The sequence below is a fragment of the Amycolatopsis sp. NPDC051758 genome (assembly GCF_044453095.1).
GTDB lineage: Bacteria > Actinomycetota > Actinomycetes > Mycobacteriales > Pseudonocardiaceae > Amycolatopsis.
In genome coordinates this window covers 1-55,988 of the sequence record NZ_JBITCJ010000020.1, presented here as the reverse complement: position 1 = coordinate 55,988, position 55,988 = coordinate 1, and the positions used below count along the sequence as shown (strand labels likewise).

Genomic DNA, 55,988 nt, shown 5'->3' with positions numbered 1-55,988 from the left:
GCACCAGCGGATCGGCCCCGGGCTGCGGACGGCGTGCGGCATCACCGAAACCGACCAGCCCGCCGACGCGCGGCACAAGCTCGTGCTGCGGCTCACCGAGCTGTGCGGCCGGCTGCCGGCCGACCTGCGGCTGGCCGCGTTCGCGGCGTTCGGCCTGCACGAAGAGGCCGCGGGGGAGTTCCTCGACCGCCGGATCTCGTGGCTGGCCAGCGTCCTCGACCGCGACCCGCGCACCGCGCGGCGCCGCATCGACCTCGCGTTCCGCCGGCTCGACGAGCTGCTCGGCGCGCCCCCGCGCGGCCGTGACCTGCACCCGCTGGCCGGCTGGTACGTCGAGTCGATGAAGGCGATGGTCCAGCTCGACCGCGACCCGCCGGACCTGCAGGAGGAGCGCCGGATCGTCGCGGAGGTCGACGAGCTCGACGAGCTGGTGCTGTCGTTCAGCGTGCCGGCCGAGCCGGGCAGCGACCCGGTGCCGGACATCACCGCCGAGGTCCTCTTCGGCGGCGAGATCGTCGAAGCGCGCCAGGTTTCGGCCAGCCACGCGCAGTTCATCATGCGGCTACCGAGCCCGTTGCGCCTGGGCCAGCGCCACGAATACGGCATCCGCTTCGCGCCGCGGCGCACGTCGCTGCGGCCGTACTACGTCCTGACCCCGCTGCGCCGCTGCGAGGAGTTCTCGGTGCGGGTCCGGTTCGACCGCGCCGACCCGCCGGCCCGGGTGTGGCGGCTCAACGGCGTGCCGGGACGGGTGATCGACGACGGTGTCGACTCGGGTGACGCGCTCACGGTCAACCGCGTCGGCGAGGTCGGGCTCGAGTTCCACGAGCTGCACCAGGGGCTGAGCTACGGTCTGCAGTGGTCGTTCGCCCCGCGGGAGGACTGAGCCCGCCATGCGCACCGTCCCGGTGGCCGCGACCGTCGTCCGGATCGGGATCGTCGCGCCGAGCCGCGGCCGCACCGCCCGCGCGGTGCACCTCGGCGTCACCCTCGACGGGGTGCTGGACGAGGTGTTCGAGCAGGTCCCGGTGCCCTACCGGACGCCGACGTGGTTCCGCCGGCCGGAGGGGGACCACACCACGCTGGTCATCCCGCCGTCGGTGCCGCCGTGGTGGGTCGTGACGGAGCTCGTCGGCCTGCTGGCCGAGGCGCTGCGGCGCCGGAACCGCCACCTCAACGAGTTCGGCAGGCTGCGGTTGCGGCTGGCGGCCGACCACGGCGACGTCGTGCTGCGACCGCCGCACTTCGGGGGTGCGGCGGTCGCGCTGTCGACGTGGCTGTGCGAGGCCGAAGAGTTGAAGGCGGCGATGACGGCGGTGCCGGAGGCCGACCAGCTGCTGATCGTCTCCGACCGGTTCCACGCCACCGTCGCCGACGCCGCGGAGTTCCGGCGCGTGGTCGTCCCGGCCGGCGGTGAGCGCGAAATCGCCTGGCTGCGCGCCGGTCCGGATACTGGGACGCGGAATACCGGCGCGGACGGCGGGTTGGCACCGGGGTAGCCGACGGGAAGGGCCCCGCGATGAGCACGTTCACCGAGGACTGGCAGGACTGGAAGACCCGGCGCGAGACGGACCTCGCGGCGCCGCACGGCTGGCTGGCGCTGGTGTCGCTGGACTGGCTGACCGACGAGCCGCGCGAGTACCCGGGCATCCCCGGCCGCTGGTGGCAGGACGCCGACGCGGCGTACGTCGACCCGGCGGGCGGTTCGCTCGAACACGAAGGCGCCGCGCTGACCGACGTCCGGCGGTTCGAGCTGGTCAACAGCGGCGCGGGCACCCGGGTGCTGGCCGGCGACGTCGAGATCGAGGTGGCCCGCCGGTCGGGGTACCTGATCCGCGTCCACGACCCGAAGGCCGAGGTGCTGCGCGGATTCCACGGGATCCCGGCGTTCGAGCCGTCGCCGTCGTGGGTGGTTTCGGGCCGCTTCGAGCCGTTCGACGCGCCGCGGCCGACGACGGTCGGCGCCGTGGTGGAGGGCCTGAGCCACGTCTACACGGCGCCGGGCCTGGTCCACTTCTCCCACGACGGCGCGTCGCACACGCTGACCGCGTTCAACGGGAAGGACGGCGGGCTCAGCATCCTGTTCACCGACGAGACGAGCGGCACGACGACGTACGCGGCGAACCGGTCGTTGCCGGTGGGTGCGCCTTCGCCGGACGGGTCGGTCACCCTGGACTTCAACCGGGCGGTGAACCTGCCGTGCGCGTTCACGGACTTCGCGACGTGCCCGCTGCCGCCGGCGGGCAACCACCTGCCGTTCGCGGTCGAGGCGGGGGAGAAGATCCCGTACGAGCGCGGGTGACTCCCCCGCCCGCCGTCAGTGGGCGACGTCGACGACAACGCGGTTGGGCGCGGTGAGCGTGAAGACGTTCACCGCGGTCCTCGACCGCACGCCGAGCCCGATCGTCAGGTGGGCCTCCCAGTCCCCGATGACGGCGACGGCCATGACGTTGGCGAGGTTCCGCGTCCGGAACTTCTGCGGCCCGGGGTAGGTCGGGTTCCCGTTGTCATCGTGCGCCGCGGCGTACGGCACGGTGACGTTGATGAAGTACTCCCCGGTGAGCCACACGATTTCGCCGCTCGGGTCGGCGGTGAGCTCGTCGACGAGCTGGTAGCTCGGGACAGGCGTGGCCCCGGGGCCGAGGTCGAGCACGATGCGGTCGAACCCGGGGTTGTTACCGGTCCGGATGCCGGTCAGAGTGGGAACGCCGGGCACAGCGGCATTCGAGGGAACGGCGGCGGCAAGCGTCCCGGCGAGCACGATCGTGACGGCGAGGAGCGCGCGTCTGACGGGTCTGGACATGGTGGACCTCCTGGAGTGAACCGGCGGAAGTCCCAGCGCTGGGGTCTTCGGGGGACGTCCGGTTCGTCCGGGGAGTTGCTTGGTGGGCGGCTTTTGACTGCTCAAGCGTTACCCTGCTGCTCCGAACGAGATGGAACCGGATCGGAGGCCCACGATCACCGTCGGCGAGAAGGACCTTGCCTACCTGCTCGACTACGCGCGAGAAGACTGGGTGGGGATGTCACCGATCAGCGCGGTGGCCGGCACCATCGCGGGACAGGGCGCGACATCCGACGAGCTGACGGCGGCGCTGCTGGCCGTCATCGGTGACCTGATCGACCGCGGCGCGGTACCCGGTGACCTCGTCGCGGAGGATCCGGGCTTCACGCCGTGGCCCGGCACCAAGGAGGAGCGCCTCCGCCGGATCGCGGCCGAGACCGCGGAACTCGGGCGGCTGCCCGAAACCGGCGAAGTCGCTTGGCTCCACGACCCGTCGATCTAGCCGAGCTCACCAGCCGCGCTCGCGCCACTCCTTCAGCTTCGACCGCTCCGCACCCAGCGTCGAATCATCCCCGTGCCCCGGATAGAACCACGTCTCATCCGGCAGCTCGTCAAACACCCGCGACGACACATCGTCCAACAGAGACGAGAAGTCCTCCGGCGACGTAGTCCGCCCCACCCCACCCGGGAACAGCGAATCTCCCGTGAACAGGTGCGGGTGCCCCGAAGGATCGCGGTACAGCAGCGCGATCGACCCCGGCGTGTGCCCTCGCAGGTGGATCACCGAAAGGGTGACCTGCCCCACGGCGAGGGTGTCCCCGTGCTCCACGAGGAAGTCCGGCGGCACCGGCAACGGCGAAGCGTCCAGCGGATGCGCCGCCGTGTTCGCGCCGTTCGCCCCCGCCACCGCGCCCAGGGCCTGCCAGTGGTCCTGGTGCTGGTGGGTCGTCACCACCGTCTTCAGCGCGGGCCGGTCCGGGCCGTGGCCGATCAGGTCCGAGATGCGCTCCGGGTCGGCCGCCGCGTCGATCAGCAGGGCTTCCTGCGAGGCGCGGCACACCAGGAGGTACGTGTTGTTGTCCATCGGGCCGACGGACAGCTTGGTGATGGTCAGCGCGTCCAGGGTGCGCCGGGTGGCGTCGCCGCCCGGGTCGACGTGCCCGGTGTAGGTCTCCACGATGTTCACCCTGCACACGGTAGTCGTTTCGCTCCAAGCGGTTCCACCCGCACAAGCGTGCGCTCACCTCGCCACGTAGGCTCGGGAAGCCCAGCCCGCCGACCCCAGGAAGACCGTGCCCACCACCCCGACGGCGCCGCGCCGGATCAGCTGGGACCTCCTCCGCGTAGTCGCCGTTCTCGCGGTGATCCTCGGGCACGTCACGCACCAGGGAGCGCTCCTGCACCCCGAACTCACGGGGTACCCCGTGCGGGTGACAGCGCAGTTCGGGGCGGCGATCCTGCTGGTGATCTCGGCCTTCTTCGTTTGCGCGAGCCTCCGCAAGGGCAATCCGCGCCGGTGGCTGTGGAACCGCGTCGCGCGCCTCGTGCCGGCCTACCTCGTCGCCGTCCTGGTGACCTACGTCGTGACGCGGTGGGCCGCCATCTCCTTCAGCGGCCTGCCCTACCCGCCCGGTGTCACCGGGTTCCTCTTCGGCGTGCCGCAGGGGCCGCCGGCGAACCCGTCGCCGTGGTACATCCCGACCGGGCTGGACCTGGTCGCCAACCTCGGCATGGTGCAGGAGTGGGGTGTGCGCTCGGCCACGTTCTACTACCTCGACGGCTCCTACTGGACGCTACCGGTGCAGCTGCTGGCCTTCACCGGCGCCGCCCTGCTCTGGCCGCGGTCGTGGCGCACGCATCGGCTGACCGTCGCCCTGCTGTGGGCGCTGATCCTCGTCCCGCTCGCGCTCCGCTTCCTCGTCTTCGCGCCGGGGACGGCGAGCCCGGTCGTCGAGACCTTCTACTACGGCCTGGGCCTGCACCGGCTGCACGTCTTCGCCATCGGCGTCGCGCTGTGGCTGTGGTCGCAGCGCCGGCTCAAGACATGGCATGCCGGGCTGTTCGTGGCCGCCGCGGTCGCCGCGCAGGACCTGCAGGTCTTCCCGTTCCACGTCGCGCTGCCGCAGGACGCCGAGCGCTGGCCGTCCACGATCGGGTTCGCCGTGCTCCTGCTGCTGGTGTGCCTGGCCGCCCGCGGCCCGGACTGGCGGTTCCCCGGGCTGGCGAGGATCGCCCCGGCCGTCACCTGGCTCGCGGGCATCTCGTATGGTCTTTATCTGGTGCACCAGGAACTGGGCTACGTCCTGGCCCGCGCTCTGCTCGACGCCGGCCTGCCCGGCTGGCTGCGGCTCCCGTTGGTCGTCGGCGCCGCCGTGCTGGCCGGCTGGGCGGTCACGGCGGGGGTCGAACGGCCGGTCCACCGGTGGCTCACCACCCGCCGGAAGCCGGAAGAACCGCAGGTCAAGGACGCGGAGCCAGTTTCTGTCGGTGGTGGCTCGTAGCATGGAGAGGCCGCCCGTGCAGCCTCCATCCGGGCCGGCAACCGCAGCTGAGAATGACACTGAAGGGACCCTGGCGTGGCTGATCGCCTCGTTGTTCGCGGTGCCCGCGAGCACAACCTCCGCGGAGTGGATCTCGACCTGCCCCGCGACAGCCTGATCGTGTTCACCGGTCTGTCCGGGTCCGGGAAGTCGAGCCTCGCCTTCGACACCATCTTCGCCGAAGGGCAGCGCCGCTACGTCGAGTCGCTCTCGGCGTACGCCCGGCAGTTCCTCGGGCAGATGGACAAGCCGGACGTCGACTTCATCGAGGGCCTCTCGCCCGCGGTGTCGATCGACCAGAAGTCCACCTCGCGCAACCCGCGCTCGACCGTGGGCACCATCACCGAGGTCTACGACTACCTGCGCCTGCTCTACGCCCGCGCCGGCAAGGCGCACTGCCCCAAGTGCGGCGAGCCGATCAGCAAGCAGACCCCGCAGCAGATCGTCGACCAGGTGCTGGAGATGGACGAAGGCGTCCGCTTCCAGGTGCTCGCGCCGGTGGTGCGCGGGCGCAAGGGCGAGTACGTCGACCTGTTCGAGAACCTGCAGCAGCAGGGTTACGCGCGGGTGGTCGTCGACGGCACGGTCCACGCGCTCACCGACCCGCCGAAGCTGAAGAAGCAGGAAAAGCACCAGATCGGCGTGGTCATCGACCGGCTGAGCGTGAAGTCGAGCTCACGCCAGCGGCTCACCGACTCGGTCGAGACGGCGCTGCGGCTGGCCGACGGCCTGATCGAGCTCGAGTTCGTCGACCTGCCGGAGAACGACCCGCACCGGATCCGCGGCTTCTCCGAGAACCTGGCCTGCCCCAACGGCCACCCGCTGGCCATCGAGGACCTCGAGCCCCGCTCGTTCTCCTTCAACTCGCCCTACGGCGCCTGCCCCGAGTGCACCGGCATCGGCATCCGCAAGGAGGTCGACCCCGAGCTGGTGGTCCCGGACGACGAGCTGTCGCTGGCCGAGGGCGCGATCGCGCCGTGGTCGGGCGGGCAGAGCGCGGACTACTTCGTCCGGCTGCTCGAGTCGCTGTCGGAGACCATCGGCTTCCGGATGGACACGCCGTGGCGCAAGCTGCCCGCGCGCGCCCAGAAGGCGGTGCTGCACGGCGTCGACGAGCAGGTGCACGTCCGCTACAAGAACCGTTACGGCCGCCAGCGTTCGTACTATGCGAACTTCGAGGGTGTCATCCCGTTCCTCGAGCGGCGCCAGGAGCAGACCGAGTCCGAGTACATGCGCGAGCGGTACGAGGGCTACATGCGCGAGGTGCCGTGCCCGGCCTGCCAGGGCACCCGGCTCAAGCCGGAGATCCTCGCCGTCACGCTGCAGCACAAGAGCCGCGGCGACATGTCGATCGCCGAGGTCTGCGGGCTGTCCATCGCGGAGGCGTCGCAGTTCCTCGACGAGCTGGAGCTGGGGCAGCGCGAGTCGATGATCGCCGGCGCGGTGCTCAAGGAGATCCAGGCGCGGCTGCGCTTCCTGCTGGACGTCGGCCTGACCTACCTCTCGCTCGACCGCGCGTCGGCGACGCTGTCCGGCGGCGAGGCGCAGCGCATCCGGCTCGCCACCCAGATCGGCTCCGGCCTGGTCGGCGTGCTGTACGTGCTGGACGAGCCGTCGATCGGCCTGCACCAGCGCGACAACCACCGGCTGATCGAGACGCTGACCCGGTTGCGGAACCTGGGCAACACGCTGATCGTCGTCGAGCACGACGAAGACACCATCCGCTCCAGCGACTGGGTGGTCGACATCGGCCCGGGCGCCGGCGAGCACGGCGGCCACATCGTCCACAGTGGACCGTACAAGAAGCTGCTGAAGAGCAAGGAGTCGATCACCGGGCAGTACCTGTCCGGCCGCCGCAAGATCGACGTCCCGGCGATCCGGCGGCCGATCGACAAGAAGCGGCAGCTGACCGTCGTGGGCGCGCGTGAGCACAACCTGCGCGGCCTGGACGTCTCGTTCCCGCTCGGCGCCCTGGTCTCGGTCACCGGTGTCTCCGGCTCGGGCAAGTCGACACTGGTCAACGACATCCTCGCGACGGTGCTGGCCAACAAGCTCAACGGCGCCCGCCAGGTGCCCGGCCGGCACACCCGCGTGAACGGCCTCGGCCACGTCGACAAGCTGGTGCGCGTCGACCAGTCGCCGATCGGGCGGACCCCGCGGTCCAACCCGGCCACCTACACCGGCGTCTGGGACCACGTCCGCAAGCTGTTCGCGGCCACCACCGAGGCGAAGGTCCGCGGTTACCAGCAGGGCCGGTTCTCGTTCAACGTCAAGGGCGGCCGCTGCGAAGCATGCGCCGGCGACGGCACGATCAAGATCGAGATGAACTTCCTGCCGGACGTCTACGTCCCCTGCGAGGTCTGCAAGGGCGCCCGGTACAACCGGGAGACGCTGGAAGTCCACTACAAGGGCAAGACCGTCTCGGACGTGCTCGACATGCCGATCGAGGAAGCGGCCGAGTTCTTCGAGCCGATCAAGGCGATCCACCGGCACCTGGCCACCCTGGTCGACGTCGGCCTCGGTTACGTCCGGCTCGGGCAGCCCGCGCCGACGCTGTCCGGCGGTGAGGCGCAGCGCGTGAAGCTGGCCAGCGAGCTGCAGAAGCGCTCCACCGGCAAGACGGTCTACATCCTCGACGAGCCGACCACCGGCCTGCACTTCGAGGACATCAGCAAGCTGATCGGCGTGATCAACGGGCTGGTCGACAAGGGCAACACGGTGATCGTGATCGAGCACAACCTCGACGTGATCAAGACGTCCGACTGGATCATCGACATGGGTCCCGAGGGCGGCAACGGCGGTGGCACGGTGATCGCCGAGGGCACCCCCGAGCACGTGGCCGGTGTCGAGGCCAGCTACACGGGTGAGTTCCTGCGCACCGTCCTCACCCCCGAATAAGGGTCACTGCTCCTTGCCGGTGGTCTGCTGGACCACCGGCGAGAGCGGCCCGTAGCGCAGCGCCCGCAGGCGATACGCAGCGCCCTGTTCACCCGGGAGGGTGGACAGGGCGCACGTCGTCGTGTCCGGGTCGGTCACCTCGATCGGGGAGAACCCCGGCTCGCCCGGGCGGCGGATCTCCAGCAGGAAGCCGGCTTCGCCGGTCGAGCGGTCGGCCCAGGTGAACGTCACCGTGTCGCCCGACAGCACCGCGTGCAGGGCCGCCGGAGCCGTGTCCGGTGTTGGTGCTGAAGCCGGTGCGCCCGCGGTCGTCTCGGCCGACACGGGCCCCGAGAACGGCTGCTCCCGGTAGTAGAACGGCGTCTCGGGGATCAGGTCGGGGTGGTGGTAGCTCGTGGTGTGCGGCGGCAGGAACCGCAGTGTCGTCCACGGCCCGGCGGGGTCGTTCGTGTAGTCGACGCGGTGCCCGGCGTCGTCGTCGGGCCAGTGGAGCACCACGTCCGTCGGGGACGTCATGGTCGCGGTGAACGCGGGCGCCGGCGGGGGCGCGGGGGAACAGCCCGCGGCCAGCAGCGCCACCACTACGAGGGGTTTCACGGACACGGCGGCTCCCGGGACGGACGGGGGCGGCGGTGCGGACGTGATCAGCTTAGGAACCCGCCCGCACGGCGACAAGATCGTGCCGGTCACCGGGACGCACCAATCCGGCCGCGCTTCGGCGCCGAAGCGCGCGAATCCCGCTGAACCGTTCCCGGCCACCGTCCGTGTCTGAGGTGTCGAGGTCCGCCGGATGGCGGTGCCGCCCTCACCGAGGAGAGAACCACCATGAACCGTATCCGGCCGGTGCTCGCCGGCGCAGCCGCGCTAGCCGCCGTCGCCTCGCTCTCGGCCTGCAGTGACATCGCCTCCGAGGCCGCCGCGGGACCGGAACACGGACAGCCGGGGCACGTGATGTTGTCCGCGGCCACGGCCGCGGGACTGGGCGCCGTGGTCACCGACGTCGACGGCAAGACGCTGTACCGGTTCGACAAGGACCTCTCGCAGCCGCCGACGTCCAACTGTGACGGCGAATGCGCGGCGGCCTGGCCCCCGGTGCTCGCCGGGACGGGCTCACCGATGCTCAAGGGCATCCAGGACACCCAGGTCACCACGCTGACCCGGAAGGACGGCAGCAAGCAGCTCGCCCTCAACGGCTGGCCGCTGTACGAGTTCGCCGGCGACAAGCAAGCGGGCCAGGCGAACGGCCAGGGTGTCAACGGCACCTGGTTCGCGGTGGCCCCGGACGGCAGCAAGATCACCGCGGGCGGCCAGGCGCAACCCGCGGCCGGTGGCTCCGGGTACTGAGCACCGACGGTTTTCCGGGCAGAACGAGGAAGGACGGGCAGCCGATGAACACCATGGTCGCGCTGCGCTCGACGCACGCACCGCCGGTGGAGCTGAGGGTTGCACTACTGTCCTCGACGACTCAGAACACCGTCGGGAGGACGAGGGTGGCCATAGGAGGCAGGCGGCCTAAGAAGGCCAAGGGCGAAGACCTGATTCGGCAGTTGTACGCCGAACACGGGCGAAGCCTGCTGGCCTACGCGACGAGGCTGACCGGTGATCGGGCGGCAGCCGAGGACGTGGTCCAGGAGACGCTGGTAAGAGCGTGGAAACACGCGGACGACCTGCAGAACGACGGGAAGGGCTCGGTGCGCGGCTGGTTGCTGACCGTCGCGCGCAACTTGGTCACCGACCGGGCACGTGCCCGGGCGGCCCGGCCACAGGAGGTGGCCGAACCGGCCGAAGGCGTGCCGACCCCGGCCGTCGAGCGCGATCACGCCCAGGGCGTGGTCGACTCGATGACGGTGCTCGGCGCGATGGACGGTCTTTCGAACGAACATCGAGAGGTCCTGGTGGAGATCTACTACCGGGGACGGACGGTGGCCGAAGCGGCGAGAACACTGGGCGTCGCACCGGGTACCGTGAAATCAAGGTCGTACTACGCACTCAGGGCTCTCAGAGCCTCGATGATCTCGGGAAGCGGAACGGAGGTGGCGCGGTGAACGCGGTGGACGAGAGTCACACGCAGCTCGGCGCGTACGCCCTCGGGGCGCTCGACCCGGCGGAGGCGGCCGACTTCGAACGAAGGCACCTGCAAACCTGCGCTCAGTGCAGGTTCGACCTGAACGAGCTCGTGGCGTTGCGCGAGTCGCTCGACGAGGTGCCGCCCGAGGCGTTCCTCGACGGTCCGCCCGAAGGCGGCGATCTGCTGCTGCAGAAGACGTTGCGCCGGGTGCGCGACGACGAGCAGGCGGCGCCGGTGCGCTCGACGTCACGCCGGGGCCTGGCCCTGGTCGCGGCGGCGGTGCTGGTGGTGGCCGCGCTCGGTGGCGGTGTCCTCGTGGGGCGGCAGACCTCTCCGTCGAGTGACGTCGCGGTGCCGATCCCGGCACCCCAGACGGACGTGCCGGGCACCAAGAGCGTCGAAGGGCGCGATCCGACGACCGGTGTGCAGCTGGCCGCGTCGGTGAGCCCGTTCGCGGGCTGGGTCCGGGTGAACGTCGCGGTGCGAGGCGTGCACGCCGGGGAGAAGTGCCTGCTGCAGGTCACCACGAAGGACGGCCAAGCGGTGACGGCCGGCAGCTGGCAGGTGTCGGAGAAGTGGGAGAGCCAGGGCTTCTCGCTCGACGGGTCCGCGCTGGTCGCGCCCGACGACGTGAAGTCGGTCGACATCGTCACGGTGGACGGCCGGAAGCTGGTCTCGGCCCAGGTGTGACGCGGTGACGGGCGCGCGCTACCGGTTCCGCAGCACGTGGCTGCTGCCCGGTACCGCGCCTGAGCGGGTGTTCGGCGCGGTCACCGACCTCGCCGGCTACCCGCGGTGGTGGTCGGACGTCCGCACGGTGCGCCGGGTGGACGACGACACCGCCGAGCTGGTCTGCCGCTCGCGGCTGCCGTTCCGGCTGGTCGTCCGGATGCACCGGGACCACCAGGACGAGCGGGCGGGCCTGATGCGGGTCAGGCTCACCGGAGACCTCGACGGGTTCCTGGCCGGCGCGGTCCGCGCGGCGGGCGCGGGCACGCTGCTGGAGATCACCCAGGAGGTCCAGGCCCGCAAGGAGCTGCTGCGACGGCTCGACGTGGTGGCCCGGCCGCTGTTCCGCGCGAACCACGCGCTGATGATGCGGCGGGGTCACCGCGGCTTGAACGCCTACCTGGCGTGAGTGCAGCGCCGGCTCGGGTGGGTTGAAGGGTCGACACGGTCGGGGAAGCCGTGTCGACCCTTCAACCACGTGTGCCGGCTTTCTGGTCACGCCTGACCGGCGACGCAGACCTCGGGTTCCGCGGCAGCCGGGGACCGGCGCGCGAGCACCAGTCCGCCCAGGGCGACCGCTGCGATCAGGAAGCCCGCGCTCACGCCGTACGCGAGCCGGAAGCCGGCCGCCAGCGCCTCGCGGTGGTCCACCGAGCCGAGGCTCGCCGTGCGGGACGCGGCCACCGAAGCCAGCACCGCCGTGCCGATCGCCGCGCCGACCTGCTGGGTCGTGTTGATCAGGCCGGATGCGACGCCGGCGTCCTCCGGGGCGACGTCGGACATCGCCAGCCCCATCAGGGCCGGGATGGCCGCGCCGGCGCCGAGCCCCATCACCAGCAGCGGCGGCAGGACGTCGGTGAAGTAGGCACCCTCGACCGAGACCCGGGTGAGCAGCAGCAGGCCGGCGATCACCAGGCCGAGGCCGGACAGCAGCACCGTCCGCGGCCCGAACCGCGCCGCGAGCTTGTCCGCGAATCCCAGTGACGCCACCGCGATCACCAGCGGCACCGGCAGGAACGCGACGCCGGTGCGCAGCGCGTCGAGGCCCAGCACCTGCTGCAGGTACAACGCCGTGACGAACTGGAAGCCGAGCATGCCGGCGACCATCAGCACCATCACCAGGTTCGCGCCGGTGACCGCGCGGATCCGGAACAGCCGCAGCGGCAGCAGCGGGGTGCGGGCCTTGGCCTGCCGCACCACGAACGCGGCGAGCAGCACGACGGCGACGGCCAGCGCACTCCATTGGGAGTCTGAAATCGCATACACCCCCAGCATGACGGCCGCGGTGACCAGGACCGCGCCGAGCACGTCCAGGCCGGCCCGCAGCCCGGTGCCGCGGTCCGGCTCGACCACCCGCACGGCGAGCAGGTACGCCGCCACACCGATCGGCAGGTTGACGTAGAACGTCCAGTGCCAGCTCAGCGCCTGCGTCAGCGCGCCGCCCGCGATGAGCCCGATGGACGCGCCCGCGGCCTGCGTGAAGCTGTAGACGCCGATCGCCTTCGCCCGGGCCCGCGGCTCGGGGTACATCGTGACGATCATGCCCAGCACCACGGCCGAGGCGAGCGCGCCGCCGACACCCTGGGCGAACCGGGACACGACCAGCACGCCGGCGTTGTCCGCGAGGCCGGCGACCAGCGAGGACGCGGTGAACAGGCCGAGCCCGCCGAGGAAGACGCGGCGGCGGCCGAGCAGGTCGCCGAGCCGCCCGGAGATCAGGAGCAGGCCGCCGAAGGCGACCAGGTAGGCGGTGACGACCCAGGCCAGCCCGGCGGGCGTGAAGCCGAGGTCGGCCTGGATGGCGGGCAGCGCCACCGCGACGATGCTGCTGTCGAGCACGACCATCAGCGACGCGGCGCACAGCACCGCCAACGCCAGGCCGCGGGATCGGGTGGGGTGGTTCTCGGCCACGTTGTTGTCGAGCACAGTGGGGCCCTCCAGTCGAGCGTTCCCCCTGGTCGTTGCCAGGGCACTTCTTGTAACAGTGCCCATCATGTGTGACCATGGGTGCGCCGGGAAGGAGGCACTTTCATGTCCCAGGGGAACATCGATGTACCTGTCCAGGTCACCGAGATCGACCCGGAGAAACTCGATGTCTGCACGGTGCTGGAGGTCATCAACCGGATCAGCGGCAAGTGGGCGATCGGCATCCTCCTGGAGGCCATCCGCGGCCCGGTGCGGTTCACGGAGCTGGAGCGCGCGGTCGAGGGCATCAGCCGCCGGATGCTGACGCTGACGCTGCGCAACCTCGAGCGCGACGGCCTGCTGGAGCGCACGATCTACCCGACGGTCCCGCCGCGCGTGGAGTACGAAGCCACGTCGATGGCGAAGGAGCTGTACCAGTCGCTGAGCGGCCTGCTCGGCTGGGCGGAGCGGCACCGCGAGGACATCGCCGCGGCGCGCGTCGTCTACGACGGGCACGCCGCCTGCTGAAGCGGACATGGAAACGGGCCGCGGTGCGAAGTCGGGGAACTCGCACCGCGGCCCGCGTGGCTCGTGCTCAGCGGGGGCGTGAGCACGAACGTTCTGGGGTCAGGCCGGGGCCTTTTCGGGTTCCGGCTCGGATTTCACGTCGTCTTCGTCGAGCAGTGTCGATTCGTCGAACGGCGCGTGCCCGGCGAACACCCGTTGCGCCTGCTCGCGGTCGAACTCCTTGGTCCAGTTCCCGATCAGGACGGTGGCGACGGCGTTGCCGGCGAAGTTCGTCAGCGCGCGGGCCTCCGACATGAACCGGTCGATGCCGAGGATGAAGCCGACGCCGTTGACCAGTTCCGGCCGGTGCGACTGCAGGCCGCTCGCCAGGGTCGCGATGCCCGAGCCGCTGACACCCGCGGCGCCCTTCGACGCGATGATCATGAACACCAGCAGGCCGATCTGCGCGCCGATCGACAGCGGCTCGTCCTGCGCCGCGGCGATGAACAGCGTCGCCATGGTCAGGTAGATCGCGGTGCCGTCGAGGTTGAACGAGTAGCCCGTCGGCACGGTGATGCCGACGACCGACTTGCTGACACCGAGGTGCTCCATCTTCGCGATCAGCCGCGGCAGCGCCGACTCGGACGACGACGTCGACAGGATCAGCAGGAACTCACGGCCGAGGTAACGCAGCAGCTTGAAGATGTTGACCCGCGAACCGATCCACAGGACGGCGCCGAGGATGACGAACACGAACACCAGGCAGGTGGCGTAGAACCCGATCATGATCACGGCCAGGCTCTTCAACGCCGCGCCGCCGGTGGCGCCGACGACGGCCGCGATCGCGCCGAACGCGCCGATCGGGGCGGCCCACATGATCATGGCCAGGACGCGGAACACCAGGCGCTGGATGTGCTCGATGCCGCGCAGGATCGGGGCGCCCTTGGGGCCGAGCTTCTGGAGCGCGAACCCGACGAGCAGCGCGACCAGCAGCGTCTGCAGCACCTCACCTTCGGTGAAGGCCGAGACGAGTGTTTTCGGGATGATGCCCAGCGCGAATTCGACGGGCCCTTCGGCGCCGGTGGCCGACTTCTGGACGCTCTTCACGTCCGCCGGGTTCAGGTGCAGGCCGGTGCCCGGGTGCAGGATGTTGCCGACGACCAGGCCGATGGCGAGGGCGAAGGTCGACATGATGATGAAGTAGAACAGCGCCATCAGGCCGACCTTGCCGACCTGCGCGGCCTTCGCGACCGAGCCGACGCCGAGCACGATGGTGCAGAAGATGATCGGGGAGATCATCATCTTGATCAGGTTGACAAAACCGTCACCGAGGGGCTTGAGGCCCTTGGCGAAGTCGGGGAACAGGAAGCCCACCGCGATGCCCAGCGCGACCGCGACGATCACGGCCAGGTACAGGTAGTGGGTCTTGTCCCGCTTGCGCGGGGTCTCGTCGGTTGTCGGTGGGGTCGGCACCGTTGCCTCCAGCTCAGGGGTGTTCCAGGTTGCGGCACACTGTAGGCGCACTCGGGTGACCCGGCTCACTTGTGTTCATTGAGTTCGCGCGACGAACGCACCGTCCCGTTCGGACACCGGAGTGCCCGTGTGCTGGTATGAGGTGGTGATCCCGACGTCGCGGTTCCGCTGGAGCCTGGCCCGCCAGCTGCTCGTGCTGCAGCTGGTGGTGCTGTGCGTGCTGGCCGGCGCGGGGATCACCTTCGCCTACCTCGACGCGCGGCAGGCGGTCGGCGAGAACGCGCGTGACCAGGTCCGCGTGATCGCCCTGGCGGTGGCGGACGCGCCGACCGTCGCCGCCGCGGCGGCGACGCCGAACCCGAGCGCCACGCTGCAGCCGTTCGCGCTGCGAGTGCAGGCCCACACCGACGTCGACTTCATCACGATCATGAGCCCGGCCGGGATCCGCTACACGCACCCGAACCCGGCGCTGATCGGCCAGCACTACATCGGCACGATCGCCCAGGCACAGCAGGGGCAGGAGCACACCGAGACCTACACCGGCTCGCTCGGCCCGTCGGTGCGCACGGTCGTGCCGGTGTTCGGGCCGGGGCAGCGGGTGGTCGCGCTGGTCGCGGTCGGGATCACCGTCGCGGCGATCTCGGCCGAGCTGCGCGAACGGCTGTGGCCGCTGTTCGGCGTCGCCGGTGCGGTGCTGCTGGTCGGGGCACTGGGCGGCTGGCTGATCAGCGCCCGGCTGCGGCGCCAGACCCGCGGGATCGCGCCGGACGAGCTGAGCAACCTCTTCGAATACCACGAAGCCGTGCTGCACTCGGTGCGTGAAGGGGTGCTGCTCGTCGGCCGCGACGGGCGGATCGGGCTCTGCAACGACGGCGCGCGCACGCTCCTCGGCCTCGACGCCGACCCGGTCGGCCGCGAGCTGGCGTCCTTGGGCCTGCCGGACGAGCTGGCGCGGGCGTTCACCTCCGCCGAAAACCGGGCCGAGGAACTGCACCTGACCGACGCCCGCGTGCTGCTGGTCGGCACCTCCGCCGTCCGCTCGGGCGGGCGGGCGCAGGGCACCGTCGTCGTCCTGCGTGACCACACGGAACTGCAGACGCTGACCGGGGAGCTGACCACCGCCCGGGGTCTCGCGGAGGCGCTGCGGTCGCAGGCGCACGAGGCGGCGAACCGGCTGCACACCGTCGTTTCCCTGGTCGAGATCGGCAAACCGGCACAGGCGGTCGAGTTCGCGACCGCCGAGCTCGCGCTCGCCCAGGAGCTGACCGACCGGGTTGTCGGCGCCGTCGCCGAACCCGTGCTTGCCGCACTGCTGCTGGGAAAGGCGGCCGAGGCGAGTGAACGCGGCGTCGAGCTGACGGTCACGCCGGACACCGTGATCGACGACGCCGATCTCGGCATCGCCGCCCGCGACCTGGTGACCATCCTCGGCAACCTGATCGACAACGGCATCGACGCGGCCGTGCGCGGCGGCGGCCGGCCGGCGGTCGTCGTCACCGCCCGCACCGAGGAAGGCGGGCTGCTGCTGCGTGTCGCCGACACCGGCCCAGGCGTCCCCGACGACGCCGACGTCTTCCGCCGCGGCTGGTCCACGAAGGCGGAAGACGGCCACGGGCTCGGCCTCGCGCTCGTCGGGCAGGCGGTGCGCCGCTACGGCGGTACGGTCGACATCGGACGGGACGGCGGCGCGGTGTTCACCGTGCGGCTGCCGCGGCGGGAGGCGGACCGGTGATCCGGGTGCTGGTGGTGGAGGACGAGCCGGTGGCCGCCGAGGCGCACCGCGTCTACGTCGAACGGCTGCCGGGCTTCTCGGTGGCCGGCGTGGTCCACTCCGGCGGTGACGCGCTGCGGTTCTGCGAGCGCGAGCCGGTCGACCTGGTGCTGCTGGACTTCTACCTGCCCGACACGCACGGCCTGGCGGTCTGCCGGTCGCTGCGCGCGGCCGGGGTGCCGATCGACGTCATCGCCGTGACGTCGGCGCGCGACCTCGGGCTGGTGAAGGCCGCGGTGTCGGTCGGCGTGGTGCAGTACCTGCTCAAGCCGTTCACCTTCGCCACCCTGCGCGAAAAACTGGAGCGCTACGCCGAGTTCCGCGACGCTTCCGGCGAGGTCACCGGCCAGGCCGAGATCGACCGCGCCCTCGGCGCGCTGCGCACGACCGAGCAGCCGCCGCTGCCGAAGGGGATGAGCGTCCAGACCCTGGAGGCGATCACCGACGCGCTGGCCGGCGCCACGGAAGGACTCTCCGCGGGCGCGGCGGCGAGCGCGATCGGCGCGTCCCGCGTCACGGCCCGGCGGTACCTGGAGTACTTGGCGGACAACGGCATGGCCCACCGCGAGCCGCACTACGGCCAGGTGGGGCGGCCCGAGGTCTGGTACCGCCTCACCCGCGTATGACGACTTACAGCCGGTCGGTCAGGAGCTGCGCGAGCTTGGTGTAGACCTCGGCGCTGAAGGGGCGGAGGTAGAGCTCGGCCACCCGGGTCTGGCCGTGGGACTTCTTCACCACCAGCACCATGACGTCGCCGAAGTTGGTGCCGTCCAAGGAGCACGTGCGGGTCGTGCCGGCCACTCCGGCGATCGGTTTTGCCGGGCCCTTGCAGTCCCTCGTCCAGTCGGTGACCAGGGACGAGACCTGCCCGGTACCCGGGACGACGGTGACGAACAGGTCGAGCAGCTGCCGGCCGCCGGTCCGGCTGGCGTAGTTGCAGTGGTAGGTCGTGGCGTCCTGCTGCGTGGTCGTCGCCTCCTCGACCGCGTAGGCGTCCAGGACGACGCCCATCGTGGCGCTCGATTCGGTCACCCCCAAGAACGGGCAGGCCGACGTCACCTTGGCCGGCGAGTTCGGCGGCGGTGGCTGCGGTGTGGTCTTCGGCTGCGAGCCCGGCCCCGGGCCCAGCGCGGGCGCGTCGGACGTCGGAACCGGCTTTGTCGTCGACGGCACCACCGAAGCAGTGGTCTGCGCGACCGGCGCGGGCGCCGGCGTCGAGCACGCGGTCAGCAGCGCCAGCGCAGCCGCAACCGCCAGGATTCCCCCTCGATTCCCCATCCCGTGAGGATAGTCCGACTTCCGGCGGTTCCGGTGGTGATCTCCGTCCGGTAGACCGGGAGCATGCGGAAGTGGGCCGGACTCGTCGCAGCCATCGTCCTGGGTTTCGGGCTCGCCAACCCCGCGCAAGCGGCGGAACCGGCAGCCACCGTCACCGACGTCCAAGTGACCGGGCCGGTCGCGCAGCGGTTCAACCTCGTGGTGCTCGGCGACGGCTACACCGCCGCCGAGCAGCCGAAGTTCTTCGCCGACGTCGAGCGGCACATCGACACGCTGTGGTCGCTGGAGCCGTTCAAGTCCTACCGCAGCTACTTCAACGTCTACGCCGTGTCCATCGCCTCACCGGAGTCCGGTGTGGACTGTGACCCCTCGCTCGACGCACCGGTCCGGGACACCCCGCTGAACATGGGGTTCTGGGGCGGCTGCACCGCTTCGAGCGTCCAGCGCCTGCTGACCGTCGACGACGCGGCCGCGCAGCGGTACGCCGACCTCGTGCCCGGCACCACGCGCGCGAACCGTCAGATCCTCGCCCTCGCCAACAGCGGCACCTACGGCGGCGCCGGTGGCACCTACGCGACGGCGTCGGGCGGGAACGCGCTTTCCGCGCTGATCTCGCCGCACGAGCTGGGGCATTCGCTCGGCGGTCTCGACGACGAATACGACTACTACGCCCGCGCCGTCCCGGGTGGCGCGTACGAAGGCGGCGAGCCCGATTCGATCCACCACACCCTGCTGACCGAGCGGCAGCTGCGTGACCAGCACAAGAAGTGGTGGCGCTGGCTGGGTGAGCCGAGCGAGTCCGGCGGCCGGATCGGCCGGTTCGAAGGCGGCCTGTACACCCAGACCGGCGTCTGGCGGCCGAGCAAGCACTCGATGATGAAGACCCTCGGGTACGCGTTCGACCAGGTCGGCCGCGAACGGATGACGCAGCGGATCGCCACGAAGGTCCCGCTCGTCGGCGGCGGCACGCCGGCCGGGACGATCGGCGCCGACCGGGTGGTGTGGGTCCGGCCGATGCACCCGGTCAGCCACCGCCTCGACGTCACCTGGACCCTCGACGGCGTGGTGCTGCCCGGCCGGGAGGCGGTCGACCTCCGGAAGGCGCACGTGAAGCCGGGGAAGCACACGTTGACGGCGAAGGTGACCGATCCGACGCCGTTCGTCCGCGACCCGGCCGCGCGGCCGACCTCGACCCGCAGCTGGACCGTCGACACCTCGGTGGTCACGCCGCCGTCCGGGGGACCGGCGGTGGTGGCCTCGACGCCGACCGCCGCGCCGGTGGGCGGGCACGACGTCGTCCACGTCGAAACCGGGGAGCCGACCGGCTCGATCCCGCCGGTTCGCTGGGCCCTCGACGGGAGGCCGGTCGGGAGCGGGCCCGACTTCGCCCTCGACGAGTCACGCGGGGCGCACACGCTCACCGCGACGACGGGCGGCACCACGCTGACCTGGACGGTGGACGCGGCGGGTCCGTCGACCACGGCCGAGCTGCCGCCCGCGAAGGACCACGTGTTCCACGGGTCGTTCACGATGCGGCTGACCGCGTCCGACGGCATGCCGGAGTTCCGCGTCGACGGCGACGGCTGGCACAAGTACTACGGCTGGCCGACCGACGCGAACGCGCCGTACCTGTTCACCGCGCGCGGCACGGAGATCGACGGCCTGGCGTACGGCAACCTCGGCCCGGACGGCCTCACCGTGTCACCGTTCACCGAACGCACCCCGGGCTACGGCCGCCACCGGATCGAATACCGGTCCATCGACGAGGCGGGCAACGTGGGCCCGACGAAGTCGGTCACGGTGACGCTGCTGCCGTGATCAGCGCGGCCGGCCCGGCACCCCGGGCCGGGTCTGCCACGGGTGCGGGCCGTCAAGCGGCCGGTACTCGACGCCGAGCGCGTCCAGCCGCGGCAAGTGGTGGTCCCGCAGCCGCGGCAGGAACTCGGCGTAGTCCCGGCTCCCGGTGCTCCAGGCGACCTCCGCGAACGCCGACAGCCGCGGGAAGGCCATGTAGTCGACCCGCCGGACGCTGTCCAGGTGCTCGCTCCACACCTGCGCCTGGACACCGCGCAGCCGCGGGCCGGTCAACGCGGGCTCGTACGCGTAGACGTCCTCCAGCGTGTGGACCATGCCGACCGGGATCGGCTCGTCCGGGTGCGCGGACTGGCGGTGGTCCAGGTAGACGTGCTGCTCGGGGCACATGACCACGTCGTGCCCGGCTGCCGCGGCCTGCTGGCCCGCCGTCTCGTTCTGCCAGGAGCCGATCACCATCGGGGGGAGACCGCCGATGTCGAGGACCTCGTCCCAGCCCATCGGCGTCCGGCCGCGCGCCACCAGGTGCTCGGCCAGCAGCCGGACGAACTTGCGGTGCTCGTCGGTCGCCCCCGGTGTCTCGTCACCGCCCAGGGCGATCACCGGCGACGGGAAGATCTCCAGCAGGTGGTCGAAGACGCGGCGGAAGAAGTCCAATGTGGACTCGGACGGGTCCAGCAGGGAAGTGCTGATGCCCCAGGCGGTCCAGATCTCGTAGGACTCTTCGGTGCCCAGTTCGGGGTAGGCCGCCAGCGCCGCTCGCGCGTGGCCGGGGATGTCGATCTCCGGCACCACGGTGACGGCCCGCTCGGCCGCGTAGGCGACGATCTCCCGCAGGTCGTCGCCGGTGTAGAAGCCGCCGTGCGGACGGCCGTCCTGGGTGCCCCCGCTGCCGGCCATCGACGACGGCCGCCAGCCGCCCACCGACGTCAACCGCGGAAACGACGGGACCTCGAACCGCCAGCCCTGGTCGTCGGTGAGGTGCAGGTTGAGCACGTTCAGCTTGTGCGCGGCCAGCAGGTCGACGAACCGCAGCACCTCGGCCTTGGTCCGGAAGTGCCGGGCGACGTCGAGCAGGCAGCCGCGCCAGCCGAACCGCGGATGGTCCTCGACCACACCGCACGGCATCGTCAGTCCACTGTGGATCGACGCGGCGCGGAACGCGTCCGGGCCCACGAGCTGCCGCAGGGTCTGCCGCCCGTAGACCTCCCCGGCCGCGTCACCGCAGAACAACACGACCCCGTCCGGGGAGATCTCCAGCCGGTAGCCCTCCGCGGGCAAGGAAGCGGACCGGACTTCCACCGCGGACGGCCACGGGCACGAACCCGATGCGGGTGTTACGGAAACCGGGCGGGGGAGCAGGGTTTCGAACGACATGTCAGCCCTTCACGGCGCCGGCCATGCCGGACACCAGCCGTCGTTGCACGAGGACGAAGAACACGAGCACCGGGATCGTCATCAGGGTCGACGACGCCATCACCGCGCCCCAGTCGGTGTCCTCCGGCTTGAAGAACACCAGGATCGCCTGCGGCAGCGTCTGGTTCTCGGTCTTGGAGATGATGAACGTCTTGGCGAACAGGAAGTCGTTCCAGGCGTGGATGAACGCGAGCACGCTGACCGCGACCAGTCCCGGCGCGACCAGCGGGAACAGGATCTGCCAGGTGAACCGCATCCGGGACGCGCCGTCGAGCTTCGCCGCCTCTTCGAGCTCCACCGGCACCGCCGCGACGAACCCGCGCAGCATCCAGATCGCGAACGGCAGGCTGAACGCCAGGTGCACCAGCACCAGCGAGCCCAGCTCGTTCAGCCCGAAGGCGGGCGCGACCCCGCCGATCTGGCGCATCAGGAAGAACAGCGGGATGGTCAGCGCCTCCACCGGCACCATCTGGGCGACCAGGACCATCACCAGCAGCACGGTCCGGCCCTTGAACGAGAACCGCGTCAGCGCGACCGCGGCGAGGAACGACAACAGCAGCGAAAGCGCCACGACGACCAGCGCCACCACCAGGCTGTTCAGGAAGAACCGCCCGAAGCCGGACACGGTGAGGACCCGCGAAAAGCTCTCGAACGACGGGCTGAACGTCCACGGTTTCGGGTTCGCCGACTGGATCTCGCCCGGCGGTTTCACCGCCGACAGCAGCATCCAGTACAGCGGGAAGGCGACCACGCCGGCGATCACCACCGTGACGACCTCGGCGATCAGCCGGCCGGGACGGCGCACGGTCAGAGCCATGCCGCGCTCCGGCGCTGCGACCGGACGTACAGCCCGGTGACGGACAGCAGCAACAGCGTCATCACGACTCCGATCGCCGAGCCGAGGCCGTACTCCTGCCCGGCGAAGGCCTGTTGGTAGGCGTAGACGTTGAGCACGAGGTTGCGCCCGGCCACCCCGCCGCCGTTGGTCATCACGTAGATCTGGGTGAACACCTTGAAGTCCCAGATGATCGACTGCACGGTCGCGATCATCAGCAGCGGCCGCACCATCGGCAGCACGACGGCCCAGGTCGTGCGCCACACCGACGCGCCGTCGAGCGACGCCGCCTCGAGCACCTCGTCGGGCACCCCCTTGATCCCGGCGTACATCGTCACCAGCACGAACGGGAACGAGCACCAGATCACCTCGGCGGCCACCAGCCCGAACGCGCCGAGCGTGCCGAAGGTCCACGAGTGGTGCTCGAACGGCAGCCCGATCCCCGAGAGCACCTCGTTGACCAGGCCGAAGTCGGTGTCGAAGAGGAACAGCCAGACGTAGGAGCCGGCGATCGCCGGGGTGGACCACGCGCCCAGCGCGGCCAGGAACAGCAGCGTCCGGGGGAGCGAGCGCACGCGGCTGGCCAGCACGGCGAGCCCGGTGCCGACGATCAGGCTGCCGACCACGCAGGCCGCGGCGAAGCCGACCGTCTTGCCGAGCACCGTCCAGAACTGCGCCTGGGACAGCAGGTCGGCGTAGTTCGCGAAGCCGAGGAACACCAGCGGCGCGTTGCCCGCGGCCTGCGGCTGGCCGTAGTCGTAGAACGAGATCAGGACGAGCTGGTAGATCGGGTAGGCCAGCATCGCCGCGAGCAGGACGCCCGCCGGGGCGAGGTAGAGCGCGGCGGCCCGCCCGTCCCGCCGCCGTCGCGGCGCTTTTGCCGCCGCCGCGACGGGACGGACCTGGTGTGCGACCACTACCCGAAGGCCTTGTCCATCGCCGCGGCGGCCTCGGTGAGCGCCGCCGACGGGTCCTTGCCGCCGGTCGCGATCTGCTGCACGGCCGTCGGCAGCACGTTCTGGCTGTCGATCTTCGACCACGCCGGGGTCGCCGGGACGAACTTCGTGCCCGCCTTCAGGGTGTCGACGAACGCCTTGAGGGACGGGTCGTTCGTGGCGAGCTTCTGCTGCACGCTGCCGAGCGTGGGCAGGTTCCCCATCGCGGTGTACATCTTCTCCTGGTACTTCGCGCCACCGAGCAGCTCGATGAACTCCAGGGCCAGGCCGCGGTGCTTGCTCGCGCCGAACACGCCGAGCAGGTTGCCGCCGGCGAACGCCGGGGCGACACTGCCCGACGTCATGCCCGGCAGCGGCACGATCGTGTACTTGCCCTTGACCGCGCCCTGCTCGACGGCCTTGCGGTTGAAGTCGCCGCCGATGGTCATCCCGGCCTTGCCGCCGGCGAACGCCGTGACGCTCTGCGTGCCGGTCAGGTTCGCGCACTGCGCGGGCGGGCAGATGTCGTCCTTGAGCAGGTTGGCGTACTGGGTCACGCCGGCCTTGGCCTGCTCGCCGGTCACCGCCGACTTCCACTTGCCGTCGCTCTGCTGCGCCAGCTCACCGCCGTTGGCCCAGAGGAACGGCAGCATCGCATAGGTGTACTTGCCGCCGACGGCGATGCCGTAGAGGTCCGGCTTGGCCGCGCGGATCCTGCGGGCGGCGTCGGTCAGCTCGGCGAGCGTCGTGGGCGGCTTCAGGCCGAGCTCGGTGAAGACGTCGGTGCGGTAGTACAACGCGCGGATGCCGGTGTACCAGGGCAGGCCGTAGGTCTTGCCGCCGGACTTCGCCGTCTCCAGCACGGTCGGGAGGAGGTCCTTGCCCTCACCCCACGACGCGAGGTCGCCGGTCAGGTCGGCGAGTGCGCCGGTGGCGGCGTAGCTGGAGACGTCGGTGTTGCCGAACTCGGCGACGTCCGGGGCGCTGGCGGGGTCGGTGAAGGCGCCGGAGAACTTGTCGGCGCGCCCCTCGACCGGCACCCACTGGACGTCGACCTCGACACCCTGGTGCGCCGCCTTGAACTCGGTGATCGCTTCCTTGACCGCGGCCTCCTTCGGCGCGCGGTTGGCCTCGTCGAACAGCCAGACGCGGACGGTGCCGGTCTTCTCGTCCCCGCCGGTGCCCGCGGGCGCGGACTGGGTGGGCGCGCAGCCGGCCAGCAGGGCCAGCCCGGCGACGACGGGCAGGGTGCGGCGCAGTCTCATGGGGATCCTCCAGTGCGGCCTGGGGTCAGGCGAAGTAGACGGAGTTGACACTGCCGACGGCAAGGCTGCCGGCAACCGCGCCGGGCAGGCCGGTGGCCGGGTCGCGGGGCAGCCAGGTGACGGTGCCGGAACGCTGGTTCGAGACGTAGAACCAGTTCTCCGCCGGGTCGAGCGCCACGTGCCGCGGCCAGTTGCCGCCGGTGGACACAGTGGACACCAGCTCGAGCGTCGCACCGGCGACGGAGAACGTCGCCAGGGTGTTGGGCCCGCGGACGGTGGCGTAGGCGAACTTCCCGTCCCGGGACAGGATGATCTCACCCGGGAACAGGTCGCCGGTGCTGCCCGGCGGCACGGCCGGGACGACCGAAAGCGCCTTCAGCGTGCCGGTGGCGGCGTCCCAGCTCGTCACCGTCACCTCCGGCCGCAGCTCCTGCAGCACGTAGGCGAACTTCCCGGTCTTGTCGAACGCGAGGTGCCGCGGCCCGGCGCCGGCCGGCAGCTTCAGCTGCTGGTGCAACGCCAGCTTCCCGGTCGCGACGTCGAGCGAGTAGACGTACACCGAGTCGGCGCCGAGGTCGACCGACAGCACCCAGCGCCCGGTCGGGTCGTTGACCACCTGGTGGGCGTGGGCCTGCCCGGAATCGGCCCGGTGCGTCACCAGATCCGTCGCCGCGCCGAGCTTGCCGCCGGCCAGGATCGGCAGCACGACGACGCTGCCCGAGCTGTAGTTCGCGGCCAGCACGTACTTCCCGCTCGAGTGCACGCTCAGGTGCGTCGGCGCGCCACCCTTCGACGAAACCTTGTTGAGCAGCTTCGGATTCGGGGCGTCGGTGATGTTCAGCGCCGAAACGAAGCCGCTCGGATCGCCTTCATTGGTGACGTACAGCGTCTTTCCGTCGGCGCTGTGGTCGAACCACGACGTGTCGGTGATGCGGGGCACCGTGCGGACGGGGTTCAGGGTCGCGCCGGTCCGGCTCGAGACGTCGAGGCCGTGCCCGTCCGCACCGCTGGTGTAACTGCCGATGTACACGGTGGCTCCGGCGATGCAGCCCTTGGCCGTGGTCGCCGCCGAAGCGAACTGCGCGCCGAGAACGGTGGCAGCACTCGCACCGGCAGCGGCGCCGAGGAACGTGCGACGGGAAAGTCCGGTCATCGTCTTTGTCTCCCAACGGTTCGGGCGGCGGCTTCCCTCCAGTATGGTCTAGACCACGGCCATGAGCAATGCCGAAACCGCGAATCCGGAAACGGAAAGCACGGTTTCCAGCGCGGTCCAGGACTTGATCGTCTGCGTCACCGAAAGGTTGAAGTAGCGCGAGACGATCCAGAACCCGCCGTCGTTGACGTGCGAAGCGATGATCGAGCCGGCCGAGATCGCCATCACCAGCAGGGCCAGCTGGATCTGCGAATACCCGAGCTGGGCGACGGCCGGGCCGAGGATGGTCGACGTGGTCACGATCGCGACGGTCGCCGAGCCCTGCGCGATGCGCATGCCGCAGCTGATCACGTACGCCGCGATGATCACCGGCAGCCCGGCGTCGTGCAGCGAGTCGGCCACGGCCTTGCCGATCCCGGTCGCCGAAAGCACCCCGCCGAAGAACGCGCCCGCGCCGACCACCAGCAGGATCATCGCGACCGGCCGCAGCGACTTGGCCGCGAGCTCGTTGAGGTCCTTGCCGGTGAGCCCGCGGCGCAGGCCCAGCAGCCAGGACGCGAGCAGGACGGCGACGGTCAGGGCCACGGCCGGGGTGCCGATGAACGCGGCGACGCCGGCGAGCGCGGAGCCCTTCGGCAGCCAGATGCTGCCGAACGTGCCGGCCAGGATGAGCACCAGCGGCACCGCGATGATCCCGGCGACCAGGCCCAGCGACGGCGGGTTCTCGTCGTGCTCACCCTCGTCCTCGGCGATGACCATTTCCTCGGGCACCCCGACGTTGATGCGCTTGCCGATCCAGGTCGCGTACAGCACACCGCCGATGAGGAACGCCGGGATGCCGCAGGCCAGGCCCATCAGGATGATCCAGCCGAGCTCGACGTGCAGCAGGCCCGCCGCGGCCACCGGACCGGGGTGCGGCGGCAGGAACGCGTGCGTGATCGACAGGCCCGCGATGAGCGGCATCGCGTAGAGCACCAGCGAGCGGCCGCCCTGCTTAGCCGCGACGTAGACGAGCGGGGCCAGCACGAAGATGCCGATGTCGAAGAACACCGGGATGCCGAAGATGAACCCGGCGAGGCCCATCGCCAGCGGCGCGCGCTTTTCACCGAACGAGCGCAGCAGCGCGCCGGTGAGCACCCTGGCGCCACCGGAGCGTTCCAGGATCGAGCCGAGGATCGTGCCCAGCCCGATGATCGCCGTGATGTGGCCGAGGATGCTGCCGAACCCCTTCTCCAGCAAGGAGTCCGCCGACTTCTGGGCCGAGCCGACGATCGTGCCGACCGGCAGGCCCGCGGCCAGCGCGGTGAGCAGGCCGACGACGATCAGCGCGATGAACGGCTCCAGCTTGAGCTTGATGATCAGCACCAGCAGGACGGCGATCGAGACGGCGGCGAGCGTGAGCAGGCCACCCGTGGTGTGTTGCAGCCAGTGGATCATCGGGTTCTCCCGGGATTGCGCAGGGACGCACCGGCAAGGGCGCCGGTGGGACGGCCGTCGTCGAGGGCGGCGACGCCGTTGACGAACACGTGGGTGATCCCCGCGGCGGCCTGCCGCGGGTGGTCGAAGGTGGCGGTGTCGGCGACCGCCTCGGGGTCGAACAGCACCAGGTCCGCGGCGTACCCGGCGCGGACGAGCCCGCGGTCGGTCAGCCGCAGCCGCCGGGCGGCCCGCCCGGTGAGGTGGGCGACGCACTCGGCGAGGTCCAGCACGCCCAGTTCGCGGACGTACCGGGCCAGGTAGCGGGGGAACGTGCCCCAGGCGCGCGGGTGCGGCCGCGCGCCGACGAGCAGGCCGTCGCTGCCGCCGGTGTGGGTGCGGTGCCGCATGATCGCCTGGACGTTCTCCTCGTGCCCGACGTGCATGAGGCACGACGTGCCGAGCCGTTCGTCCAGGAGCGTGTCGAAGTACAGTGCCGCCGGTTCGACGCCGGCGGCGCGCGCCGAACCGGCGACACTGTGGCCCACCAGGTGGTTGTTGCGATCGTTGCGGACGCCGTTGATCTCGATGGCGTCCCAGTCGATCGGGACGCCGTGCGCACCGTCCGAACCGGACTCTTCGATCTCGGCCCGGATCCGCTCGCGCGTGTCCACATCGGACAGCCGGGCCAGGGTGGCGTCGAGCCCGCCTTCGGTGGCCCAGCTGGGCAGCAGCGCGGAGAGGTAGGTCGCGCCCGGCAGGTACGGGTAGGTGTCGAGGCTGATGTCGCAGCCGTCGTCGAGCGCGTCGTCCAGGAGCTTCAGCAGGTCGGGCGCTTTGCCTTTGTTGACCGAGAAGTTCATCGTCGCGTGCGCCAGGTGCAGCGGGCAGCCCGAGCGGCGGGAGACGTCGATCATCTCGGCGAACGCTTCGAGCGCACCCTTGCCGTAGCTGCGGTGGTGCGGGCTGTAGAACCCGCCGCCCTCGCCGACGACCTTGCACAGCTCGACCAGCTCACCGGTGCCGGCGTACATCCCGGGGGTGTAGGTGAGCCCGGACGACATGCCCATCGCGCCCTCGGCCAGGCCGGTCGCGACGAGGTCCTTCATCCGGGCCAGCTCGGCGTCCGTGGCCGGGCGGTCGTCGAAGCCGACGGCGAGCATCCGGACGGTGCCCTGCGGCACGAGGTAGGCCGCGTTGACGGCGATGCCCTGGTCGAGGCGGTCGAGGTACTCGCCGACCGAGCGCCAGTTCCAGTCGAAGCCCGCCGGGTCGTCGTTCCAGCCCGCGAGCTGCTGCCGCAGCGCTTCGAGGACGGCGTCGTCGACCGGCGCGTACGACAGCCCGTCCTGGCCGAGGACCTCGGTCGTGACGCCCTGGGTGATCTTCGCCGGGTGGTCCGGGTTGGCCAGCAGCTGCAGGTCGGAGTGCGAATGCATGTCGATGAACCCGGGCGCGAGCACCAGGCCGTCGGCGTCGATGTTCCGCCGCCCGGCCAGCGAGCCCGCCTCGGCGACGCTGGCGATCCGCCCGCCGGTGATGCCGACGTCGTGGCGGGTGAGCGCGTCACCGGTGCCGTCGGCGACCAGGGCGCCGCGGAAGACGACGTCCATCAGAACCACGTCCGGACGAGGTCGACGACGGTTTCGCCGTCGGCCGCGGTCACCGGCAGCAGCGGCCACTTGTCGAACACCGTGCACGGGTGCGAGAGGCCGAGCCCGATCCAGTCGCCGACCTCGACCGGCGACCCCGGGGGCAGGGTCAGGAACGCGTGCTGGTCGTTCATCTTCGCGACGACGTGGCCTTCGAGGGCCTCGGCGGGGCCGTTCGGCGTGCGGCGCAGCTGCGGCTCGGGCATGCCTTCGTCGAACGACGCGTCACGTTTGCCGATGGTCAGCAGCGCGAGTTCGTCCGACGGCTTCGACGTCACCTGCGCCCACGCCCGGAGCGCAGGCCGGAACGAGTCGACGCCGGTGATGCGCGGGTGGTCGCCGAGTGGGGAGATCTCGCGGTAGAAGCCGTCGTCGTGGGTGACGTACGCGCCGCTGCGCAGCACCGGCAGCACGTCGAGGCCGTCCGGCCACGGCTTCGTGAGTTCGTTGGCGACCTGGTCGAAGTACGCGCTGCCGCCGGCGGTGACGATGATCTGCCCGTCGAGCATGCCCTTGTCGGCGAACGTGATCGCGAGGTTTCGCAGACCGTCCACATAGGAGCTGATCTTGGCGAGCGCGGCTTCGTCGGTGTCGTGCGAGAGCGCGCCCTCGTAGCCGCCGGTGCCACGCAGCCGCAACACCGGGCTCGCGTGCACCGCCTCGGCGACGGCCAGCGCGGTCGCGGTGTCGCGGACTCCGGTGCGGCCGCCGTCGGCACCCAGTTCGAGGAGGACGTCGACCGGCCGCTCGCTGCCTTCGAGGGCCTCGGTCATCAGCTCGACGCCGCGGACCGAGTCCACCCAGCAGACGAACTCGAACGCGGGGTCCGCGGCCAGCTCGGCCGCCAGCCAGCGCAGGCCGCTCGGGTCGAGAAGCTGGTTGGCCAGCAGGATCCGGGACACCCCGAACGCGCGGTAGATCCGGAGGTGACCGGCGTTCGCGCAGGTGACGCCCCAGGCGCCGTGCTCGATCTGGCGGGCGAACAGCTGCGGCGCCATGGTCGTCTTGCCGTGCGGGGCGAGCACCACGCCGCGGGCGGCGCACCACGCGGCCATCGTGCGCAGGTTGTGTTCGAGCGCTTCTTCGTCGAGGACGACGAAGGGGGCGAAGAAACCGTCGGTGAACAGGTTGAGCCGGCGGCCCGCGGCTTCGGCGAGGGTGAGCCCGGTCAGGGCGGGGGCAGCCGAGCGGAACCGCCAGTCGATCCGCTCCTGGCGGAGGGCGTCGAGCGCGGTGGCATCCATCTGGCAAACATTCATCGGCGGCGACCTCGGTTGCGTATGTTGCAACGACTGTTGCGCATTTTGAGTGCCATAGGTGTAGCATCCGGGTCGGCACAGGTCAACGGGAAGATGGACAGGGGAGACGGAAAGTGACGAGCGGGCCCGAGGTGCTCTGTGTCGGCGAGACGATGGCGCTGTTCGTGCCCGCCGAACCCGGCCCGCCGGACCAGGTCAAGCAGTGGCTGCGCACGATCGGCGGCGCCGAGTCGAACGTGGCCTGCCACCTGCCGGCGCTGGGGGTGCCGAGCGGCTGGGTGAGCGCGGTCGGCGACGATCCGTTCGGCCGCGCGATGCTGCGGGAGATCAGCGCCGCGGGCGTCGACGTCGGCGCGTGTTACGTCGATCCGGCGCGCCCGACCGGGCTCTACATCAAGGAAAGCGGCGCGGGCGGCAGCCCGGTCCGCTACTACCGGGCCGGCTCCGCGGCGTCCGGGATGGGTCCTTCGCTGCTGGACCGGCTCGACCTCGACGGTGTCCGCGTGCTGCACCTGTCCGGCATCACGCCCGCGCTGTCCGAAAGCTGCCTCGCGCTGGTCCGGGCGCTCCTGGACCTGCCCCGCGGCGACCGCTTGATCTCCTTCGACGTCAACCTGCGGCCCGCGCTCTGGACCGGCCGGGACCCCCGCCTGCTCGCGGACCTGGCCGGGCAGGCGGACATCGTGCTGACCGGCGACGACGAGGCGCAGCGGGTGTGGGGGACCGGCGACCCGGCCGAACTGCGCGCGCTGCTGCCCGGCCCGCGCACGCTCGTCGTCAAGCACGGGGAACGCGGGGCGACCCTGGTCGAAGGGGAACCGCTGTTCGCCCCGGCGCTGCAGGTCGACGTCGTCGAACCGGTCGGCGCCGGCGACGCGTTCGCCGCCGGTTTCCTGGCCGCGACGTTGCGCGGCGCCGAGCCCCTGGCCCGGCTGCGGCAGGGGCACCTGCAGGCCGCCGCCACCCTGCTCACCCACGACGACGTCGGTGTGCCGCTGCCGCGCACGGTCGTCGATAGCCTGCTGCACGCGGACCCGGACGAGTGGCGTTCGGCGCGGCTGACCGGAGAGGGTGTGCTCGCTTGAGTCAAAGTCTGGACCGCGCGCTGACGTTGCTGAATTCGATCGCGAAGGACGCGCGCACCCTCGACGACCTCGCCGAAGAGATCGGCGTGCACAAGTCGACGGTGCTGCGGCTGCTGCGCACCCTCGAACAGCACCACTTCGTCCGCCGCGAAGGCACCCGCTACTACCGGCTGGGCAGCGCGATGTTCGACCTCGCCAACCAGGCCCTCGATTCGATCGACGTCCGCCGCAGCGCCCAGCCGGCGCTGGCCGCGCTCAACGCCCGCACCGGGCACACCGTGCACCTCGCGAGCTACGACGACGGCGAAGTCGTCTACATCGACAAGTACGAAGGCCGCCACTCGGTGCGGATGTACTCCCGCGTCGGCAAGCGCGCGCCGCTGCACTGCACTGCGGTGGGGAAGGTGCTGGTCGCCGCGATGCCCGCGGCGAAGCGTGCGGAGATCGCGCGGTCCATCGAATACCCGGTGCTGACCCCGAACACGATCACCTCGGCCGAGGCCTACCTCGCCGAGCTGGACCGCGTCGACCGGCTCGGGTACGCCGTCGACAACGCCGAGCACGAGGACTTCATCCACTGCATCGCGGCGCCGGTGCGCGGCGCGGACGGCGAGGTGCTGGCCGCCGCGTCGATGTCGGTGCCGAAGGTGCTGCTCGACCACGAAGGCCTGCTCGCGCTGGTGCCCGAGCTGCGGGCCGCCACCACGGAAGCTTCCGTCCACAGTGGATGGACGGAGAACGGAAAGGGGCACTGATGAGCAAGACGGCAGTTTCCACCGAGAACGCGCCGAAGCCGCCGGCGAAGTTCTCGCAGGCCGTCCGCAAGGGGAACCTGCTGCAGGTCGCCGGCCAGGTCGCCTTCGACCCGGCCACCAACCAGATCGTCGGCGACGACGTCGCGGGCCAGACGCGGCAGACGTTCAAGAACATCGAAGCCGTGCTCGCGGAAGCGGGTTCGAGCCTGGCCGACGCGATCATGGTGCGCGTCTACCTCACCGACACCGCGCACTTCGCGCCGTTCAACGAGGTCTACAACGAGCTGATCGGCGACGCGCCGCACGCCGCCCGCACGACGGTGTACGTCGGCCTCCCGGGCGAGCTGCTCGTCGAGATCGACGTGCTCTGCGTGCTGGACTGAGCCCTCGGGTGGGCCGGGCCGGGCCCGGCCCACCCGCTCAGCCGAGAACGCTCGTGTACCCGTTGAGCGCGGGCTGCCCGCCGAGGTGGGCGTAGAGCACGTTCGAGTCGCGGGGGATCTCTCCGGTGCCGACCAGGTCGATGAGCGCGGCCATCGACTTCCCCTCGTAGATCGGGTCGGTGATCATCGCCTCCAGCCGCGCGCAGGTCTCGATGGCTTCGATGGTGTGCTTGTCGGGGATGCCGTAGATCCCGGCGTGGTAGCGGTCGTCGAGTTCCACCTCCGGAATGTCGCTCGCGCCGATCAGCTTCGCGGTGTTCTGCGCGATCCGCGTCACCTGCGCGCGGGTGGCCTCCGGCTTGGCCGAGGCGTCGATGCCGAGGATGCGCCGCGGGCGGCCGAGCGCCGAGCCGGCCACCATGCCGGCCTGCGTGCTGCCGGTGACCGAGCAGACGACGACGGTGTCGAAGAAGACGCCGAGCTCCTTCTCCTGCGCTTCGAGCTCGAGGATCCAGTTCGCGAAGCCGAGCCCGCCGAGCGGGTGGTCGGAGGCGCCGGCCGGGATGGCGTACGGCTTTCCCTCACCCGCTTCGAGCTCGGCGACGGTCTCTTCCCAGGCCTTCTTGAAGCCGATGCTGAACCCCGCGTTGACCAGCCGGACCTCCGCGCCCAGTATCCGCGACAGCTGGATGTTGCCCGCCTTCAGGTAGAGCGGGTCGTGCCAGTCCACCCAGCTTTCCTGCACCAGCACCGCCTTCAGCCCGGCGCGCGCCGCGGCCGCCGCGACCTGCCGGGTGTGGTTGGACTGCACCCCGCCGACCGAGACGAGCGTGTCCGCGCCGCTCGCCAGCGCGTCGGCCACCAGGTACTCGAGCTTGCGGGTCTTGTTGCCCCCGAACGCGAGCCCGGAGTTCATGTCCTCGCGCTTGGCCCAGATCTTGGCGCCCCCGAGGTGTTCGGTGAGCCGTTCCAGCGGGTGCACCGGCGACGGGCCGATCAGCAGCGGGTAGCGCGGGAAATCGGCGATGGTCATCGGTCCTCCAGGAGGTCGGTCCAGATGGTCGAGATCACGGAGACCGCCGTGTCGGGGTCGTGCGCTTCCAGTGCGTCGATGAGCTTCGTGTGGCGGTCGACCGAGTTCCGGCCGAGTGCCGAGCCGAAGCGGACGTGCTCCAGCCGGCGCAGGAGGGGTGTGTAGCGGTCGAGGGTCGCGGCGATCGCGGCGTTGCCGGCCAGCCGGACGGGGATGGCGTGCAGCTCGTCGTCCGCTTCCACCGCACCCGGGATGTCGCCGGCTTCGATCGCTTCGGAGAACCGGCCGTTCGCCGCCCGCATCGCGGCGACGTCGGCCGGGCCGCAGCGCAGCGCCGCCTGGCGGGCGGTGAACTCGTGCAGCACCCGGACGATCTCCCGGGCGTCGGCGACGTCGGCGGTCAGCACCTCGGAGACCCGGGTGTAGCTCTGCGGCTTCGAGTCGACGAGGCCGTCCTCGGCCAGCCGCAGCAGGGCCTGGCGGACGGGGGCCTTCGACAGGCCGAGCTGGTCGGCGAGGTCGGCGTCGCGCAGGGGAGCGCCGGGCGGCAGCGTGCCGTCGACGATCGCGTGCCGGATGCGGTCGTACGCCTCGTCGCGCAGCAGAGGGCGGGTGACCTTCGAGAGACTCACATCTAACATGTTAGATGTGGGACGAATCGCCCGGCAAGGAGCCGGGCGAGTGAACCATCAGTAGACGGGACCGGTGTACTTTTCCCCGGGGCCCTGACCGGGCGCGTCGGGCACGGCCGACGCCTCGCGGAAAGCCTTCTGGAGCGACTGCAGGCCGTCGCGCAACGGGCCGGCGTGCAGGCCGAGGTATTCGGCGGACGCGGTGACGAGCCCGGCCAGCGCGGTGATCAGACGGCGCGCTTCGTCGAGGTCGCGGTGCGGCGAGGTCTCCGGGTCCGCGTCGGCGAGGCCGAGCCGTTCGGCGCCGGCCGACAGCAGCATGACGGCCGCGCGGCTGATCACCTCCACGCTGGGGATGTCCTCCACGTGGCGGGCGTCGGGGGAATACGGGGGCTGTTCGGAGGGTTGATCTGACACGTCTGGTACCCTTCCACGTGCGACCAGCTCCCGAGCGATCGGGGGCGGCAAGTGGAGCCCCGCTCCCACCCGCGTCACCGCTCAGGTGTCCGGGTCCGGTCTCGCCCGGACGGCAAGTCCAGGGTGAAGTGCCCGGCCTCGCAGCCGGGTGCGATCGGAAACAGAGTGGGCCCCGCGCACCTCACGGTGTCGGGGCCTTCGCTATGTGGGCACGCAGGTCGAAACGAGAACAGGAAACATTCCTCGGACCAAGGAGGCCCCATCAGCTCCGAGACACGCATCAACGACCGCATCCGGGTGCCGGAGGTCCGACTCGTCGGGCCCGCCGGTGAACAGGTCGGCATCGTCCGGATCGAGGATGCGCTGCGCCTGGCGCAGGAGAACGACCTCGACCTCGTCGAGGTCGCGCCGCAGGCCCGCCCGCCGGTGTGCAAGCTCATGGACTTCGGCAAGTTCAAGTACGAGAGCGCGCAGAAGGCCCGCGAGTCGCGTCGCAACCAGCAGCTGACCGTCATCAAGGAACAGAAGCTGCGCCCCAAGATCGACCAGCACGACTACGAGACCAAGAAGGGTCACGTGTCGCGCTTCCTGGCGGCGGGCAACAAGGTCAAGGTCACGATCATGTTCCGCGGTCGCGAGCAGTCCCGGCCGGAGCTCGGCTACCGGCTGCTGCAGAAGCTCGCCGAGGACGTCACCGAACTGGGCTTCGTCGAGTCTTCGGCGAAACAGGACGGTCGCAACATGATCATGGTGCTGGCCCCGCACAAGAACGTGAAGCCGAAGGCCAAGGCAGAGACGGCTCCCGAGCCGGTCCCCGAGGCGTAGGCGCCGACCAGCACATGTCAGCGGCTCACCGGAGTTTCCGGTGAGCCGCCGCACGAAAGAGGACTGAAATGCCGAAGATGAAGACCCACAGCGGGACCTCCAAGCGGATCCGCGTCACGGGCACGGGCAAGCTGCGCCGTCAGAAGGCCGGTCGCCGGCACCTGATGGAGAAGAAGTCCAACCGCCTCACCCGCCGGCTCGAGGGCACCACCGAGCTGTCGAAGACCGAGGCCGGCCGGGTCAAGCGCCTTCTCGGCATCTGATCCCGCAGAACTTGCTGTAACCACCCGGGGCGTCCCCCTTCGCCCCCTGAGATCGACAGGATGGACCCGTGGCACGCGTCAAGCGGGCGGTCAACGCCCAGAAGAAGCGTCGCGCAACTCTCGAACTGGCCAGCGGCTACCGCGGCCAGCGTTCGCGGCTGTACCGCAAGGCCAAGGAGCAGACGCTTCACTCGCTCAACTACGCCTACCGGGACCGTCGTGCCCGCAAGGGTGACTTCCGTCGCCTGTGGGTCACCCGCATCAACGCGGCCGCCCGTGCGAACGGCGTGACCTACAACCGGTTCATCCAGGGCATCAAGGCCGCGGGTGTCGAGGTCGACCGCAAGATCCTCGCGGACCTCGCCGTCAACGACGCCGTCGCCTTCACCGCGCTGGCCGAGCTCGCCAAGGCCAACGTGAACACCGAAGCGAAGTCGGCCTGACCGGCAGCTTTCCCCGGCCCGGGGCGGATCCGTTCACCGAACGGACCCCCCGGGTCGTTGCTGCGCGCAAGCTGACGCGGCGCGCGGAACGCGACAAGACCGGCCGGTTCCTGGCCGAAGGCGCCAACGCCGTCGAGGCCGCGCTGGCCGGCGGCTCGGTGTCCGAGCTGTTCGTCACCGAGCGCGCGGCGGCGTTGCACGCGGACCTGGTGGACGCGGCCCGCGCGGCTCGCGTCGCGGTCTCGCCGATCACCGACCGCGCCGCGGACGGGCTGTCCGAAACCGTGACGCCCCAAGGCATCGTGGCCGTCTGCGCGCTGCTGGACCGCCCCCTCGACGAAGCCGTCACCCCGGGCTCCCGGCTCGTGGTGGTGCTCGTCGACGTCGCCGACCCCGGCAACGCGGGCACCGTGATCCGGGTCGCCGACGCGGCGGGCGCCGACGCGGTGGTCCTGGCGGGTGACACCGTCGACCCGCACAACGGCAAGTGCGTCCGCGCCGCCGCCGGCAGCCTGTTCCACCTCCCGATCACGCGGGTCCGCGACGTCCCGGCCGCGCTGGCCGCGTGCTCGGCCGCGGGGCTGCGCACCTTCGCCGCGCACGGCTACGCCGAAGCCGAACTCGATCGGGTGGATCTCACCGCGCCGACCGCCTGGGTGTTCGGCAACGAGGCCCACGGCCTGCCGGCCGACGTCCTCGACCGCGCCGACCTCGCGGTCCGGATCCCCTTGTACGGCAAGGCCGAGAGCCTGAACCTCGCCACCGCGGCGGCGGTCTGCGTCTACACGAGCGCGATGGCCGCCCGCCGCTGACCGGCCGCTAGGCTGCCCGGGTATCCACTGTGGTCACCTTGGGGGGAATCATGGGCAGGCTCGCCCGTTCGTACGCGTTGTTCACCGCTTCGCTCCGGGTGCTGCGCGCCCACAAGGGCCTGGCGTGGTTCCCGGTGCTCGCCGGGATCGCCGGGCTGCTGGTCGCCGGGGCGTTCCTGACGCCGGCGTTCTTCACCGCGCACGTCCAGACCGGCGACGTCCAGCCCACTCCCGGCACCTGGGTGCTGCTCGCGGCGTTCTACCTCGTCTCGGCGTTCGTCACGATCTTCTTCAACGCCGCCCTGATCTCGCAGGCCGACGTCGCGCTGCGCGGTGACGGCGGCGTGCCGGGCGTCGGCGCGGGCCTCGCCGCGGCGGGCCGCCGGTGGCCGGCGCTGCTCGGCTGGGCCGGCGTCACCGCGACGGTCAGCCTCGTGCTGCGCACGCTCGAGGAGCGCCTCGGCTTCCTCGGGAGCATCGTCAGCGCCCTGGTGGGCATGGCCTGGCGCGTCACGACGTTCCTGGTGCTGCCGGTCGTGCTCCTCGAAGGCACCGGTGTCCGGGACGGCGTCAAGCGCTCGGTCGAGCTGTTCCGCCGCGCGTGGGGCGAGAACGTCGCGGGCACCGCGGGCATCGGCCTGGTCGGCTTCCTGCTCACCCTCGCCGGCTACGCGGTGTTCCTGGGCGCGGGCTTCCTGCTGGGCGGCACGGCCACCGTGTTCGTCTGCGTCGGGCTGGCGATCGTCTGGACGCTGCTGGTGGCCGTCTTCGTCACCACTTTGTCCGGCATCTACCAGACCGCGCTGTACCGCTACGCCGCCGACGGCGTGGTCCCGGGCGAGTTCGCGGCCGTCGACTTCGCGGGGGCGTTCCACGCCCGGTGAGCGGGCATCCGCACGGCGCGAGGGCGACCACCGGCGCGCCGACCCGATCCCATAGACTTTTCCTGCCTTTGACCTCTCGTGCGCCGCGTGTCCGGCGGGGCACGAACGACCAGTCCCAGCGGATGCCGAGGAGTTATGTCCGGAGCCAAGGAGAAGCAAGCCCAGGGCGGCGCGGTTCTCGCCCCCGAGACGCTGCAGGAGGCGGTCAAGGCCGCCGAAGCGGCGTTCGCCGCCGCGACCGGGCTCGAGGCGCTGGCCGAGGTCAAGCCGGCGCATCTCGGTGACCACTCGCCGCTGCTGCTGGCCCGCCGCGAGATCGGCGCGCTGCCCAAGCAGGAGAAGGCCGAAGCGGGCAAGCGGGTCAACGAGGCCCGCCAGGCCATCCAGGCGGCCTTCGACACCCGCCGCGCCGAGCTCCAGGCGGAGCGCGACGAGCACGTGCTGCGCGAAGAGGCCGTCGACGTCACGCTGCCGTGGGACCGCGTCCCGCGCGGCGCCCGGCACCCGATCAGCACCATCTCCGAGCGGGTCGCGGACGCCTTCGTCGCGATGGGCTACGAGGTCGCCGAAGGCCCGGAGCTCGAAGCCGAGTGGTTCAACTTCGACGCGCTGAACTTCGGCAAGGACCACCCGGCCCGCCAGCTGCAGGACACCTTCTACGTCGGCGAAGAGGACTCCGGCCTGGTGCTGCGCACGCACACCTCGCCGGTCCAGGCCCGCACGCTGCTGCACCGCGACCTGCCGGTGTACGTCGTGTGCCCGGGCCGGACGTACCGCACCGACGAGCTCGACTCGACGCACACCCCGGTGTTCACCCAGGTCGAGGGCCTGGCGGTGGACAAGGGCATCACGATGGCGCACCTCAAGGGCACGCTCGACGCCTTCGCCCGCGCGATGTTCGGCGAGAACTCCAAGACCCGGCTGCGCCCGCACTTCTTCCCGTTCACCGAGCCGTCGGCCGAGGTGGACGTCTGGTTCGAGGAGAAGAAGGGCGGCCCCGGCTGGGTCGAGTGGGGTGGCTGCGGCATGGTCAACCCGAACGTGCTGCGTGCCTGCGGCGTCGACCCCGAGGTGTACTCGGGCTTCGCCTTCGGCATGGGCATCGAGCGCACCCTGCAGTTCCGCAACGGGATCCCGGACATGCGCGACATGGTGGAAGGCGACGTCCGCTTCACCCTTCCCTTCGGAACGGAGGCGTAGTGCGAGTCCCAGTCAGCTGGCTGACCGAACACCTCGACATCGGCGACGAGGTCACGCCGCAGGACCTGGCCGACGCCTTCGTGCGGATCGGGATCGAGGTCGACGACCTCAAGGAGCTCGGGCCGGTGACCGGCCCGCTGGTCGTCGGTCGGGTGGCCGAGATCGAGGAGCTGACCGAGTTCAAGAAGCCGGTCCGGTTCTGCCGCGTCGACGTCGGCGAGACCGCCGATGAGGATGACGTCGACGAGCAGGACGACGAGGACGAGGACGACGACGAGTCGGGCGAGTTCGACGAGGGCCCGCACGGCATCAAGACCCGCGGCATCATCTGCGGCGCGCGCAACTTCACCGAGGGTGACCTGGTCGTCGTCGCGCTGCCCGGGGCAGTGCTGCCCGGTGACTTCGCCATCGCCTCCCGCAAGACCTACGGCCGGATCAGCGACGGCATGATCTGCTCGGCGCGCGAGCTCGGCCTCGGCGACGACCACGCCGGCATCCTGGTGCTGCCGCCGGGCGCGGCGAGCCCGGGTGACGACGGCCAGGCGTTGCTCGGCCTCGGCGACACGGTGCTCGAGCTCGCCCCGACCCCGGACCGCGGGTACGCGCTGTCCGTCCGCGGCCTCGCGCGCGAGCTGTCGAACGCGCTGGACGTGGCCTTCGGCGACCCGGCGCTGCTGGAGGTCCCGGCAGCCGAGGGTGACGCCTGGCCGGTCCACGTCGAAGACCCGGAAGGCTGCCCGCGGTTCGTGCTGCGCCGGGTCACCGGCCTGGACGCGACGGCGCCGACCCCGTGGTGGATGCGGCGGCGGCTGATGCTGGCCGGCATCCGTTCGATCTCCCTGGCTGTCGACGTCACGAACTACGTGATGCTCGAGCTCGGGCACCCGCTGCACGCGTTCGCCACCAAGGCCATCCAGGGCGACCTGGTGGTGCGCCGGGCGAAGCCGGGCGAGAAGCTGACCACGCTGGATGACGTCGAGCGCACGCTCGACCCGGACGACGTGATCATCGCCGACGACAGCGGCGTCATCTCGCTCGCCGGCACGATGGGCGGCGCGAGCACCGAGATCACGCCGGAGAGCACCGACGTGCTGCTCGAGGCGGCGCACTGGAACCCGGCCGCGATCAGCCGCACCGCGCGCCGGCACAAGCTGTTCTCCGAGGCCGCCAAGCGGTTCGAGCGGTTCACCGACCCGCAGCTGTGCGCGGCCGCCGTCGAGCTGGCCGCGCGCCTGCTGCGCCAGTACGGCGACGCCGCGATCCGCCCCGGCCGCACCGACGAGGGCACGGTCGAGCCGAACCCGGCGGTCCTGATGCCGATCAACCTGCCGGACAAGGTCGCCGGTGTGAGTTACCAGCGCGGCGTGACCGTCCGGCGGCTCAGCCAGATCGGCTGCAAGGTCTCGGTCAGCACGGGTGACGACGGCACCGGCCTGGTCACCGCGATCCCGCCGAGCTGGCGCGGCGACCTGCGCCAGCCTGCGGACCTCGTCGAAGAGGTCCTGCGGCTGGAGGGTTACGACAGCATCCCGTCGACGCTGCCGGCCGCCCCGGCCGGCCGCGGCCTGACCGACGGCCAGCGGCGCGTCCGCAGTGTGTCGCGGGCTCTCGCCGAGGCGGGGTACGTCGAGGTGCGGCCGTTCCCGTTCATCGGCGACGCGGTGTGGGACGCCTTCGGCCTGCCGGAGGACGACGTCCGCCGCAACACGGTCGTGGTCCGCAACCCGCTGGAGGCCGACCGCAACCGGCTGGCCACCACGCTGCTGCCGGGCCTGCTGGACACGCTGCAGCGCAACGTGTCGCGCGGCATGAAGGACGTCTCGCTCTACCACATCGGCCAGGTGGTGCTGCCCGCACCGAACCCGCTGAAGGTCCCCGACCTCGGCGTCGACCGGCGGCCTTCGGACGAGGAGCTGGCGCTGCTCGAAGCGGCGGTGCCGCAGCAGCCGCTGCACGTCGCCGTGGTGCTCGCCGGCCATCGCCACCGCGCCGGCTGGTGGGGCAAGGGCGAGCCGGCGAACTGGGCCGACGCGGTCCAGGCCGCCCGCACGGTCGCCCAGGCCGCCGGGGTCGAGCTGACCACGCAGGCCACCGATCTGCTGCCGTGGCACCCGGGCCGCTGCGCCCAGCTGCGCGTCGGCGACTGGCCGGTCGGCCACGCGGGCGAGCTGCACCCCAAGGTGGTCGAGGCCCTCGGCCTGCCGCCGCGGACGGTCGCGATGGAGCTGGACCTGGACGCGATCCCGCTCCCGGACTCCCGCCCGGCGCCGAGTGTGTCCGGCTACCCACCGGTGCTCCTGGACGTCGCCCTGGTGGCAGCCGCGGACGTGCCCTCGGCGGACCTCGCCGCAGTGCTGCGCACCGGCGCCGGCGAGCTGCTGGAGGACATCACGCTGTTCGACGTCTACGCAGGCGAGCAGGTCGGCGAAGGCAAGCGATCGCTGGCGTACAAGCTCCGGTTCCGGGCCGCGGACCGGACCTTGACGGTGGACGAGGCCACAAAGGCCCGCGACGCCGCAATCGCCGCGGCGGGCGAGCGCTTCGACGCAACCCTGCGCGCCTGACCGGCGGGTAGTTCCAGTGCGGGAGGGGCCGGAAACCGGCCCCTCCCGCCATTTCCGCCCAAGCCACCCGCCACCCCGACCCAGCGCCTCCCAAACCCTCACCCCACTCACGCCCCAACCGCCCAAGCCCGCGCCCCACGCGACCCGACCCTCCAGGTACGCGAGTCGACCGTCCGGGCATGTGAGCCGACCCTCGCGGTACGCGACCCGACCCTCCAGGTACGTGAGCCGACCCTCCGGGTACGCGAGTCGACCGTCTGGGTACGTGAGCCGACCCTCCAGGGGCGCGTGTCGTCCGTCCGTGTACCCGTGTCGTCCGTCGGCGTACGAATGTCGTCCATTCAGGTACACCTGTCGTCCGCCCAGGTACGCGAGTCGTCCGTCCGCGTTCACCCAGCACAACCCGATCGTCAGCCGATGTGCTTGAGCGCCTCCCGCCGCGACAACCCCGACAGCCCGGGGTGATCGTCCACGAAGGACCGCACCCAGTCCGGCGCCGTCCTCGCGTAGTCCCGTAGCGCCCAGCCGATTCCCTTGCGCAGGAAGAACTCCGGCTCCGCGATCGCCGGCTCGATCGCCCGGGTGAGCAGGTCGGTGTCGGTCTCCTCCTTGGCGCCGACCTGGCAGATGATCGCCGTGCGGCGGCGCCAGCGGTCGGGGTCGGCCGCCCAGCCCAGCATGATCGGTGTGACCCGGGTGCGGTCGGCCCGCAGGATCGGCCCGATCCGGCGGATCGCGAGTTCGTCCACGTAGTCCCACCACGCGCCGCCGACGATCATTTCCTCGTACATCGGGACCAGCTCCCGGTCCTGCCACTGACGGTAGGCCCGGTGCCCGGAAAGATCGATCGCCGCGTAGCGCTCTTCGCGGAATTCGGCGGTCCGCCACAACTCCAGGACGGTCGCCGAAAATGTCACACGATCGGGCAGTATCCGGTCGGCCAGCACCCGCTTCAGGAGCACGCTCCGCTCGGGTTTCGCCACCCCGCGGAAGGGCATCGCCGACTTCATGTACGCCTGCATCGCGGGCGCCTTCACCGGATCGGCGAGCTCGGCCAGCCCGGTGCGGATCACTTTGACCAGCTGATCGTCGGTGCTCATCGATCCTCCCGTCGCGCTCCGGCGACTCGCAGCGTACTGCCGGCCACCGACAGTTCCGGTGCTTCGCCGATGCCACAGGTACCGACGAAAGGCGGATGGCGAAACTCGCGGCGGTCGACGAGATTGTCCAGGGTTGCCGGTAGTTTCGTCGAAATACGGCGAACTCTGTCGAATGCGGACGAAAAGGACGACTGTGAAACGAATTGTTGCCGCCGTCGCCGCGGTGGGGCTCGCGGCCGGGCTGATGGCCGCCGCACCCGCCGCCTCGGCGGACCCCGGGGTGCAGTTCAACCCCGCGCCGATCGCCTGGGGGCCCTGTGCGTCGGCGAGCCTGAAGGCCGCGGGCGCCGAGTGCGGCTTCCTCGAGGTGCCGATGGACTACGCGAAGCCGGGCGGGGCGAAGGTCTCCGTCGCGGTGTCGCGGATCAAGCACAAGACCGCGCAGTCCCAGGGGATCATGCTCGTGAACCCGGGTGGTCCCGGCGGCTCCGGCCTCGGGCTCTCGGTGCTCGGCAAGTACGTGCCGAACCACGCGGGTGACAACTACGACTGGATCGGCTTCGACCCGCGGGGTGTCGGCTCCAGCAAGCCCGCGATCAGCTGCGACGGGAACTACTTCAGCTACAACCGGCCGGCGTACGTGCCGACCACGCCGAAGCTGGAGAAGACCTGGCTCGACCGTTCGAAGGGCTACGCCGAGGCGTGCAAGAAGAACGGCCCGATCCTCGACCACCTCAAGACGACCGACGTCGCGCAGGACATGGACAGCCTGCGCAAGGCGCTGGGTGAGAAGCAGATCAACTACTACGGCTTCTCGTACGGCACCTACCTCGGCCAGGTGTACAGCACGATGTACCCGAAGAACGTCCGCCGGATGGTGCTGGACGGCAACGTCGACCCGCGGAAGGTCTGGTACCAGGCCAACCTCGACCAGGACGTCGCGTTCGACAAGAACATCAAGATCTACTTCGACTGGCTCGCGACCTACGACAACGTCTACCACCTCGGCAAGACCGGTTCCGCCGTCGAGAAGCTCTGGTACGACACGCAGCGCAAGCTCGCCAAGAACCCGGCGGGCGGGGTCATCGGCGGTGACGAGTGGACCGACGTCTTCCTCCAGGCCGGTTACTACGTCTTCGGCTGGGTCGACATGGCCAAGGCCTTCGACGGTTACGTGCACAAGGGCGACTGGCAGACGCTGAAGGCGCTCTACGACGACTCGAACCCGCCCGGCGACGACAACGGGTTCGCCGTCTACCTGGGTGTGCAGTGCACCGACGTGCAGTGGCCGACGAACTGGAACAAGTGGCGGATCGACAACTGGATCACCCACTTCAAGGCCCCGTTCGAGACCTGGGGCAACGCCTGGTTCAACGCGCCTTGCGTGTTCTGGCCGGCGAAGGCCGGCAAGCCCGTCGACATCAACGGCAGCAAGGTCGCCGGCGCCCTGCTCATCAGTGAAGAGCTCGACGCCGCGACGCCGTACGCCGGCAGCCTCGAGGTCCGGAAGCGGTTCCCGAACTCGAGCCTGATCAGCGCGCCGGGCGGCACGACGCACGCCGGTTCGCTGTCCGGGGTGTCCTGTGTGGACGACAAGATCGCCGACTACCTGGCCACCGGCAAGCTGCCGAAGCGCCAGCCCGGCAACCACTCGGACGTCCAGTGCGACCCGGTGCCGGCGCCGGTGCCCGACGAAGCCGCGGCGCAGAAGTCGGACAGCTCCGCGAAGGCCGCCCAGGAGAAGCAGAGCACGCTGGCCCAGCTGCTGCACTTCTGAGCGAAAACGGCACAGCCCGCTGCCCCGGTCCGGTTCGCCCGGACCGGGGCAGCGTCTTGTCCGCCGGTGTCTCATCGTCGCCTCCCCGTCACGTGGTGTGGTCGAGGGGGACGTTAGGCGAGGGGTCCGACAATTTCGGAGCGAAGTCGGCTGTGAGCAGCGCGTGGCCGAAAATTGTCGGGGGTGCGCGCTAGCTTCGTGGCATGTCGATCATCGAAGAGCGCCGGACCGAGATCCGGGCACAGGAAATCACCTACCAGATCGCGGTCGCCACCAGGACGGACGACGACCGCGCCGAACCGACCCCGCGAGTGATGATCACTCTGGAAGCCGGCGGTCCCGGCGGCGAACCGGTCGCCGAGGGCAGCCTCGACCTGGACGTCGCGGTCGCGGGCACGGTCGCCGACCTCGTCGCGGACGGGCTGCTGTCCGTGACCGGCGGAGGCCGGCCGCCGCGGCGAAGATCCGCGGGCCGTCCCGCGCAGCAGGGCCGCCCGTGGAACGAGGAGATGGACGCCGAGCTGGAGACCCGGTGGATCGCGGGCGAGAGCGTCGCGGAGATCGCGGCGTACTTCGAGCGCACCCCCGGCGGCATCCGCGCCCGGCTGCCCCGCGTGGGCTGCGACCCGGAGAACCCGGGCTGCTACCTCCCGGTGCCGCCGAGCAGGCGCACGGACCTGGACGGCGGCGAGCCCACCTGAGCGACGGCGGGCCGGTCCACAGTGGACCGGCCCGCTGCCGGCCGTCCCTCTTCCCGAGAACGGAGTTGCCCGATGAGTCTCGATCTCGCCGTGTGGCCCGAACCCGCGGTCGTCACCGCGGAAGAAGCGGCACGTAAGTACGAGAGGTTCGCCGAGCGCGAACCAGGTGTGGTCCCGGCGGACTCGAGGACCCTCGCGTTCCACCGCGAGCTGACCGCGCGTTACCCGAACCTGACCGATCTGCCTGCGGCAGAGGTCGAAACCAGCCCGTGGTCGGCGAACCCGAGCCTCCTCGGTGAGGCGTCGATAAGCGTCCGAGTGGCACTGGACGGAGTTCTGACCGTGCCGCGACACCGATCAACCTCGCGCGCCGGACGCCGCGGCGGCACGGTCCGCGAGCACCTTCAACCGCTCCACCAGCTCCGGCGGTTCCTCGACGCGGAAAGCACAACCCAACCCCAGCAACCGGAACGCGAGCCAGTCCAAAGTGTCCGCGTGACTCCGCCACCGGCACCGCCCGTCGTCCAGCTCGGTCAGTTCGCCGGCCGCGACGCCGAGGCGGGGTGCGATCTGCGCCGCCGGTTCCGCCAGCACGGCCACCGCCCGATACGTCGGCGCGAGGTCGTACAGCCGGTCGAGGACGTAGGCCGCCAGGTCCGTCGCGGGCGGCGGCCGCGGTGTGCTCCGGCCGCCGGTCGCCTGGGCGTCGCGGACGCGGTCGGCGCGGAAGATGCGCCAGTCCGCGCGGTCGAGGTCGTAGGCGACCAGGTACCAGCGGCGGCCGGCGGCGACCAGCCGCAGCGGCTCGGCCCGGCGCCGCGTCTCGGTCCCGTCGTTCGCGCGGTAGCGGAACCGGACCGTCTCGTGGTTGGTGATCGCACCGGCGAACGTCGTCAGCTGGGCCGGGTCGACGACCGGCCCGGCGGCCGGCACGGCGACCGTCGCCGCGCCGATCGTGCCCACCCGGCGCCGCAGCCGCGCCGGCAGCACCTGCTCCAGCTTGGCCAGCGCCCGCACCGACGCCTCCTCGAGGCCGGAAACGGGCTGGCCCGCGGCGGTCCGCAGGCCCACCGCGATCGCGACGGCTTCGTCGTCGTCGAGCACGAGCGGCGGCATCGCGGTGCCCGCGACCAGCCGGTACCCGCCCGCGACACCGCGGGTGGCCTCCACCGGATAGCCCAGCTCGCGCAGCCGTTCGACGTCCCGGCGGATCGTGCGCGGGCTGACGCCGAGCCGGTCGGCCAGTTCGCTGCCCGGCCATTCCCGCGGCGTCTGGAGCAGCGAAAGCAGGCCGAGCAGCCGCGCCGGGGTGTCCGTCATGGGCCCAGCATCCCAAGGTGGCGGGTACCACTTCCCGGGAATCCTGTTTGTTTAGCCTTGCAAGGGCGTGCATAATCATGCGTATGACGGTGAACATCGCGGTGGCCGGAGCCAGCGGGTACGCGGGCGGCGAACTGCTGCGCCTGCTCCTGACGCATCCCGACGTCGAGATCGGCACACTCACGGCCGCCAGCAGCGCAGGCACCAAACTGGGCGTCCACCAGCCACACCTCGTCCCGCTCGCCGACCGCGTCCTCGCCGAGACGACGCCCGAAACCCTCGCCGGCCACGACGTCGTGTTCCTGGCGCTGCCCCACGGGCACTCCGCCGAGATCGCGGCGCAGCTCGGCCCGGACGTCCTGGTCGTCGACCTCGGCGCCGACCACCGCCTCGCCGACGCGGGCGACTGGCAGCGCTGGTACGGCGGCGACCACGCCGGACAGTGGCCGTACGGCCTGCCCGAGCTGCCCGGCGCCCGCGAGAAGCTCGCCGGCGCCAAGCGCGTCGCCGTGCCCGGCTGCTTCCCGACCGGCGGCTCGCTGGCCCTCGCGCCCGCGTTCGCCGCCGGGCTGATCGAGCCGGACGTCACCGTCGTCGCGGTCACCGGCACCTCCGGCGCCGGCAAGAGCCTCAAGCCGAACCTGCTCGGCTCCGAGGTGATGGGCTCCGCGAGCGCGTACGGCGTCGGCGGCGCCCACCGCCACACCCCGGAGTTCGCGCAGAACCTTTCGGCCGTCGCGGGGGAGAAGGTCACCGTGTCCTTCACCCCGGTGCTCGCGCCGATGCCCCGCGGCATCCTCACCACGGCGAGCGCCCCGCTGAAGGACGACGTCGACGAGGCCGCCGCGCGCGCCGCCTACGAAAAGGCCTACGACGCCGAGCCGTTCGTCCAGCTGCTGCCCGCGGGCGCCTGGCCGACAACGTCGGCGACACTCGGCTCGAACAACGTCCAGCTGCAGGTCACGGTCGACACCGACGCGCGCCGCCTGGTCGTCGTCGCCGCGATCGACAACCTCACCAAGGGCACCGCCGGCGGTGCCGTCCAGTCGATGAACCTGGCCCTCGGCCTCCCCGAGACCACCGGCCTTTCCACCGTAGGAGTGGCACCGTGACCGTCACCGGCCCCCAGGGCTTCCGCGCCGCCGGCGTCGCCGCCGGGATCAAGGCCTCCGGCGCGCTCGACCTCACGCTGGTCGTCAACGACGGCCCGCTGGACGTCGCGGCGGGCGTGTTCACCCGCAACGTGATCAAGGCCGCGCCCGTCCTGTGGTCGCAGGAGGTGCTCAAGCAGCAGCGGCTCAAGGCCGTCGTCCTCAACTCGGGCGGCGCCAACGCGGCCACCGGCCCCGGCGGCTTCCAGGACACCCACGCGACGGCCGAGAAGGTCGCCGAAGTCCTGCAGGCGGGCGCGATCGAGGTTGCCGTCTGCTCCACCGGCCTGATCGGCGAGCGGCTGCCGATGGCCGCGCTCCTGTCCGGAGTGGACACTGCGTTCAAGGCCCTCGACACCGGCGCCGAGGCGAGCCTGAACGCCGCCACCGGCGTGATGACCACCGACAGCAAGCCGAAGCAGGCCTTCGCGAAGCACACCAGCGGCTGGAGCGTCGGCGGCTTCGCCAAGGGCGCGGGCATGCTCGCGCCGAACCTCGCCACCATGCTGTCGGTCCTGACCACCGACGCCGTGGTGGACAAGGAAACCCTCGACCGGGCGCTGCGCGCGGCCACCCACGTCACCTTCGATCGGCTCGACGTCGACGGCGGCACGTCCACCAACGACACCGTCCTGGTCCTGGCCTCCGGCGCGAGCGAGGTCGAGCCCAGCGAGGCGGAGCTCACCGAACTCCTCACCGCGGTGAGCCACGACCTGGTGCTGCAGCTGCGTGCGGACTCCGAGGGCGCGACGAAGGACGTCGACGTCACCGTGCAGGGCGCGGCGTCCGAGGGCGACGCGATCGCGGTCGCCCGCACCATCGCCGAGGACAACCTGGTCAAGACGGCGCTGTTCGGCTCCGACCCGAACTGGGGCCGGATCGCCATGGCACTGGGCCGGGTCCCGGCCCGCATCGACCCGGAGACGGTGTCGATCGTGATCAACGGCGTCACCCTGTTCGCGCAGGGCATGCCCGCTTCCGACCGGTCGGAAGCCGACCTCACCGGCCGGGCCATCACCATCGTCGTCGACCTCGGTGTCGGCGCGAGCGCGGCGACCATCTACACCACGGATCTTTCGCACGGTTACGTCGAAGAGAACAGCGCGTACTCCTCATGAACCAGGAGGCTCTGATTTCCGCGGACGAACGACTCGCGACGGCGGCCGAAAAGGCCGGGGTGCTCATCGAGGCGCTGCCGTGGCTGCAGCGGTTCCACGGCGCCACCGTGGTGGTGAAGTACGGCGGCAACGCGATGATCGACGACGCGCTGAAGGCGGCCTTTGCCGAGGACATGGTGTTCCTCCGGCTGGCCGGCCTGCGCCCGGTCGTCGTGCACGGCGGCGGTCCGCAGATCACCGCCATGCTCACCCGGCTCGGCGTCGAAGGCGAGTTCAAGGGCGGCCTGCGGGTCACCACGCCGGAGACGATGGACATCGTCCGGATGGTGCTCACCGGGCAGGTCAGCCGCGAGCTGGTCGGGCTGATCAACGCGCACGGGCCGTACGCGGTCGGCATCTCCGGCGAGGACGCCCGGCTGTTCACCGCCGAGCGCAAGCAGGCCACTGTGGACGGTCGACAGGTCGACATCGGCCTGGTCGGCGAGGTCGCCGAGGTCAACCCGGACGCGGTGCTCGACATCGTCAACGCCGGGCGCATCCCGGTCGTCTCCACGGTCGCCCCGGACGTCGACGGCGTGGTCCACAACGTCAACGCCGACACCGCAGCGGGCGCGCTCGCGGCCGCGCTGGGCGCGGAAAAGCTCGTGGTGCTCACCGACGTCGAGGGCCTGTACGCGAACTGGCCGGACCGGTCGTCGCTGATCGACCGCATCCGCGTCGACCACCTCGAGCCGATGCTGCCCGCCCTGGCCAGCGGCATGATCCCGAAGATGGAGGCGTGTGTGCGCGCCATCCGCGGCGGTGTGCGCCGGGCGCACGTGATCGACGGCCGCCTCGCCCACTCGGTGCTGCTGGAGGTCTTCACCTCCCGCGGTGTCGGAACCATGGTCTTCCCCGAAACGGAGCTCCCGTGACCGACCTCAAGTCCAATGTGGACGGCCAGCAGCACTGGCAGTCCGCCCTGATGGACAACTACGGCACCCCGGCGCTGACGCTCGTGCGCGGCAAAGGCGCGAAGGTGTGGGACGCCGACGGCAAGGCGTACGTCGACCTGGTCGGCGGCATCGCCGTCAACGCGCTGGGCCACGCGCACCCGGCGATCGTCGAAGCGGTCACCGAGCAGATCAAGCAGCTGGGCCACACCTCGAACCTGTACGTCAACCCGGTCGCCGTGGAGCTCGCCGAGGCGCTGCTCGACGTCGCCGGCGTCACCGGCAACGGCAAGGTGCTGTTCGTCAACTCCGGCGCCGAGGCCAACGAAGCCGCGCTGAAGATCACCCGGTTGACCGGGCGCACCAAGGTGGTCGCCGCCGAAGGCGCGTTCCACGGCCGGACGATGGGCGCGCTGACGCTCACCGGCCAGCCCGGCAAGCGCGACCCGTTCAAGCCGCTGGTGCCCGGGGTGGAGCACGTGCCGTTCGGGGACGTCGGGGCGCTCAAGGCCGCCGTCGACACCGACACCGCAGCCGTCTTCCTGGAGCCGGTGCTCGGTGAGGCCGGCGTGATCCCGGCGCCGGACGGCTACCTGCAGGCCGCGCGCGAGATCACCAAGGCCACCGGCACGCTGCTGGTGCTCGACGAGGTGCAGACCGGTCTCGGCCGGCTCGGCACCTGGTTCGGCTACCAGCAGGCCGGCATCGTGCCGGACGTCATCACGCTGGCCAAGGGCCTCGGCGGCGGGCTGCCGCTGGGCGCGGTGATCGGCGTCGGCGCGGCGGGCGAGCTGCTCAAGCCCGGCCAGCACGGCACCACCTTCGGCGGCAACCCGGTCTGCTGCGCAGCCGGCCTGGCCGTGCTGAAGACCATCGCCGCGAACAACCTCCTCGACCACGTTTCCGCGCTGGGCAAGGACATCGCGGCGGGCGTGGAGGCGCTGGGCCACCCGCTCGTCGCCGGGGTCCGCGGGGCCGGGCTGCTGCTCGGCATCGCGTTGCGCGAGCCCGTCTCGGCCGCGGTCGCCAAGGCCGCCCAGGACGCCGGCTACCTCGTCAACCCGGTCGCGGCGGACACCATCCGGCTCGCGCCCCCGCTCGTGCTCGACGGCGAGCAGGCCGAAGGCTTCCTCGCGGCACTTCCGAACGCGCTCGACTCCACCACGAAGGACTCCGACTGATGCTCCGCCACTTCCTCCGCGACGACGACGTCAGTCCCGCCGAGCAGAAGGCCATCCTCGACCTCGCGGACACGCTCAAGGCCGACCCGCTCGGCAACAAGGCGCTGGCCGGCCGGTCCATCACGGCGATCTTCGAGAAGAACTCGACCCGCACCCGGTTCTCGTTCGAGGTCGGCATCAGCCAGCTGGGCGGGCACCCGGTGATCGTCGACGGCCGGTCGATGCAGCTCGGCCGTGAAGAGACCATCGAGGACACCTCGCGGGTGCTTTCGCGCTACGTCGACGGAATCGTGTGGCGGACCTTCGCGCAGCGGCGCATCGAGGCGATGGCCTCGGCCGCGTCGATCCCCGTGGTCAACGCGCTCACCGACGAGTTCCACCCGTGCCAGGTGCTCACCGACCTGATGACGATCCGCGAGCGCAAGGGCAAGCTCGAGGGGCTCACCCTCGTCTACCTCGGCGACGGCGCCAACAACATGGCGCACTCGCTGCTGCTCGGCGGCACCACGGCCGGGATGCACGTGCGGGTCGTCTCGCCGGTCGGCTTCCAGCCCGACCAGGGCGTGATGCTGGACGCGAAGAAGCGGGGAACCGAGACGGGCGGCAGTGCCACCGTGTTCACCGACCCGTACGCGGCCGTCGACGGCGCGGACGTGCTCGTCACCGACACGTGGACGTCGATGGGGCAGGAGAACGACGGCCTCGACCGGGTGGGCCCGTTCCGCGCCCTGCAGGTCAACACGGAGCTGCTGAAGAAGGCCGCGGACGACGCGATCGTCCTGCACTGCCTGCCGGCGCACCGCGGCTGGGAGATCACCGACGAGGTGCTCGACGGCCCGGCCAGCGCGGTGTGGGACGAGGCCGAGAACCGCCTGCACGCCCAGAAGGCGCTGCTCGTCTGGTTGTTCGAAGAGAGCCGACGATGACCAGCAGCCGGGTGGGCCGCCAGGCGAGGATCACCGAGCTGGTGGCCACCATGACCATCCGCAGCCAGACCGAGCTGGCGAAGCTGCTGGCCGCCGAAGGCATCGACGTCACGCAGGCGACGCTGTCGCGCGACCTCGACGAGCTCGGCGCGGTCAAGCTGCGCGGCCCGGACTCGGGGGCGCCGGTCTACGTCATCCCCGAGGACGGCAGCCCGGTCCGCGGGGTGCAGGGCGGCACCTCGCGGCTCTCGCGGCTGCTGGCGGAGCTGATGGTCTCGGCCGACTCGTCGGGCAACCTCATGGTGCTGCGGACCCCGCCCGGCGCGGCGCAGTTCCTGGCCAGCGCCATCGACCGGGCGGCGCTGGAGGAGGTCGTCGGCTCGATCGCGGGTGACGACACGGTCGCCGTGATCGCCCGGGAACCGTTGTCGGGCAAGGAGCTCGCCGAACGCTTCGCGGCACTCGCGCACCGTTCGGCGCAGGATCAAGGAGACGAAGGAGCGACATGATCGTGCTCGCCGGCACCGGTGCGGAGCTCGCCGAGGGGGCCGCCGACAGCGTGGCGCGCCCCCGCGGCGGCCACCCGGTGCGCGGCGGCGCGGTCCTCGACGCGGTGACCGAGTTCGCCGAGACCTGCTGCCTGCCGGCGATCCAGGCGAACGCCCTGGTCGCCGTGCCCGGGGTGGCCGGCGCCGGACGGACCGTCTGGGGACACGTGGCCGAACCCGCCGACAACTCGCGGTTTCCGGCCGAGGGGGAGTTCCTCGCCCCGGAAGAGGTCGTCATCACCTTCGACCACGGCGTCCCGGTGGCGATCGACGGCGAGACCGTCTCGGTCGTCGAAGCGCTCCAGAGACTGAACGCACGCGGCGAGGGCCAGGGCATCGGGCGAGGCGAAATGTTCGTGGCGCCGGGCGCGCTCGTCCTGATCACGGCCCACCGCGCGCTCGAGAACACGACGCACGAGCCCGAGCTGGCGCGCTTCAAGCGGCAGGTCGACCGCGAATGGGCCACCCTGGTCCGCGACGGCGGGTGGTTCTCGCCACTGAAGCACGCACTGGACAGCTTCGTCGCCGAAGCGCAGGAAACCGTTTCGGGCGAAGTCCGGCTGGTGCTGCACAAAGGCCGGGTCACGGCCGTACCGAACACATCGAAGAACACCGAGGAGAAGCGAGAACAGTGAGCGGGAACGAGCAGCCGGTGCAACTGTGGGGCGGCCGGTTCGCCAGCGGTCCGGCGGAGGCCATGGCCGCGCTGAGCGCGTCGACGCACTTCGACTGGCGCCTGGCGCCCTACGACATCGCCGGGTCCCGCGCGCACGCCCGCGTGCTGAGCAAGGCGGGCCTGCTCACCGAAGACGAGCTGACCGGCATGCTGGCCGCGCTGGACACGCTCGCCCAGGACGTCGCGTCGGGCCGGTTCACCCCGACGATCGCCGACGAGGACGTGCACACGGCCCTCGAACGCGGCCTGCTCGAGCGGGCGGGCACCGAGCTCGGTGGCAAGCTGCGTGCCGGCCGGTCGCGCAACGACCAGGTGGCCACGCTGTTCCGGATGTGGCTGCGCGACGCGGCCCGCCGGGTCGTCGCCGGCACGCTCGACATCGTCGACGCGCTGGTGTCGCAGGCGAAGCGCCATCCGGACGCGATCCTGCCCGGCCGCACCCACCTGCAGCACGCCCAGCCGGTGCTGCTCGCGCACCACCTGATGGCTCACGGCCAGGCGCTGCTTCGCGACGTCTCGCGGCTGCAGGACTGGGACGCGCGCACGGCCGAGTCGCCGTACGGGTCGGGCGCGCTCGCCGGCTCGTCGCTGGGGCTCGACCCCGAAGCGGTCGCCGAGGAGCTGGGCTTCGCGACCAGCGTCGAGAACTCCATCGACGGCACCGCTTCGCGTGACTTCGTCGCCGAGTTCGCCTTCGCCGTCTCGATGCTGGCGATCAACCTGTCCCGGATCGCCGAAGAGGTGATCATCTGGAACACCGCCGAGTTCGGTTACGTGACCCTGGACGACGCCTGGGCCACCGGCAGCTCGATCATGCCGCAGAAGAAGAACCCGGACGTCGCGGAGCTGACCCGGGGCAAGGCGGGCCGGCTGATCGGCAACCTCACCGGCCTGCTGGCCACCCTCAAGGCGCAGCCGCTGGCCTACAACCGCGACCTGCAGGAGGACAAGGAGCCGGTGTTCGACTCGGTCGAGCAGCTCGAGCTCTTGTTCCCGGCGATCGCCGGCATGCTCGCCACGCTGACCTTCCACACCGACCGGCTCGCCGAGCTGGCCCCGGCGGGGTTCACGCTGGCCACCGACATCGCGGAGTGGCTGGTGCGCCAGGGCGTCCCGTTCCGCGTCGCGCACGAAGCGGCGGGCGAGAGCGTCCGCGTCGCCGAGTCCCGCGGCGTCGGCCTTGACGAGCTGACCGACGAGGAGTTCGAGAAGATCAACCCGGCGCTGACGGCCGCGGTGCGGGAGGTCCTCACCGTCGAAGGCTCGGTGAAGTCTCGCGACGCGCGGGGCGGCACGGCGCCGGTCCGGGTGGCCGAGCAGCGCACGCGGCTCGAGGAACGGGTCACCGCGGCCCGCCACTGGCTGAACTGAGCCGACGCCGGGCCGGGCCCCGCGGCCCGGCTCGTTAGGCTGGTCACCGCAGGACGCCCGAAGGAGGAGCCCGCTTGAGCGGCGACGCAGGCCGGTTGTTCACCCGCGACGAGCTGGCGCTGGACCCGGTCGACCTGGCCCAGCTGCTGCTCGGCTCGGTCCTGGAGGCCACCGGCCCCGACGGCACCGTCGGCGTGCGGCTGGTCGAGGTCGAGGCCTACCGCGGCGAAGACGACCCGGCGTCGCACTGCTACCGCGGCCGGACCCCGCGCAACGCCGTCATGTGGGGCCCGGCGGGCCACCTCTACGTGTACTTCGTCTACGGGATGCACTTCTGCGCGAACGTCGTCGGCACGCACGAGGACATGCCGGGCGCGGTGCTGCTGCGGGCCGGCGAGGTGGTCACGGGCCTCGACGTCGTCCGGCGGCGGCGACCGAACGGGCGGGGGACCGGCGAGCTGGCGAAAGGCCCGGCCATTCTCACGTCGGTGCTGCGCATCGACCGCGCGCAGAACGGCGTCGACCTGACCGATCCGGCGTCCCCGGTCCGGCTGCACGTCGGCGAGCGGGTGCCGGCCGAGCGGATCCGGGTCGGCCCCCGGGTCGGCGTCGCGACGGCGATCGACACACCGTGGCGGTTCTGGGACGGCGCCTCGCCGGCCGTGTCCACCTACCGCCGCGGCGGGAAGCGCCGGGTCCGACCCGCCAGTTAGTCGGTTGACCAGGTGCGGGAGGATCTACAGGCGTGAGCGAACACATCCTCGACGAGCTGTCCTGGCGCGGCCTCATCGCGCAGTCCACCGACATCGACGCTCTCCGGCGCGAGCTCGACCAGGGTCCCGTCACGCTCTATTGCGGGTTCGACCCGACCGCACCCAGCCTGCACGCCGGCAACCTCGTCCCGCTGCTCATGCTCAAGCGCTTCCAGCGTGCCGGGCACCGGCCGATCGTGCTGGCCGGCGGCGCGACCGGGATGATCGGCGACCCGCGGGACACCGGTGAGCGGTCGCTGAACACCCTCGACGTCGTCGCCGAGTGGGCCGGGCGCATCCGCGGCCAGCTCGAGCGGTTCGTCGACTTCGACGAGTCGCCGACCGGCGCGGTCGTGGAGAACAACCTCAACTGGACCGGCGAGCAGAACGTCCTGGAGTTCCTGCGTGACGTCGGGAAGCACTTCTCGGTCAACGTCATGCTCAACCGGGAGACGGTGAAGCGCCGGCTCGAGAGCGACGGCATGTCGTACACCGAGTTCAGCTACCTGCTCCTGCAGTCGCAGGACTACCAGCAGCTCCACCGCAAGTACGGCTGCAAGCTGCAGGTGGGCGGCTCGGACCAGTGGGGCAACCTCGTCGGCGGCGTCGACCTGATCCGCCGGACCGAGGGGGCGAGCGTGCACGCGCTGACCGCGCCGCTGGTCACCGACGCCGAGGGCCGCAAGTTCGGCAAGTCCACCGGCGGCGGCAACCTGTGGCTCGACCCGGAGATGACCTCGCCGTACGCCTGGTACCAGTACTTCGTCAACGTGGGCGACGCCGACGTGATCCGCTACCTGCGGATGTTCACCTTCCTCGGCCAGGAGGAGATCGCGGCCCTGGCCGAGGACACCGAACAGCGCCCCCACCTGCGTGCCGCGCAGAAGCGGCTGGCCGAGGAGTTCACCACTCTCGTGCACGGTGAGGACCAGACCCGCCAGGTGATCAACGCCAGCCAGGCGCTGTTCGGCCGCGGCGAGCTGGCCGACCTCGACGGGCGCACGCTCGACGCGGCGATGGCCGAGGTCCCGAACGGCAAGGTCGACCCGTCGGGCGAGCCGACGATCGTCGACCTGCTGCTCGCCGGGGGACTGGTGGACAGCAAGGGCGCCGCGCGCCGCACGGTCAAGGAGGGCGGCGCGTACGTCAACAACGTGAAGATCGCCGACGAGGAGTGGAAGCCGGTCGCCGGCGACGCGCTCCACGGCAAGTGGCTGGTGGTCCGCCGGGGCCGGCGCAACGTCGCCGGTGTCGCGCTCGGCGGCTAGACCGGTTCAGCGGCCCGAAACAGGGGCTTGACCTGCGGAAACGTGGTTAAGGTACCCCCCTGTTTCGGGCCCTCTTGCGGGGTGTAAAGTTCTCCAAGTCGCCAGGGAAACCGGGTGGCCGCCGGGACACGAACCAAGCTCTCGCAGAAGCGATTGAGTGGGTGTCCCACCAAAAAC

55 protein-coding genes (1 of these 55 running past the window's edge) are annotated in these 55,988 nt (G+C 71.1%); 36 read left to right on the top strand and 19 right to left on the bottom strand.

Annotated features, from left to right (window positions below):
- The 3 genes in view from ACIA5G_RS50255 to ACIA5G_RS50245 are tightly spaced (at most 20 nt apart) and all read left to right on the top strand, a layout consistent with a single transcriptional unit that may run on beyond the window.
- Positions 1 to 886, top strand: the 3' portion of a protein-coding gene (locus ACIA5G_RS50255) for a hypothetical protein (RefSeq protein ID WP_395937032.1). The gene continues 80 nt to the left of window position 1, outside the view; only the last 886 of its 966 coding nucleotides appear in the window; its start codon lies beyond the left edge, outside the window; it ends in the stop codon at positions 884 to 886.
- Between the two features lie 7 nt (positions 887 to 893).
- Positions 894 to 1,499 (top strand): hypothetical protein, encoded by a 606-nt coding sequence (locus tag ACIA5G_RS50250; protein ID WP_395937030.1) that lies wholly within the window; start codon positions 894 to 896, stop codon positions 1,497 to 1,499.
- Positions 1,500 to 1,519: 20 nt separating this feature from the next.
- Positions 1,520 to 2,302 carry a DUF1684 domain-containing protein gene (locus tag ACIA5G_RS50245; RefSeq protein ID WP_395937028.1) on the top strand — a complete coding sequence of 261 codons (783 nt, stop codon included), beginning with the start codon at positions 1,520 to 1,522 and terminating at the stop codon, positions 2,300 to 2,302.
- Between the two features lie 15 nt (positions 2,303 to 2,317).
- On the opposite strand, the gene ACIA5G_RS50240 is transcribed toward ACIA5G_RS50245, so the two are convergent.
- Positions 2,318 to 2,803: a hypothetical protein gene (locus ACIA5G_RS50240; protein WP_395937026.1), complete on the bottom strand. Its 486-nt coding sequence runs from the start codon at positions 2,801 to 2,803 to the stop codon at positions 2,318 to 2,320.
- A gap of 130 nt (positions 2,804 to 2,933) precedes the next feature.
- Between ACIA5G_RS50240 and ACIA5G_RS50235 the strand changes: the two genes are divergently transcribed.
- Positions 2,934 to 3,284 carry a hypothetical protein gene (locus ACIA5G_RS50235; protein WP_395937024.1) on the top strand — a complete coding sequence of 117 codons (351 nt, stop codon included), beginning with the start codon at positions 2,934 to 2,936 and terminating at the stop codon, positions 3,282 to 3,284.
- Between the two features lie 6 nt (positions 3,285 to 3,290).
- Here the strand turns inward: ACIA5G_RS50235 and ACIA5G_RS50230 are convergent, their stop codons facing one another.
- Positions 3,291 to 3,968 (bottom strand): MBL fold metallo-hydrolase, encoded by a 678-nt coding sequence (locus ACIA5G_RS50230; RefSeq protein WP_395937022.1) that lies wholly within the window; start codon positions 3,966 to 3,968, stop codon positions 3,291 to 3,293.
- Between the two features lie 106 nt (positions 3,969 to 4,074).
- Here ACIA5G_RS50230 and ACIA5G_RS50225 point away from each other — a divergent pair, with 106 nt between their 5' ends.
- Positions 4,075 to 5,283: an acyltransferase family protein gene (locus tag ACIA5G_RS50225; RefSeq protein ID WP_395937020.1), complete on the top strand. Its 1,209-nt coding sequence runs from the start codon at positions 4,075 to 4,077 to the stop codon at positions 5,281 to 5,283.
- A 75-nt stretch (positions 5,284 to 5,358) separates the two neighbouring features.
- Entirely contained in the window at positions 5,359 to 8,220 is a 2,862-nt protein-coding gene (gene uvrA / locus ACIA5G_RS50220) for an excinuclease ABC subunit UvrA (protein ID WP_395937018.1), read from the top strand.
- Positions 8,221 to 8,223: 3 nt separating this feature from the next.
- On the opposite strand, the gene ACIA5G_RS50215 is transcribed toward uvrA, so the two are convergent.
- Positions 8,224 to 8,823, bottom strand: coding sequence for a fibronectin type III domain-containing protein (locus ACIA5G_RS50215; RefSeq protein WP_395937016.1), 600 nt, complete (start codon positions 8,821 to 8,823; stop codon positions 8,224 to 8,226).
- Positions 8,824 to 9,045: 222 nt separating this feature from the next.
- Here ACIA5G_RS50215 and ACIA5G_RS50210 point away from each other — a divergent pair, with 222 nt between their 5' ends.
- From ACIA5G_RS50210 to ACIA5G_RS50195, 4 genes are all read left to right on the top strand, one after another.
- Positions 9,046 to 9,564 carry a hypothetical protein gene (locus ACIA5G_RS50210; RefSeq protein ID WP_395937014.1) on the top strand — a complete coding sequence of 173 codons (519 nt, stop codon included), beginning with the start codon at positions 9,046 to 9,048 and terminating at the stop codon, positions 9,562 to 9,564.
- Positions 9,565 to 9,710: 146 nt separating this feature from the next.
- Positions 9,711 to 10,265: a sigma-70 family RNA polymerase sigma factor gene (locus tag ACIA5G_RS50205; protein WP_323331623.1), complete on the top strand. Its 555-nt coding sequence runs from the start codon at positions 9,711 to 9,713 to the stop codon at positions 10,263 to 10,265.
- Positions 10,262 to 10,978, top strand: a complete 717-nt coding sequence (locus ACIA5G_RS50200) for an anti-sigma factor family protein (protein ID WP_395937012.1) — start codon at positions 10,262 to 10,264, stop codon at positions 10,976 to 10,978. Before ACIA5G_RS50205 ends, ACIA5G_RS50200 begins: the two co-directional genes overlap by 4 nt.
- Before the next feature lie 4 nt (positions 10,979 to 10,982).
- Complete coding sequence (locus ACIA5G_RS50195) at positions 10,983 to 11,426, top strand: SRPBCC family protein (RefSeq protein ID WP_395937010.1); 444 nt, start codon at positions 10,983 to 10,985, stop codon at positions 11,424 to 11,426.
- Positions 11,427 to 11,512: 86 nt separating this feature from the next.
- Here the strand turns inward: ACIA5G_RS50195 and ACIA5G_RS50190 are convergent, their stop codons facing one another.
- Entirely contained in the window at positions 11,513 to 12,928 is a 1,416-nt protein-coding gene (locus ACIA5G_RS50190; RefSeq protein ID WP_395937126.1) for an MFS transporter, read from the bottom strand.
- 120 nt (positions 12,929 to 13,048) lie between these two features.
- Here ACIA5G_RS50190 and ACIA5G_RS50185 point away from each other — a divergent pair, with 120 nt between their 5' ends.
- Positions 13,049 to 13,450, top strand: coding sequence for a winged helix-turn-helix transcriptional regulator (locus ACIA5G_RS50185; protein WP_395937008.1), 402 nt, complete (start codon positions 13,049 to 13,051; stop codon positions 13,448 to 13,450).
- A gap of 99 nt (positions 13,451 to 13,549) precedes the next feature.
- Here the strand turns inward: ACIA5G_RS50185 and ACIA5G_RS50180 are convergent, their stop codons facing one another.
- Complete coding sequence (locus ACIA5G_RS50180; protein WP_395937006.1) at positions 13,550 to 14,902, bottom strand: cation:dicarboxylate symporter family transporter; 1,353 nt, start codon at positions 14,900 to 14,902, stop codon at positions 13,550 to 13,552.
- A gap of 127 nt (positions 14,903 to 15,029) precedes the next feature.
- On the opposite strand from ACIA5G_RS50180, the gene ACIA5G_RS50175 reads away from it, so the two are divergent.
- Together ACIA5G_RS50175 and ACIA5G_RS50170 are read left to right on the top strand one after the other, a co-directional pair.
- Positions 15,030 to 16,634: an ATP-binding protein gene (locus ACIA5G_RS50175; RefSeq protein WP_395937004.1), complete on the top strand. Its 1,605-nt coding sequence runs from the start codon at positions 15,030 to 15,032 to the stop codon at positions 16,632 to 16,634.
- Positions 16,631 to 17,299 carry a response regulator gene (locus tag ACIA5G_RS50170; RefSeq protein ID WP_395937002.1) on the top strand — a complete coding sequence of 223 codons (669 nt, stop codon included), beginning with the start codon at positions 16,631 to 16,633 and terminating at the stop codon, positions 17,297 to 17,299. The genes ACIA5G_RS50175 and ACIA5G_RS50170 overlap by 4 nt, the downstream gene beginning before the upstream one ends.
- Before the next feature lie 4 nt (positions 17,300 to 17,303).
- Here the strand turns inward: ACIA5G_RS50170 and ACIA5G_RS50165 are convergent, their stop codons facing one another.
- The gene (locus ACIA5G_RS50165) at positions 17,304 to 17,951 is read right to left on the bottom strand and encodes a hypothetical protein (protein ID WP_395937000.1); all 648 of its coding nucleotides are present in this window, start codon (positions 17,949 to 17,951) and stop codon (positions 17,304 to 17,306) included.
- A 63-nt stretch (positions 17,952 to 18,014) separates the two neighbouring features.
- Here ACIA5G_RS50165 and ACIA5G_RS50160 point away from each other — a divergent pair, with 63 nt between their 5' ends.
- Entirely contained in the window at positions 18,015 to 19,769 is a 1,755-nt protein-coding gene (locus ACIA5G_RS50160) for a M64 family metallopeptidase (protein ID WP_395936998.1), read from the top strand.
- On the opposite strand, the gene ACIA5G_RS50155 is transcribed toward ACIA5G_RS50160, so the two are convergent.
- The 8 genes from ACIA5G_RS50155 to ACIA5G_RS50120 are packed head-to-tail and all read right to left on the bottom strand — an operon-like array spanning position 19,770 to position 29,679.
- Entirely contained in the window at positions 19,770 to 21,140 is a 1,371-nt protein-coding gene (locus ACIA5G_RS50155) for a beta-N-acetylhexosaminidase (RefSeq protein WP_395936996.1), read from the bottom strand.
- 1 nt (position 21,141) lies between these two features.
- Positions 21,142 to 21,996: a carbohydrate ABC transporter permease gene (locus tag ACIA5G_RS50150; protein WP_395936994.1), complete on the bottom strand. Its 855-nt coding sequence runs from the start codon at positions 21,994 to 21,996 to the stop codon at positions 21,142 to 21,144.
- Entirely contained in the window at positions 21,987 to 22,931 is a 945-nt protein-coding gene (locus ACIA5G_RS50145) for a carbohydrate ABC transporter permease (RefSeq protein WP_395936992.1), read from the bottom strand. The genes ACIA5G_RS50150 and ACIA5G_RS50145 overlap by 10 nt, the downstream gene beginning before the upstream one ends.
- A complete protein-coding gene (locus ACIA5G_RS50140) occupies positions 22,931 to 24,214 on the bottom strand; it encodes an extracellular solute-binding protein (RefSeq protein WP_395936991.1) in 1,284 nt (427 codons plus the stop codon). Before ACIA5G_RS50140 ends, ACIA5G_RS50145 begins: the two co-directional genes overlap by 1 nt.
- 25 nt (positions 24,215 to 24,239) lie before the next feature.
- Positions 24,240 to 25,367, bottom strand: coding sequence for a lactonase family protein (locus ACIA5G_RS50135; protein WP_395936990.1), 1,128 nt, complete (start codon positions 25,365 to 25,367; stop codon positions 24,240 to 24,242).
- A 48-nt stretch (positions 25,368 to 25,415) separates the two neighbouring features.
- Positions 25,416 to 26,804: a GntP family permease gene (locus ACIA5G_RS50130; RefSeq protein ID WP_395936988.1), complete on the bottom strand. Its 1,389-nt coding sequence runs from the start codon at positions 26,802 to 26,804 to the stop codon at positions 25,416 to 25,418.
- Positions 26,801 to 28,396, bottom strand: a complete 1,596-nt coding sequence (locus ACIA5G_RS50125; RefSeq protein ID WP_395936986.1) for an amidohydrolase family protein — start codon at positions 28,394 to 28,396, stop codon at positions 26,801 to 26,803. Before ACIA5G_RS50125 ends, ACIA5G_RS50130 begins: the two co-directional genes overlap by 4 nt.
- Positions 28,396 to 29,679 (bottom strand): amino acid deaminase, encoded by a 1,284-nt coding sequence (locus ACIA5G_RS50120; protein ID WP_395936984.1) that lies wholly within the window; start codon positions 29,677 to 29,679, stop codon positions 28,396 to 28,398. The genes ACIA5G_RS50125 and ACIA5G_RS50120 overlap by 1 nt, the downstream gene beginning before the upstream one ends.
- A 128-nt stretch (positions 29,680 to 29,807) precedes the next feature.
- On the opposite strand from ACIA5G_RS50120, the gene ACIA5G_RS50115 reads away from it, so the two are divergent.
- The 3 genes from ACIA5G_RS50115 to ACIA5G_RS50105 are packed head-to-tail and all read left to right on the top strand — an operon-like array spanning position 29,808 to position 31,917.
- The gene (locus ACIA5G_RS50115; protein WP_395936982.1) at positions 29,808 to 30,779 is read left to right on the top strand and encodes a sugar kinase; all 972 of its coding nucleotides are present in this window, start codon (positions 29,808 to 29,810) and stop codon (positions 30,777 to 30,779) included.
- Complete coding sequence (locus ACIA5G_RS50110; protein ID WP_395936980.1) at positions 30,776 to 31,534, top strand: IclR family transcriptional regulator; 759 nt, start codon at positions 30,776 to 30,778, stop codon at positions 31,532 to 31,534. Before ACIA5G_RS50115 ends, ACIA5G_RS50110 begins: the two co-directional genes overlap by 4 nt.
- The gene (locus tag ACIA5G_RS50105; RefSeq protein WP_395936978.1) at positions 31,534 to 31,917 is read left to right on the top strand and encodes a RidA family protein; all 384 of its coding nucleotides are present in this window, start codon (positions 31,534 to 31,536) and stop codon (positions 31,915 to 31,917) included. The genes ACIA5G_RS50110 and ACIA5G_RS50105 overlap by 1 nt, the downstream gene beginning before the upstream one ends.
- 37 nt (positions 31,918 to 31,954) lie before the next feature.
- On the opposite strand, the gene ACIA5G_RS50100 is transcribed toward ACIA5G_RS50105, so the two are convergent.
- Genes ACIA5G_RS50100 through ACIA5G_RS50090 form a run of 3 tightly spaced genes read right to left on the bottom strand, consistent with a single transcriptional unit; the run spans position 31,955 to position 33,999 of the window.
- The gene (locus tag ACIA5G_RS50100) at positions 31,955 to 32,950 is read right to left on the bottom strand and encodes a 1-aminocyclopropane-1-carboxylate deaminase (RefSeq protein WP_395936976.1); all 996 of its coding nucleotides are present in this window, start codon (positions 32,948 to 32,950) and stop codon (positions 31,955 to 31,957) included.
- Entirely contained in the window at positions 32,947 to 33,591 is a 645-nt protein-coding gene (locus ACIA5G_RS50095) for a GntR family transcriptional regulator (RefSeq protein ID WP_395936974.1), read from the bottom strand. The genes ACIA5G_RS50100 and ACIA5G_RS50095 overlap by 4 nt, the downstream gene beginning before the upstream one ends.
- Before the next feature lie 48 nt (positions 33,592 to 33,639).
- Positions 33,640 to 33,999, bottom strand: a complete 360-nt coding sequence (locus tag ACIA5G_RS50090) for a DUF1844 domain-containing protein (protein ID WP_395936972.1) — start codon at positions 33,997 to 33,999, stop codon at positions 33,640 to 33,642.
- A gap of 186 nt (positions 34,000 to 34,185) precedes the next feature.
- On the opposite strand from ACIA5G_RS50090, the gene infC reads away from it, so the two are divergent.
- The 7 genes from infC (at position 34,186) to pheT (ending at position 40,990) form a co-directional block, all read left to right on the top strand.
- Entirely contained in the window at positions 34,186 to 34,824 is a 639-nt protein-coding gene (infC, locus tag ACIA5G_RS50085) for a translation initiation factor IF-3 (RefSeq protein ID WP_395937124.1), read from the top strand.
- Positions 34,825 to 34,892: 68 nt separating this feature from the next.
- Positions 34,893 to 35,087, top strand: coding sequence for a 50S ribosomal protein L35 (gene rpmI / locus ACIA5G_RS50080; RefSeq protein WP_220241959.1), 195 nt, complete (start codon positions 34,893 to 34,895; stop codon positions 35,085 to 35,087).
- 68 nt (positions 35,088 to 35,155) lie between these two features.
- Positions 35,156 to 35,530, top strand: a complete 375-nt coding sequence (gene rplT, locus ACIA5G_RS50075; protein WP_360688086.1) for a 50S ribosomal protein L20 — start codon at positions 35,156 to 35,158, stop codon at positions 35,528 to 35,530.
- Positions 35,527 to 36,342, top strand: a complete 816-nt coding sequence (locus ACIA5G_RS50070) for a TrmH family RNA methyltransferase (RefSeq protein WP_395937122.1) — start codon at positions 35,527 to 35,529, stop codon at positions 36,340 to 36,342. Before rplT ends, ACIA5G_RS50070 begins: the two co-directional genes overlap by 4 nt.
- Positions 36,343 to 36,392: 50 nt before the next feature.
- Positions 36,393 to 37,226, top strand: coding sequence for a DUF6159 family protein (locus tag ACIA5G_RS50065; RefSeq protein ID WP_395936969.1), 834 nt, complete (start codon positions 36,393 to 36,395; stop codon positions 37,224 to 37,226).
- 135 nt (positions 37,227 to 37,361) lie between these two features.
- Entirely contained in the window at positions 37,362 to 38,426 is a 1,065-nt protein-coding gene (pheS, locus tag ACIA5G_RS50060; protein ID WP_395936967.1) for a phenylalanine--tRNA ligase subunit alpha, read from the top strand.
- The gene (gene pheT, locus ACIA5G_RS50055; RefSeq protein WP_395936965.1) at positions 38,426 to 40,990 is read left to right on the top strand and encodes a phenylalanine--tRNA ligase subunit beta; all 2,565 of its coding nucleotides are present in this window, start codon (positions 38,426 to 38,428) and stop codon (positions 40,988 to 40,990) included. The genes pheS and pheT overlap by 1 nt, the downstream gene beginning before the upstream one ends.
- Before the next feature lie 410 nt (positions 40,991 to 41,400).
- Here the strand turns inward: pheT and ACIA5G_RS50050 are convergent, their stop codons facing one another.
- Entirely contained in the window at positions 41,401 to 42,090 is a 690-nt protein-coding gene (locus ACIA5G_RS50050; RefSeq protein ID WP_395936963.1) for a DNA alkylation repair protein, read from the bottom strand.
- A 193-nt stretch (positions 42,091 to 42,283) separates the two neighbouring features.
- On the opposite strand from ACIA5G_RS50050, the gene ACIA5G_RS50045 reads away from it, so the two are divergent.
- Positions 42,284 to 43,867 (top strand): alpha/beta hydrolase, encoded by a 1,584-nt coding sequence (locus ACIA5G_RS50045; protein WP_395936961.1) that lies wholly within the window; start codon positions 42,284 to 42,286, stop codon positions 43,865 to 43,867.
- A 203-nt stretch (positions 43,868 to 44,070) separates the two neighbouring features.
- Complete coding sequence (locus tag ACIA5G_RS50040) at positions 44,071 to 44,568, top strand: helix-turn-helix domain containing protein (protein WP_395936959.1); 498 nt, start codon at positions 44,071 to 44,073, stop codon at positions 44,566 to 44,568.
- A gap of 357 nt (positions 44,569 to 44,925) precedes the next feature.
- Here ACIA5G_RS50040 and ACIA5G_RS50035 read toward each other — a convergent pair whose 3' ends face one another.
- Positions 44,926 to 45,888, bottom strand: coding sequence for a helix-turn-helix transcriptional regulator (locus ACIA5G_RS50035; RefSeq protein ID WP_395936957.1), 963 nt, complete (start codon positions 45,886 to 45,888; stop codon positions 44,926 to 44,928).
- Between the two features lie 83 nt (positions 45,889 to 45,971).
- Here ACIA5G_RS50035 and argC point away from each other — a divergent pair, with 83 nt between their 5' ends.
- The 10 genes from argC (at position 45,972) to tyrS (ending at position 55,811) form a co-directional block, all read left to right on the top strand.
- Positions 45,972 to 47,000 carry an N-acetyl-gamma-glutamyl-phosphate reductase gene (gene argC / locus ACIA5G_RS50030; RefSeq protein WP_395936955.1) on the top strand — a complete coding sequence of 343 codons (1,029 nt, stop codon included), beginning with the start codon at positions 45,972 to 45,974 and terminating at the stop codon, positions 46,998 to 47,000.
- Positions 46,997 to 48,157, top strand: coding sequence for a bifunctional glutamate N-acetyltransferase/amino-acid acetyltransferase ArgJ (gene argJ / locus ACIA5G_RS50025; protein WP_395936953.1), 1,161 nt, complete (start codon positions 46,997 to 46,999; stop codon positions 48,155 to 48,157). The genes argC and argJ overlap by 4 nt, the downstream gene beginning before the upstream one ends.
- Positions 48,154 to 49,071, top strand: coding sequence for an acetylglutamate kinase (gene argB / locus ACIA5G_RS50020; RefSeq protein WP_395936951.1), 918 nt, complete (start codon positions 48,154 to 48,156; stop codon positions 49,069 to 49,071). The genes argJ and argB overlap by 4 nt, the downstream gene beginning before the upstream one ends.
- Positions 49,068 to 50,270, top strand: coding sequence for an acetylornithine transaminase (locus ACIA5G_RS50015; RefSeq protein ID WP_395936949.1), 1,203 nt, complete (start codon positions 49,068 to 49,070; stop codon positions 50,268 to 50,270). The genes argB and ACIA5G_RS50015 overlap by 4 nt, the downstream gene beginning before the upstream one ends.
- Positions 50,270 to 51,196, top strand: coding sequence for an ornithine carbamoyltransferase (gene argF, locus ACIA5G_RS50010; RefSeq protein ID WP_395936947.1), 927 nt, complete (start codon positions 50,270 to 50,272; stop codon positions 51,194 to 51,196). The genes ACIA5G_RS50015 and argF overlap by 1 nt, the downstream gene beginning before the upstream one ends.
- Complete coding sequence (locus tag ACIA5G_RS50005; protein ID WP_395936945.1) at positions 51,193 to 51,705, top strand: arginine repressor; 513 nt, start codon at positions 51,193 to 51,195, stop codon at positions 51,703 to 51,705. The genes argF and ACIA5G_RS50005 overlap by 4 nt, the downstream gene beginning before the upstream one ends.
- Complete coding sequence (locus ACIA5G_RS50000; RefSeq protein WP_395936943.1) at positions 51,702 to 52,379, top strand: hypothetical protein; 678 nt, start codon at positions 51,702 to 51,704, stop codon at positions 52,377 to 52,379. The genes ACIA5G_RS50005 and ACIA5G_RS50000 overlap by 4 nt, the downstream gene beginning before the upstream one ends.
- On the top strand, positions 52,376 to 53,791 hold the full coding sequence (gene argH, locus ACIA5G_RS49995) for an argininosuccinate lyase (protein WP_395936941.1): 1,416 nt from the start codon (positions 52,376 to 52,378) through the stop codon (positions 53,789 to 53,791). The genes ACIA5G_RS50000 and argH overlap by 4 nt, the downstream gene beginning before the upstream one ends.
- A gap of 74 nt (positions 53,792 to 53,865) precedes the next feature.
- Positions 53,866 to 54,504, top strand: coding sequence for a DNA-3-methyladenine glycosylase (locus ACIA5G_RS49990; RefSeq protein WP_395936939.1), 639 nt, complete (start codon positions 53,866 to 53,868; stop codon positions 54,502 to 54,504).
- 32 nt (positions 54,505 to 54,536) lie between these two features.
- Positions 54,537 to 55,811, top strand: a complete 1,275-nt coding sequence (tyrS, locus tag ACIA5G_RS49985; RefSeq protein ID WP_395936937.1) for a tyrosine--tRNA ligase — start codon at positions 54,537 to 54,539, stop codon at positions 55,809 to 55,811.
- The last annotated feature ends 177 nt before the right edge of the window (positions 55,812 to 55,988 follow it).

Bases quoted from the DNA above. Each gene is read 5' to 3' on its own strand.
- rpmI (WP_220241959.1), top strand. From the start codon at position 34,893: ATGCCGAAGATGAAGACCCACAGCGGGACCTCCAAGCGGATCCGCGTC.
- ACIA5G_RS50100 (WP_395936976.1), bottom strand. From the start codon at position 32,950: ATGACCATCGCCGATTTCCCGCGCTACCCGCTGCTGATCGGCCCGTCG.
- ACIA5G_RS50005 (WP_395936945.1), top strand. From the start codon at position 51,193: ATGACCAGCAGCCGGGTGGGCCGCCAGGCGAGGATCACCGAGCTGGTG.
- ACIA5G_RS50095 (WP_395936974.1), bottom strand. From the start codon at position 33,591: ATGTTAGATGTGAGTCTCTCGAAGGTCACCCGCCCTCTGCTGCGCGAC.
- ACIA5G_RS50210 (WP_395937014.1), top strand. From the start codon at position 9,046: ATGAACCGTATCCGGCCGGTGCTCGCCGGCGCAGCCGCGCTAGCCGCC.
- ACIA5G_RS50240 (WP_395937026.1), bottom strand. From the start codon at position 2,803: ATGTCCAGACCCGTCAGACGCGCGCTCCTCGCCGTCACGATCGTGCTC.
- ACIA5G_RS50125 (WP_395936986.1), bottom strand. From the start codon at position 28,396: ATGGACGTCGTCTTCCGCGGCGCCCTGGTCGCCGACGGCACCGGTGAC.
- argC (WP_395936955.1), top strand. From the start codon at position 45,972: ATGACGGTGAACATCGCGGTGGCCGGAGCCAGCGGGTACGCGGGCGGC.
- pheS (WP_395936967.1), top strand. From the start codon at position 37,362: ATGTCCGGAGCCAAGGAGAAGCAAGCCCAGGGCGGCGCGGTTCTCGCC.
- ACIA5G_RS50035 (WP_395936957.1), bottom strand. From the start codon at position 45,888: ATGACGGACACCCCGGCGCGGCTGCTCGGCCTGCTTTCGCTGCTCCAG.
- ACIA5G_RS50130 (WP_395936988.1), bottom strand. From the start codon at position 26,804: ATGATCCACTGGCTGCAACACACCACGGGTGGCCTGCTCACGCTCGCC.
- ACIA5G_RS50250 (WP_395937030.1), top strand. From the start codon at position 894: ATGCGCACCGTCCCGGTGGCCGCGACCGTCGTCCGGATCGGGATCGTC.
- ACIA5G_RS50065 (WP_395936969.1), top strand. From the start codon at position 36,393: ATGGGCAGGCTCGCCCGTTCGTACGCGTTGTTCACCGCTTCGCTCCGG.
- argB (WP_395936951.1), top strand. From the start codon at position 48,154: ATGAACCAGGAGGCTCTGATTTCCGCGGACGAACGACTCGCGACGGCG.
- ACIA5G_RS50155 (WP_395936996.1), bottom strand. From the start codon at position 21,140: ATGTCGTTCGAAACCCTGCTCCCCCGCCCGGTTTCCGTAACACCCGCA.
- ACIA5G_RS50120 (WP_395936984.1), bottom strand. From the start codon at position 29,679: ATGGATGCCACCGCGCTCGACGCCCTCCGCCAGGAGCGGATCGACTGG.
- ACIA5G_RS50235 (WP_395937024.1), top strand. From the start codon at position 2,934: ATGGAACCGGATCGGAGGCCCACGATCACCGTCGGCGAGAAGGACCTT.
- ACIA5G_RS50050 (WP_395936963.1), bottom strand. From the start codon at position 42,090: ATGAGCACCGACGATCAGCTGGTCAAAGTGATCCGCACCGGGCTGGCC.
- ACIA5G_RS50040 (WP_395936959.1), top strand. From the start codon at position 44,071: ATGTCGATCATCGAAGAGCGCCGGACCGAGATCCGGGCACAGGAAATC.
- ACIA5G_RS50185 (WP_395937008.1), top strand. From the start codon at position 13,049: ATGTCCCAGGGGAACATCGATGTACCTGTCCAGGTCACCGAGATCGAC.
- ACIA5G_RS50140 (WP_395936991.1), bottom strand. From the start codon at position 24,214: ATGAGACTGCGCCGCACCCTGCCCGTCGTCGCCGGGCTGGCCCTGCTG.
- ACIA5G_RS50150 (WP_395936994.1), bottom strand. From the start codon at position 21,996: ATGGCTCTGACCGTGCGCCGTCCCGGCCGGCTGATCGCCGAGGTCGTC.
- argF (WP_395936947.1), top strand. From the start codon at position 50,270: ATGCTCCGCCACTTCCTCCGCGACGACGACGTCAGTCCCGCCGAGCAG.
- ACIA5G_RS50000 (WP_395936943.1), top strand. From the start codon at position 51,702: ATGATCGTGCTCGCCGGCACCGGTGCGGAGCTCGCCGAGGGGGCCGCC.
- ACIA5G_RS50160 (WP_395936998.1), top strand. From the start codon at position 18,015: ATGCGGAAGTGGGCCGGACTCGTCGCAGCCATCGTCCTGGGTTTCGGG.
- ACIA5G_RS50165 (WP_395937000.1), bottom strand. From the start codon at position 17,951: ATGGGGAATCGAGGGGGAATCCTGGCGGTTGCGGCTGCGCTGGCGCTG.
- ACIA5G_RS50105 (WP_395936978.1), top strand. From the start codon at position 31,534: ATGAGCAAGACGGCAGTTTCCACCGAGAACGCGCCGAAGCCGCCGGCG.
- ACIA5G_RS50245 (WP_395937028.1), top strand. From the start codon at position 1,520: ATGAGCACGTTCACCGAGGACTGGCAGGACTGGAAGACCCGGCGCGAG.
- ACIA5G_RS50135 (WP_395936990.1), bottom strand. From the start codon at position 25,367: ATGACCGGACTTTCCCGTCGCACGTTCCTCGGCGCCGCTGCCGGTGCG.